This window comes from Streptomyces sp. NPDC107562 (assembly GCF_055657325.1).
On record NZ_JBVKBE010000004.1, the window covers coordinates 399,138 to 456,194 of the forward strand.

48 protein-coding genes, 1 pseudogene and 1 riboswitch (2 of these 50 running past the window's edge) are annotated in these 57,057 nt (G+C 73.0%); of the genes and pseudogenes, 29 read left to right on the plus strand and 20 right to left on the minus strand.

Annotated elements, in window-relative coordinates; translation table 11 throughout:
- The 3 genes from ACZ7LV_RS16155 to ACZ7LV_RS16165 all read right to left on the minus strand — a co-directional run.
- Positions 1–323 carry the start of a DUF5995 family protein gene (locus ACZ7LV_RS16155; RefSeq protein ID WP_471939773.1) on the minus strand. The gene continues 364 nt to the left of window position 1, outside the view, so only the first 323 of its 687 coding nucleotides appear in the window; it begins with the start codon at positions 321–323; the stop codon falls past the left edge of the window.
- A gap of 91 nt (positions 324–414) precedes the next feature.
- The gene (locus ACZ7LV_RS16160; protein ID WP_471939775.1) at positions 415–1,791 is read right to left on the minus strand and encodes a uracil-xanthine permease family protein; all 1,377 of its coding nucleotides are present in this window, start codon (positions 1,789–1,791) and stop codon (positions 415–417) included.
- Between the two features lie 42 nt (positions 1,792–1,833).
- A complete protein-coding gene (locus ACZ7LV_RS16165) occupies positions 1,834–3,054 on the minus strand; it encodes an MFS transporter (protein WP_471939777.1) in 1,221 nt (406 codons plus the stop codon).
- Between the two features lie 117 nt (positions 3,055–3,171).
- Here ACZ7LV_RS16165 and ACZ7LV_RS16170 point away from each other — a divergent pair, with 117 nt between their 5' ends.
- Positions 3,172–4,473 (plus strand): ROK family transcriptional regulator, encoded by a 1,302-nt coding sequence (locus ACZ7LV_RS16170; protein ID WP_471939779.1) that lies wholly within the window; start codon positions 3,172–3,174, stop codon positions 4,471–4,473.
- Between the two features lie 3 nt (positions 4,474–4,476).
- Here ACZ7LV_RS16170 and ACZ7LV_RS16175 read toward each other — a convergent pair whose 3' ends face one another.
- Together ACZ7LV_RS16175 and ACZ7LV_RS16180 are read right to left on the minus strand one after the other, a co-directional pair.
- The gene (locus ACZ7LV_RS16175; RefSeq protein WP_471939781.1) at positions 4,477–5,232 is read right to left on the minus strand and encodes an SDR family oxidoreductase; all 756 of its coding nucleotides are present in this window, start codon (positions 5,230–5,232) and stop codon (positions 4,477–4,479) included.
- A 208-nt stretch (positions 5,233–5,440) separates the two neighbouring features.
- Complete coding sequence (locus tag ACZ7LV_RS16180) at positions 5,441–7,780, minus strand: chitinase C-terminal domain-containing protein (protein WP_471939783.1); 2,340 nt, start codon at positions 7,778–7,780, stop codon at positions 5,441–5,443.
- Positions 7,781–7,995: 215 nt separating this feature from the next.
- A riboswitch (FMN riboswitch) is annotated at positions 7,996–8,126 on the plus strand.
- Positions 8,127–8,269: 143 nt separating this feature from the next.
- Between ACZ7LV_RS16180 and ACZ7LV_RS16185 the strand changes: the two genes are divergently transcribed.
- From ACZ7LV_RS16185 to ACZ7LV_RS16225, 9 genes are all read left to right on the plus strand, one after another.
- Positions 8,270–8,872 (plus strand): riboflavin synthase, encoded by a 603-nt coding sequence (locus ACZ7LV_RS16185; protein WP_471939785.1) that lies wholly within the window; start codon positions 8,270–8,272, stop codon positions 8,870–8,872.
- Positions 8,869–9,513, plus strand: a complete 645-nt coding sequence (locus ACZ7LV_RS16190) for a nicotinamide mononucleotide transporter family protein (RefSeq protein WP_471939786.1) — start codon at positions 8,869–8,871, stop codon at positions 9,511–9,513. Before ACZ7LV_RS16185 ends, ACZ7LV_RS16190 begins: the two co-directional genes overlap by 4 nt.
- On the plus strand, positions 9,510–10,808 hold the full coding sequence (locus ACZ7LV_RS16195) for a bifunctional 3,4-dihydroxy-2-butanone-4-phosphate synthase/GTP cyclohydrolase II (protein ID WP_471939787.1): 1,299 nt from the start codon (positions 9,510–9,512) through the stop codon (positions 10,806–10,808). Before ACZ7LV_RS16190 ends, ACZ7LV_RS16195 begins: the two co-directional genes overlap by 4 nt.
- Before the next feature lie 20 nt (positions 10,809–10,828).
- Positions 10,829–11,314 carry a 6,7-dimethyl-8-ribityllumazine synthase gene (gene ribH, locus ACZ7LV_RS16200; RefSeq protein ID WP_471939789.1) on the plus strand — a complete coding sequence of 162 codons (486 nt, stop codon included), beginning with the start codon at positions 10,829–10,831 and terminating at the stop codon, positions 11,312–11,314.
- 34 nt (positions 11,315–11,348) lie between these two features.
- A complete protein-coding gene (locus ACZ7LV_RS16205) occupies positions 11,349–11,621 on the plus strand; it encodes a phosphoribosyl-ATP diphosphatase (RefSeq protein WP_401677360.1) in 273 nt (90 codons plus the stop codon).
- Between the two features lie 50 nt (positions 11,622–11,671).
- The gene (hisG, locus tag ACZ7LV_RS16210; RefSeq protein WP_471939791.1) at positions 11,672–12,520 is read left to right on the plus strand and encodes an ATP phosphoribosyltransferase; all 849 of its coding nucleotides are present in this window, start codon (positions 11,672–11,674) and stop codon (positions 12,518–12,520) included.
- Positions 12,521–12,536: 16 nt separating this feature from the next.
- On the plus strand, positions 12,537–12,980 hold the full coding sequence (locus tag ACZ7LV_RS16215; protein ID WP_471939793.1) for a PH domain-containing protein: 444 nt from the start codon (positions 12,537–12,539) through the stop codon (positions 12,978–12,980).
- A gap of 206 nt (positions 12,981–13,186) precedes the next feature.
- Complete coding sequence (locus ACZ7LV_RS16220) at positions 13,187–14,512, plus strand: hemolysin family protein (protein WP_471939795.1); 1,326 nt, start codon at positions 13,187–13,189, stop codon at positions 14,510–14,512.
- On the plus strand, positions 14,509–15,588 hold the full coding sequence (locus tag ACZ7LV_RS16225) for a hemolysin family protein (protein ID WP_471939797.1): 1,080 nt from the start codon (positions 14,509–14,511) through the stop codon (positions 15,586–15,588). The genes ACZ7LV_RS16220 and ACZ7LV_RS16225 overlap by 4 nt, the downstream gene beginning before the upstream one ends.
- A gap of 33 nt (positions 15,589–15,621) precedes the next feature.
- On the opposite strand, the gene ACZ7LV_RS16230 is transcribed toward ACZ7LV_RS16225, so the two are convergent.
- Both ACZ7LV_RS16230 and ACZ7LV_RS16235 read right to left on the minus strand, forming a co-directional pair.
- Positions 15,622–17,481 carry an AAA family ATPase gene (locus ACZ7LV_RS16230; protein WP_471939799.1) on the minus strand — a complete coding sequence of 620 codons (1,860 nt, stop codon included), beginning with the start codon at positions 17,479–17,481 and terminating at the stop codon, positions 15,622–15,624.
- 434 nt (positions 17,482–17,915) lie between these two features.
- A complete protein-coding gene (locus ACZ7LV_RS16235) occupies positions 17,916–18,572 on the minus strand; it encodes a uridine kinase family protein (protein WP_471939801.1) in 657 nt (218 codons plus the stop codon).
- A 159-nt stretch (positions 18,573–18,731) separates the two neighbouring features.
- On the opposite strand from ACZ7LV_RS16235, the gene ACZ7LV_RS16240 reads away from it, so the two are divergent.
- From ACZ7LV_RS16240 to ACZ7LV_RS16250, 3 genes are all read left to right on the plus strand, one after another.
- Complete coding sequence (locus tag ACZ7LV_RS16240; RefSeq protein ID WP_471939802.1) at positions 18,732–20,108, plus strand: peptidase C39 family protein; 1,377 nt, start codon at positions 18,732–18,734, stop codon at positions 20,106–20,108.
- A gap of 165 nt (positions 20,109–20,273) precedes the next feature.
- On the plus strand, positions 20,274–20,414 hold the full coding sequence (locus ACZ7LV_RS16245) for an SCO1431 family membrane protein (RefSeq protein WP_471939804.1): 141 nt from the start codon (positions 20,274–20,276) through the stop codon (positions 20,412–20,414).
- 65 nt (positions 20,415–20,479) lie between these two features.
- Positions 20,480–21,139 (plus strand): TetR/AcrR family transcriptional regulator, encoded by a 660-nt coding sequence (locus ACZ7LV_RS16250; RefSeq protein WP_471939806.1) that lies wholly within the window; start codon positions 20,480–20,482, stop codon positions 21,137–21,139.
- Positions 21,140–21,213: 74 nt separating this feature from the next.
- Here ACZ7LV_RS16250 and ACZ7LV_RS16255 read toward each other — a convergent pair whose 3' ends face one another.
- Positions 21,214–22,446 carry a glycoside hydrolase family 18 protein gene (locus ACZ7LV_RS16255; protein ID WP_471939808.1) on the minus strand — a complete coding sequence of 411 codons (1,233 nt, stop codon included), beginning with the start codon at positions 22,444–22,446 and terminating at the stop codon, positions 21,214–21,216.
- Positions 22,447–22,769: 323 nt separating this feature from the next.
- On the opposite strand from ACZ7LV_RS16255, the gene ACZ7LV_RS16260 reads away from it, so the two are divergent.
- Positions 22,770–23,942, plus strand: coding sequence for an acyl-CoA dehydrogenase family protein (locus ACZ7LV_RS16260; RefSeq protein WP_471939810.1), 1,173 nt, complete (start codon positions 22,770–22,772; stop codon positions 23,940–23,942).
- 515 nt (positions 23,943–24,457) lie between these two features.
- Here the strand turns inward: ACZ7LV_RS16260 and ACZ7LV_RS16265 are convergent.
- Complete coding sequence (locus ACZ7LV_RS16265; RefSeq protein WP_471939812.1) at positions 24,458–24,904, minus strand: hypothetical protein; 447 nt, start codon at positions 24,902–24,904, stop codon at positions 24,458–24,460.
- Positions 24,905–25,173: 269 nt separating this feature from the next.
- Between ACZ7LV_RS16265 and ACZ7LV_RS16270 the strand changes: the two genes are divergently transcribed.
- The 4 genes from ACZ7LV_RS16270 (at position 25,174) to fxsA (ending at position 29,296) form a co-directional block, all read left to right on the plus strand.
- Positions 25,174–25,614, plus strand: a complete 441-nt coding sequence (locus ACZ7LV_RS16270) for an Lrp/AsnC family transcriptional regulator (protein WP_086703418.1) — start codon at positions 25,174–25,176, stop codon at positions 25,612–25,614.
- Positions 25,615–25,705: 91 nt separating this feature from the next.
- A complete protein-coding gene (locus tag ACZ7LV_RS16275; protein ID WP_471939813.1) occupies positions 25,706–27,310 on the plus strand; it encodes an amidohydrolase in 1,605 nt (534 codons plus the stop codon).
- Between the two features lie 568 nt (positions 27,311–27,878).
- Positions 27,879–28,685: a polyprenol monophosphomannose synthase gene (locus ACZ7LV_RS16280; protein ID WP_471939815.1), complete on the plus strand. Its 807-nt coding sequence runs from the start codon at positions 27,879–27,881 to the stop codon at positions 28,683–28,685.
- Between the two features lie 56 nt (positions 28,686–28,741).
- Positions 28,742–29,296: an FxsA family membrane protein gene (gene fxsA, locus ACZ7LV_RS16285; protein ID WP_471939817.1), complete on the plus strand. Its 555-nt coding sequence runs from the start codon at positions 28,742–28,744 to the stop codon at positions 29,294–29,296.
- A 391-nt stretch (positions 29,297–29,687) separates the two neighbouring features.
- On the opposite strand, the gene ACZ7LV_RS16290 is transcribed toward fxsA, so the two are convergent.
- From ACZ7LV_RS16290 to ACZ7LV_RS16300, 3 genes are all read right to left on the minus strand, one after another.
- Positions 29,688–30,062, minus strand: a complete 375-nt coding sequence (locus tag ACZ7LV_RS16290) for an RNA polymerase-binding protein RbpA (protein ID WP_003977404.1) — start codon at positions 30,060–30,062, stop codon at positions 29,688–29,690.
- 266 nt (positions 30,063–30,328) lie between these two features.
- Positions 30,329–31,675: an MFS transporter gene (locus ACZ7LV_RS16295; protein WP_471939819.1), complete on the minus strand. Its 1,347-nt coding sequence runs from the start codon at positions 31,673–31,675 to the stop codon at positions 30,329–30,331.
- Positions 31,676–31,727: 52 nt separating this feature from the next.
- Positions 31,728–32,495: a glycerophosphodiester phosphodiesterase gene (locus ACZ7LV_RS16300; protein ID WP_471939821.1), complete on the minus strand. Its 768-nt coding sequence runs from the start codon at positions 32,493–32,495 to the stop codon at positions 31,728–31,730.
- Between the two features lie 215 nt (positions 32,496–32,710).
- On the opposite strand from ACZ7LV_RS16300, the gene ACZ7LV_RS16305 reads away from it, so the two are divergent.
- The gene (locus ACZ7LV_RS16305) at positions 32,711–34,210 is read left to right on the plus strand and encodes an SCO1417 family PLP biosynthesis transcription factor (protein ID WP_471939823.1); all 1,500 of its coding nucleotides are present in this window, start codon (positions 32,711–32,713) and stop codon (positions 34,208–34,210) included.
- A gap of 76 nt (positions 34,211–34,286) precedes the next feature.
- Here ACZ7LV_RS16305 and ACZ7LV_RS16310 read toward each other — a convergent pair whose 3' ends face one another.
- Both ACZ7LV_RS16310 and ACZ7LV_RS16315 read right to left on the minus strand, forming a co-directional pair.
- Positions 34,287–35,885: a P-loop NTPase family protein gene (locus tag ACZ7LV_RS16310; protein WP_471939825.1), complete on the minus strand. Its 1,599-nt coding sequence runs from the start codon at positions 35,883–35,885 to the stop codon at positions 34,287–34,289.
- Positions 35,886–35,949: 64 nt separating this feature from the next.
- A complete protein-coding gene (locus tag ACZ7LV_RS16315; RefSeq protein ID WP_365458266.1) occupies positions 35,950–36,144 on the minus strand; it encodes a hypothetical protein in 195 nt (64 codons plus the stop codon).
- Between the two features lie 294 nt (positions 36,145–36,438).
- On the opposite strand from ACZ7LV_RS16315, the gene ACZ7LV_RS16320 reads away from it, so the two are divergent.
- From ACZ7LV_RS16320 to ACZ7LV_RS16340, 5 genes and pseudogenes are all read left to right on the plus strand, one after another.
- On the plus strand, positions 36,439–36,831 hold the full coding sequence (locus ACZ7LV_RS16320) for an ankyrin repeat domain-containing protein (RefSeq protein WP_471939827.1): 393 nt from the start codon (positions 36,439–36,441) through the stop codon (positions 36,829–36,831).
- A gap of 323 nt (positions 36,832–37,154) precedes the next feature.
- The gene (locus ACZ7LV_RS16325; RefSeq protein ID WP_471939829.1) at positions 37,155–38,567 is read left to right on the plus strand and encodes a HEAT repeat domain-containing protein; all 1,413 of its coding nucleotides are present in this window, start codon (positions 37,155–37,157) and stop codon (positions 38,565–38,567) included.
- Between the two features lie 193 nt (positions 38,568–38,760).
- On the plus strand, positions 38,761–39,888 hold the full coding sequence (locus ACZ7LV_RS16330; protein ID WP_471939831.1) for a glycosyltransferase family 4 protein: 1,128 nt from the start codon (positions 38,761–38,763) through the stop codon (positions 39,886–39,888).
- Positions 39,885–41,048, plus strand: coding sequence for a glycosyltransferase (locus tag ACZ7LV_RS16335; protein ID WP_471939833.1), 1,164 nt, complete (start codon positions 39,885–39,887; stop codon positions 41,046–41,048). The genes ACZ7LV_RS16330 and ACZ7LV_RS16335 overlap by 4 nt, the downstream gene beginning before the upstream one ends.
- Positions 41,045–41,890, plus strand: a pseudogene (locus ACZ7LV_RS16340) (SGNH/GDSL hydrolase family protein); the annotation flags it as partial. The gene ACZ7LV_RS16335 and the pseudogene ACZ7LV_RS16340, both read left to right, overlap by 4 nt.
- 347 nt (positions 41,891–42,237) lie before the next feature.
- On the opposite strand, the gene ACZ7LV_RS16345 reads toward ACZ7LV_RS16340, so the two are convergent.
- From ACZ7LV_RS16345 to ACZ7LV_RS16365, 5 genes are read right to left on the minus strand one after another with little or no spacing between them, the layout of a single operon-like run.
- Positions 42,238–43,107, minus strand: a complete 870-nt coding sequence (locus ACZ7LV_RS16345) for a 5-oxoprolinase subunit C family protein (RefSeq protein WP_471939835.1) — start codon at positions 43,105–43,107, stop codon at positions 42,238–42,240.
- Positions 43,104–43,745: a 5-oxoprolinase subunit B family protein gene (locus ACZ7LV_RS16350; RefSeq protein ID WP_471939837.1), complete on the minus strand. Its 642-nt coding sequence runs from the start codon at positions 43,743–43,745 to the stop codon at positions 43,104–43,106. The genes ACZ7LV_RS16345 and ACZ7LV_RS16350 overlap by 4 nt, the downstream gene beginning before the upstream one ends.
- Positions 43,742–44,500, minus strand: a complete 759-nt coding sequence (locus ACZ7LV_RS16355; protein WP_471939839.1) for a LamB/YcsF family protein — start codon at positions 44,498–44,500, stop codon at positions 43,742–43,744. The genes ACZ7LV_RS16350 and ACZ7LV_RS16355 overlap by 4 nt, the downstream gene beginning before the upstream one ends.
- Before the next feature lie 17 nt (positions 44,501–44,517).
- Positions 44,518–45,339, minus strand: coding sequence for a putative hydro-lyase (locus ACZ7LV_RS16360; RefSeq protein ID WP_471939841.1), 822 nt, complete (start codon positions 45,337–45,339; stop codon positions 44,518–44,520).
- Positions 45,336–46,655, minus strand: coding sequence for an MFS transporter (locus ACZ7LV_RS16365; protein WP_471939843.1), 1,320 nt, complete (start codon positions 46,653–46,655; stop codon positions 45,336–45,338). Before ACZ7LV_RS16365 ends, ACZ7LV_RS16360 begins: the two co-directional genes overlap by 4 nt.
- Before the next feature lie 178 nt (positions 46,656–46,833).
- Here ACZ7LV_RS16365 and ACZ7LV_RS16370 point away from each other — a divergent pair, with 178 nt between their 5' ends.
- The 4 genes from ACZ7LV_RS16370 (at position 46,834) to ACZ7LV_RS16385 (ending at position 54,839) form a co-directional block, all read left to right on the plus strand.
- Complete coding sequence (locus ACZ7LV_RS16370; RefSeq protein WP_471939845.1) at positions 46,834–47,529, plus strand: GntR family transcriptional regulator; 696 nt, start codon at positions 46,834–46,836, stop codon at positions 47,527–47,529.
- A gap of 91 nt (positions 47,530–47,620) precedes the next feature.
- Entirely contained in the window at positions 47,621–49,147 is a 1,527-nt protein-coding gene (locus tag ACZ7LV_RS16375) for a hypothetical protein (protein ID WP_471939847.1), read from the plus strand.
- A gap of 22 nt (positions 49,148–49,169) precedes the next feature.
- Positions 49,170–50,042 carry a hypothetical protein gene (locus ACZ7LV_RS16380; protein ID WP_471939849.1) on the plus strand — a complete coding sequence of 291 codons (873 nt, stop codon included), beginning with the start codon at positions 49,170–49,172 and terminating at the stop codon, positions 50,040–50,042.
- A gap of 42 nt (positions 50,043–50,084) precedes the next feature.
- On the plus strand, positions 50,085–54,839 hold the full coding sequence (locus ACZ7LV_RS16385; protein WP_471939851.1) for a hypothetical protein: 4,755 nt from the start codon (positions 50,085–50,087) through the stop codon (positions 54,837–54,839).
- Positions 54,840–54,931: 92 nt separating this feature from the next.
- On the opposite strand, the gene ACZ7LV_RS16390 is transcribed toward ACZ7LV_RS16385, so the two are convergent.
- Positions 54,932–55,552 (minus strand): hypothetical protein, encoded by a 621-nt coding sequence (locus tag ACZ7LV_RS16390; RefSeq protein WP_471939853.1) that lies wholly within the window; start codon positions 55,550–55,552, stop codon positions 54,932–54,934.
- Positions 55,553–55,969: 417 nt separating this feature from the next.
- Between ACZ7LV_RS16390 and ACZ7LV_RS16395 the strand changes: the two genes are divergently transcribed.
- Positions 55,970–57,057: the start of a sensor histidine kinase gene (locus tag ACZ7LV_RS16395; protein WP_471939900.1), read on the plus strand. The gene runs 1,807 nt beyond the window's last position; only the first 1,088 of its 2,895 coding nucleotides appear in the window; its start codon is at positions 55,970–55,972; its stop codon lies off the right edge, out of view.

A 57,057-nucleotide genomic window follows, 5' to 3' on the forward strand; every position in this document is an offset into this window, starting at 1 on the left:
GCGAGCGCGAACTGCAGCGGCCGTACGCCCGGATGGCGGCGGAACTGGAACAGGGGCCGCCAGCAGGCCGGTGGGCGCCCGTCCCCGGCGGCCGCGTCGACGGCCGCGAGATAGCGCTCCGCGAACCGCACGTCCAGCGTGACCGCGGCCCGGGCGTCGGGGAAGGCCCCGGCCTCGATGCGGCGGCCGACGGACTCGGTGACGGCCAGGTAGACACGGTTGAAGACCGCGACCCCGTCCCGCGCGGGCAGGGCCGCGGCCAGCGCGCGCATCCGGGAGGCGACCGCGTCCACCGGAGTGGTGAGCTCTTCCAACTGCGTCATGGGGGCAGCGTCCCAGTCCTGGGCCGGCCGGCGTGGCGGCGAGCCCGGCGGTTCCCCGGAACGGGCGAACGCCGGGGCCGCCGTCGTGCGCCTAGGACGTGGCGTCGTAGCTGGACGTGCCCTCGTCCAGGAGCGGAGCCTGCGACTTGAGGTGGGCCGGGGCGAACGCGCGCAGCGCGTGGTAGCCGACGACGACCACGAGCGTGCCGAGGGCGATGCCGCTCAGCGAGAACGTGTCGGTGAACTCCATCGAGACGTTGCCGACGCCGATGATGATGCCCGCCGCGGCCGGAACGAGATTGAGCGGGTTGCGCAGGTCGACCCTGGCGCTGAGCCAGATCTGGGCACCGAGCAGGCCGATCATGCCGTACAGGATGACGGTGATCCCGCCGAGGACGCCGCCGGGGATCGCGGCCACCACCGCGCCGAACTTCGGGCAGAGGCCGAAGAGCAGGGCGAAACCGGCGGCGGCCCAGTAGGCGGCCGTGGAGTACACGCGGGTCGCGGCCATCACGCCGATGTTCTCGGAGTACGTGGTGTTGGGCGGGCCGCCGACCGCGGTGGACAGCATGGAGCCGACGCCGTCGGCGGCGATCGCCGTGCCGAGCTTGTCGTCGAGCGGGTCGCCGGTCATCTCGCCGACCGCCTTGACGTGCCCGGCGTTCTCCGCGACCAGCGCGATCACCACGGGCAGCGCGACCAGGACCGCCGACCCCTCGAACGACGGGCCGTGGAAGGCGGGCAGGCCGATCCAGTCGGCGTCGGCGACGCCCGAGAGGTCCAGGCGCCAGTGGTCGGTGAGCTTGCCGCTCGCGTCGACCGAGTGGATGCGGCCGAAGATCCGGTCGAAGGCCCAGGAGACGCCGTAGCCGAAGAGCAGCCCCAGGAAGATCGCGATCCGGGACCAGAAACCACGCAGACAGACGACGGCCAGAGCGGTGAAGGCCATGACCAGCAGGGCCGTCCACTGGTCCTGCGGCCAGTACGTGGTCGCGGTGACGGGCGCGAGGTTGAAGCCGATCAGCATCACCACCGCGCCGGTCACGATCGGCGGCATCGTCGCGTGGATGATCCGGGCGCCGAAGCGCTGCACGGCCAGTCCCACGAGGAAGAGCGCGGCACCGACGACCAGGACCGCGCCCGTCACGGTCGCGCTGGTGCCGCCCTGGGCCCGGATCACCGCCGCGACGCCGACGAACGAGAGGGAGCAGCCGAGGTAGCTGGGCACCCGGCCGCGGGTCGCGAGCAGGAAGATCACGGTGGCGACCCCGGACATCATGATCGCGAGGTTGGGATCCAGGCCCATCAGGACCGGTGCCACGAAGGATGCCCCGAACATCGCCACCACGTGCTGGGCGCCGAGCCCGACGGTGCGCGGCCAGGACAGCCGCTCGTCGGGCCGGACCACGGCCCCGGGGGCCGGGGTGCGTCCGTCACCGTGAAGTTTCCAGCGGACGCCGAGATCCATGGGAGGTGTCGCTTTCGTCGTACGTGCAGTGCCGGACCATTGTCAGGTCTGGTCGCGGGTGCTCCCTACCCGAGGGCCGGCGGCGGCCACGACCTTCGGGCGGTCCCGGTCGCCGGAGCGCAGCACGCCCGCGAACACGGCGAGCCCGCCGGACAGGACGGTCACCAGCGCGAACGACACCACCAGGCTCGTCGCCTGCGCCAGCGTGCCGATCGCGCTCGGGGCCACCAGGCCGGAGGTGTAGGTGATGGTGGCGACGCCCGCGATGGCCAGGCTCGGGTTGGGGCCGCTGCGGCCCGCCGCCGCGAAGCACAGCGGGACGACCACCGCGATGCCCAGACCCGTCAGCGCGAAGCCCGACATCGCCAGCGCCGGGTGGTCGGCCAGGACGATCAGCAGACCGCCCACGAAGGCGAGGACACCCCCGACCCGGACGGTGCGGACCGAGCCGTAGCGGTCCACCACCTTGTCACCGGCGAGCCGGGCGATCGCCATGGTGAGCGTGAAGCCGGTCGTGCAGGCCGCCGCGAGCCCGGCCGACGTGCCGAGCTCGTCCTCCAGGTAGATCGCCGACCAGTCCAGGCTCGCGCCTTCCGCGAAGACCGCGCAGAAACCGACCGCGCCGATCAGCAGCGCCGACCTCGGCGGGAGCGCGAAGCGGGGCGGGGGTTCCTCGTCCTCGGCGGGCTGGAGGTCCAGCACCCAGGTGCAGGCGAGCAGGCCCAGCACGGTGAGAGCGCCGGCCGCCAGCGCGTGGTGCAGCCGGGCGTCCGTGCCGAGGTGCGCGGCGAGCGTGCCGCCGACCGAGCCGATCAGGGCGCCGGCGCTCCACATGCCGTGCAGTCCGGACATGATCGAGCGGCCGAGGCGGTTCTCGACCTCCACGCCGAGCGCGTTCATCGCGACGTCCGCCATGCCGGCCGTGGCGCCGAAGGTGAACAGGGCGAGGCACAGCGCGAGCAGGTCGGGCGCCAGGGACGGCAGGAGCAGCGACAGCGTCCACAGGGCGAGCAGTCCCCGCAGGGCGGTTCGGGCGCCGAAGCGATGGCTGATCCGGCCGGCGAGCGGCATCGCGAGGGACGCGCCGAGGGCGGGGAAGGCGAGCGCGAGACCGAGCTGACCGGGGCTCACCGAGGCGTGGTCCTGGATCCAGGGGACCCGGGTGGCGAACGAGCCGGTGACCGCGCCGTGCACGGCGAACACGGCCGCCACCGCGTACCGGGCGCGTACCACCTCTCGGTGCTGGTAGACCACGTCACTCATCATCCCGCCCCTTGTCCCGTCCGCTGGCGCCGATCGCGTCCGGCGGTAAATTATCAGGGACCCTGCCTGATAGATAGAGGGCGAGGGCCCGACCGGCCCGTCTGGAAGGATCCCGGCATGCCCGCATCCCCGAGCACCGCCCGAGCCATCAATGACCGGCTCGCCCTGCGGCTGTTGCAGCAGGAGGGGCCGTTGACGGCCGGGCAGCTGAAGCAGTTGACCGGCCTGTCCCGGCCGACCGTGGCCGACCTCGTCGAACGCCTCTCCGCCGCCGGCCTGATCGAGGTCGTCGGCGAGGCGGGCGAGCTGCGGCGGGGCCCCAACGCCAAGCTGTACGGCATCGTCGCCGACCGCGCCCACCTGGCCGCACTCGACGTCCGCACCGAGGGCGTCTCCGTGATCGTCTCCGACTTGCTCGGCCGTGTGCTCGCGGAGGCCTCCGTGCCGATCGGCGACGACACCGGCACCGGACCCGCGGTGGAGCAGGCGGTCGCCCTGGTGGAGCGGACGGCCAAGGAGGCGGGGGCGCAGGCGCTGCACACCGTCGGCATCGGCGCACCAGGCCTGATCGACCCCGCCACCGGCGAACTCCGCGACTCCTCCGGCCTGCCGGCCTGGCACCGGCGCCTCGTCGCCGCCCTCCAGGAACGGCTTCCCGAGGCCCGGGTCATCGTCGAGAACGAGACCAATCTCGCGGCGCTCGCCGAACAGCGTGAGGGAGCCGCGCGGGACCGGGACACCTTCGTGCTGCTGTGGCTCGGGCAGGGCACGGGCGCGGCCGTGGTGCTGGACGGGTCGCTGCGGCGCGGGGCGTCCGGCGGCACGGGCGAGATCGGGTTCCTGCCGGTGCCGGGGACGGGCGGGCTGCCGACGGCGACGGACTGTGCGGGCGGCTTCCACTCGCTGGCGGCGGCCGGCGCGATCGTGGAACTGGCGAAGGAGCACGGGCTACGGCCGCCCGGGAGCGGCACCGGCCTGGAGGCGGCGGAGGTGGTGCGGCGTGCGGTGAAGGCGGCGGAGGCGGTGTGGGGGGACGCGTCGGGGCCGGGGGACTTGGTGCGGCGCGACGCGGAGCCGGTGGATTCCCGAGAGGGGCCGGGGGTCGTGAGGACTGCCGGAGGTGCGGAGTCCGGTGCGGGGGACGCCCGGTTCCTGGACGCCCTCGCCGAGCGGTGCGCGTTGGGGGTCGCCTCCGTCGTCGCCGTGCTGGACCCCGGATGCCTGGTGCTCGGCGGGGAGGTCGGCCAGGCCGGGGGCGAGGTGCTCGCCGGGCTGGTCGGGCAACGGGTGCGACGGATGTCGCCGCTGGTCACCGAGGTGCGGGCCAGTGTCCTCGGCGGCGGCGCCGTACTGCGCGGAGCACTGCTGACGGCGCGGGACCGGGCCCAGGACGAGGTGTTCGCGCCCCCGGGCAAGTAGGCGTCAGGTCCTCGGGGCACCCTGGATGCGCACCGCGACGTACTCCTCGAACGTGCCCTTCCCGACGGCCTGCTCCGGTGTCAGGTGCCCGCCGTCCCGGAACGCGCCGTAGGTCCGGCCCCACAGCGGCACGTTCACGATCTTGCGGCGGCGGCCCGTGGCCCTGAGATACGTGCGCGCCAGGGACTCGAACGTGCGCACCTCGGGGCCGCCCATGTCCGCGACCCTCCGCGCCGGCGCGCCGGTGGCCAGTTCCGCGAGCCGTGCCGCGACCTCGGTGACGTCGATGGGCTGGTCCTTCAGCCCGGCCGGCAGCACCAGCACCGGCGGCCTGGTCAAGGTGTCGAACACCCGGACGAGCAGATCGTGGAACTGCGTGGTGCGCAGCAGGGTCCAGCCCAGGCCCGACTCCTCGATCAGCCGCTCCACGGCGAGCTTCGTCCGGTAGTAACCGAGCGGCACCCGGTCGACCCCGACGATCGAGATGTAGAGCAGATGGCCCACCCCGGCCCGCCGCGCCGCCGCGACCAGGTGCGCGGTCGCCTCCTCGTCACCGCCGCCCGGCGTGCTCGCACAGTGCACCACCGTGTCCACGTCGGCGACGGCACGGTCCAGCACCGGGCCGCCCTGGCGCAGGTCGACGGCGTACGGCTGGGCGTGGCGGCTGAGCGCCCGCACGGCGTGGCCGTCCGCGCGCAGCCGCTCGGAGACGACCCGGCCGAGGGTTCCGGTTCCGCCGGTCACCAGGATCGTGGTCATGGTGTTCAGTCCCTTCGGACGCCTTGCGCTCCAAGGGGAGCGCCTTTCGCCGGCGGGGACCGAGTAGCCCTCCTGCGGTGCGGACAACCGCCGAGGCGGCACCGCGTCGGCGCGCGAGCGGCACCCGATCAGGTGCCGCGCGTCCTTGGGGAGACCCGGCGGCGGGCAAGGGCCGTCGTCACCGCCGCCGGGTCCGTTCCGTACGGGGTCAGCAGACGCCGAGGTCCTGCCAGACCCCCCACTCGCCGGTGGTGCCGGGCTCCTCGCCCTTCGTCCACCACTTGGCCTTCCACGAGTGCCCACGATGGGCCACCGCGGCACCTCCGCCGTACTCGGTCACGGCGTTCCAGGCCGGAGCCGTGCACTGCCCCGTGCCGCCCGTCGGGCTCGCGGTGGGCGAGGGCGTCGGGGTCGGGGTCCCCGTCCCGGGCTCCACCACCGTCGTGCCCCGTGCCAGATCCGCCGCGAGCGCGTACGTCCTCCCGCCGAACGTGACCGTCCAGTTCGACGGCGTCGACACGGGGAGGTAGTAGACGAAGTCCAGCTCCACCGAGGCGCCCGGTGCCAGCGTCTGCCAGGCCGGAAGCTTCAGCGAGACCCGGTGGTGGTCGCCCTTCAGACCGCCGACGTTCGGCCCGGTGTGATCGCTGCGGATCACCGAAGTGCCCCACCCCGACTGGTCCTTGGCGTTGCCCGGCGCCGAAGTGCCGTAGTCGAAGCGGAACTCCGTACCGCCGGGCAGCGTCGTGTTCGTCCGGTTCGTGATCTTCAGCTTGGGGCCGATCGGGTAGTTGGAGTCGCCGAGCGGGAACTGTCCGAACTCGACGTCGACGTTCAGCGCCTCGGACGGCAGGTCGATCGACGAGCGCTTCGCGCCGTACGGCGAGGCGGACTTGAACTTCTCGTACATCGCCGTCGTCAGCGTCGACCCCGGCTCGTACTGCCCCTTGGCCGCGTTCCACCCGTAGTCGCCGGCCAGTTCCCAGATCATCGTGCCGCCGATGCCCCGGTCGACCACGTAGTCCGCCTTTGCGCGCACGGACTGCTCGTCCTCCGTGGACAGGAAGACCTTCTTCTCCGCGTTCCACAGCCAGGGCGCGACCAGCGTGGCGTCGTACTTCCGGGCGTAGGTCCCGGTCAGCGTCGTCCCGGCCGGGAAGCCGTACCGCGTCACGTAGTCGCCGACGACGCCCCTCTCCAGGTTCTTGGCGTGCCACATCGGGTTGGAGCCGGCGGGCGACTCCCTGCCGTTGTCGTCCTTGTCGTGCCACAGGTTGTCGATGCCGACGGCGCCGTCACCGCACTTGGTCAGCCCGGAACCGGCGGGGCAGTTCGTGGCGGGGGCCCTGCCCCACAGGCCGTCGGTGCCGCCGGTGACGTTCTTGAAGCCGCGGGTGTAGTAGGGCAGGCCGATGTTGATGCGTCCGGCCGGCATCGAGCCGCGGAAGTAGTGGTACGCCCAGTCGGTGTTCAGATAGCCGAGGCCGCCGTACTGGGACGTGGAGTAGACGCCCGCCGCCGCGAGTTCCGCGTCCTTGCCGTCGTCGAAGAGCGAGGCGTTGGGTCCGACGTACTCGTTCCAGGCGCCGTGCAGGTCGTACGACATGATGTTGACGTAGTCCAGGTAGTTCTGGACCTGGAAGGTCTCCATGCCGCGCAGCAGGTATCCGGACGAGGGCGCCGCCACCGTCAGCAGGTAGTGCCTGCCGTCCGCCGCGCCCGCACGGTCGAGCTTCTCGCGCAGGGTCTTCATCAGGGCGGCGTAGCCCTTGACCAGCCCGGCCCGGCGGGCGTTCGCGAGCGGCCAGTCGAGCGGATGGCCCGCGTCCTTCATGGTCGTCGGGTACTCGTAGTCGATGTCGACGCCGTTGAAGCCGTACTTCCTGAGGAAGTCGACGGCCGAGTTCGCGAAGGTGTCGATGCCGGCCTGGTTGACCGAGCCGTCGGCGTTCGTGGCCATCGCGTAGAAGCCGCCGGAGTTCACGCGCGTGCCGTCGGCGTCGAAGTAGCCGCCGGTCTCGGCCCAGCCGCCGACCGAGATCAGCGTCTTGACGTCCGGGTGCTGCTTCTTGAACTTGCTCAGCAGGTTGAAGTGGCCCTTGTAGGGGAGTGCCGGGTCCATCTCGGCGCCGGTCACCCCCGGCCAGGTCATCCCGGTCGCCGGGTTCGAGGCGCCGTCCGCGCCGACGGAGATCCTGTTGCCGCCGTCGACGTGCGCGAAGGCGTAGTTGATGTGGGTGATCTTGTCCCACGGGATGTCCGAGGCCAGATAGGCGGGCGTGCCGTCCCTGCCGGTGCGCCAGCCGGTGAAGTAGCCGATCACCCGGCGCTGGTGGTCGGCGCCCATCTTCTCCCGCCCGGCCGAGTCGTAGACCGAGCAGTACGGGACGTCCACGCCCGCGGTCCGGTGGAGGCCGTCGGGGCGGCAGGTCTCCTGGTCGGCGGCGTGCGAGACGGTGGCGGGGAGGCTCGCGAGGACCAGGCCCGCCACTGCCGTCGCGGCGGCGAGGAGGGCGGATCTGGATCTGTGACGTGAGGGGGACAGCACGATCGGTTCCTCTCCACGGAGTTGCGCAGACCCTAGAGAGGACTAGACCAGTGCGTCAATAGGTCTGTACCAATTCCAAGCGGGCGTCGAGGCCCGGGAGTTGAGGCACGTTTCCGGTCGCCTGAGAAGCCCGGCGACGCGCCTTGTGAGCCACCCCACATCACTCTCCCGCATGGACGCCGATCGGTCGTGGCACACTGGCCGTGTACCAGTAGCAGCGCACTCCGGGGTCGGTGAAAGTCCGAACCGGCGGTTACAGTCCGCGACCCGGTCGCCTCCAGCGGCCGGTTGACCAGGTGAAATTCCTGGACCGACGGTTAAAGTCCGGATGGGAGGCAGTGCGCGGCGAGCGGGCATTCGTGCGCGCCGCCGACCGTGATCGTCCCTCGTGGGACGCGTCCGTCCGGCGTCGCCCCGGTGTCCTCGCTCGTGCTCTGCCGTCTCGGCAGCCCCGGAGTCCGTGCCCGAAATGGCAGGAGGACCCGGGAAGTGTTCACCGGAATCGTCGAAGAGCTGGGCGAGATCACCGCCGTCGAGAACCTCGGCGACGCCTCCCGCTTCCGGCTCCGTGGCCCCGTCGTCACCGAAGGCGCGCAGCACGGCGACTCCATCGCCGTCAACGGCGTGTGCCTCACGGTCGTCGAGCACGAGGGCGACGAATTCACCGCCGACGTCATGGCCGAGACCCTCAAGCGTTCCAGCCTGGGCGTCCTCACCGTCGGCTCCCGCGTCAACCTCGAACGGCCCACCGCCGTGGGTGCCCGGCTGGGCGGCCACATCGTGCAGGGCCACGTCGACGGCACCGGCACCGTGCTGGAGCGCACCCCCTCCGAGCACTGGGAGATCGTCAAGATCTCGCTCCCGGCGGAGCTGGCGCGCTATGTCGTCGACAAGGGCTCCATCACCGTCGACGGCATCAGCCTCACCGTCGTCGAGGCGGGCTCGGACCACTTCACCGTCAGCCTGATCCCCACCACCCTCGCCCTGACCACCCTCGGCCGCAAGCAGCCCGGCGACCCGGTCAACCTCGAGGTCGACGTCATCGCCAAGTACGTGGAGCGGCTGCTGGGCGGTCAGGGGGCCGACCGGTGAACTGGCTCAACTCCGAGGCGTTCAGCCTCTTCGGCCAGCACATCAAGTGGTCCGACATGATCGGCAACGTGATCGGGCTGCTCGCCCTGGCGCTCGGCTGGCGCCGCTCGATCTGGACCTGGCCCGCCCAGTTCCTCTCCGGCCTGATCCTCTTCGCGGCCTTCGCCACCGCCCACCTCTCGGGCAGCGCGGGCAAGCAGATCGTCGTCATGCTCGTCGCCGGATACGGCTTTTGGCAGTGGAACCGCGGCCGGCAGCAGGCGCAGGACGGCTCGATCGCCGTCCGGTTCGCCACCTGGCGCGAACGCGGTGCGCTGCTCGGCGCGGCGGCGCTCGGCACCCTCGCGGTCGGCGGCCTGTTCACGGCGGTCCCGTCCCTGTCCTGGGACCCCTGGCCGGACGCCTACATCTTCGTCGGCACGGTCGTCGCCATGTACGCCCAGGCGCGCGGCATGGTCGAGTTCTGGTTCGCCTGGCTCCTCGTCGACCTGGTCGGCGTGCCCCTGAACTTCGCCAACGGCTTCGCCTTCTCCGGCTTCGTCTACGTCATCTACGGCGCACTCGTCCTGTGGGGCATGCGCGACTGGTGGCTGCGCTCCCGCAGGGACACGCGGCCCGTCCTGGAAGGAGCACCGGCATGACCGCGGCCCCCGTCCTGTACAGCACCGGGTACACCGAAGACCTCACCGACCTCTCCCTCGACCCCGTGGAGCAGGCCGTCGCCGACATCGCGGCCGGCCGCCCGGTCGTGGTCGTCGACGACGAGGACCGCGAGAACGAGGGCGACCTCGTCATCGCCGCCGAGAAGGCGACCCCCGAGATCGTCGCCTTCATGATGAGCGAGTGCCGCGGCCTGATCTGCGCCCCCATGGAGGCGGAGGAGCTGGACCGCCTGCGGCTCCCGCAGATGGTCGAGGACAACACCGAGTCGATGAAGACCGCCTTCACCGTCTCCGTGGACGCCTCCGCCGCGCACGGTGTCACCACCGGCATCTCGGCCTCCGACCGCGCGACCACGCTGCAACTGCTCGCGAGCGGCACCGCCGAGCCCACCGACCTGGTCCGGCCCGGCCACGTCTTCCCGCTGCGCGCCCGGTCCGGCGGCGTCCTCACCCGCAACGGCCACACCGAGGCCGCGGTCGACCTCGCCCGCCTCGCGGGCCTGCGCCCGGCCGGCGCGATCGTCGAGATCGCCGGCGAGGACGGCCGGATGCTGCGGCTGCCCGAGCTGGTCCCGTTCGCCCGCAAGCACGGTCTGACGATCATCTCCATCGAGGACCTGATCGCCTACCGGCGCACCGCCGAGCCCACCGTCCGCCGCGAGGCCGAGACCCGGCTCCCCACCGTCCACGGCACCTTCACGGCGTACGGCTACCGTTCCGTCGTCGACGGTGTCGAGCACGTCGCCCTCGTGCACGGCGACCTCGGCGACGGCGCGGACGTCCTGGTCCGGGTCCACTCCGAGTGCCTGACCGGCGACGTCTTCCACTCCCTGCGCTGCGACTGCGGCCCCCAGCTGGAGGCCTCGCTGGAGCGCATCCAGGCCGAGAGCCGGGGCGTGGTGGTCTATCTGCGCGGACACGAGGGCCGGGGCATCGGCCTGCTGTCCAAGCTCCGGGCGTACGAGCTCCAGGAGCGCGGCCGGGACACCCTCGACGCCAACCTGGAGCTGGGCCTGCCCGCCGACGCCCGCGACTACGCGGCCGGCGCGCAGATCCTGGCCGACCTGGGCGTGCGCAGCGTCCGCCTGATGACCAACAACCCCGACAAGACCGACGCGCTCGTGCGGCACGGCATCGACGTCACCGAGCGCGAGCCGATGCCCGTACAGGCGGGCGAGCACAACCTCCGGTACCTGCGCACCAAGCGGGACCGGATGGGCCACGACCTGCCCTGGCTGGACACGCCCGCCGTGACCACCTGCGGCAACCAGTAAGAGAACGAACGAGGAGAAACGTGAGCGGCAAGGGCGCACCGGAACTGTCCGTACGCAACGTGGGTGACCTTCGGGTCGCCGTCGTCGCGGCGCAATGGCACGAGAAGGTGATGGACGGTCTGGTGGACGGCGCGCTGCGCGCCCTGCACGATCTGGGCATCGACGAACCGACCCTGTTGCGGGTCCCCGGCAGCTGGGAGCTCCCGGTCGTCGCCAAGGTCCTCGCGGGCCGCGGCTACGACGCGGTCGTCGCCCTCGGCGTCGTCATCCGAGGCGGCACCCCCCACTTCGAGTACGTGTGCCAGGGCGTCACCCAGGGCCTGACCCAGGTCTCCGTCGACACTGGCGTCCCCGTCGGCTTCGGCGTCCTCACCTGCGACACCGAGGAACAGGCCCTGGACCGGGCCGGCCTGGAGGGCTCCCACGAGGACAAGGGGCACGAGGCGGTGACGGCGGCGGTGGCCACCGCGGCTACGCTCCGTTCGGTATCCGAACCCTGGCGTTAGGTCGGGCGGGGCAACCCGTAGAGTGGGCGTCACCATGTCCAAGAAGACGTTCGAGGAGCTCTTCACCGAGCTCCAGCACAAGGCCGCCCACGGCGATCCCGCCACTTCCCGCACCGCTGAGCTGGTCGAGAAGGGCGTCCATGCCATCGGCAAGAAGGTCGTCGAAGAGGCCGCCGAGGTCTGGATGGCCGCCGAGTACGAGGGCAAGGACGCGGCCGCCGAGGAGATCTCGCAGCTGCTCTACCACGTCCAGGTGATGATGGTCGCGCGCGGGATCTCCCTCGACGACGTCTACGCCCACCTCTGACCCGCCCCACAGCACCCACCGAAGCACCCCGAGCAAAGGAAGCCGACCTCATGCTGCGCATCGCCGTCCCCAACAAGGGTTCCCTCTCCGGCCCTGCGGCGGACATGCTGCATGAGGCCGGCTACCGGCAGCGCCGCGAGTCCAAGGAGCTGCGGATCGTCGACCCGGTGAACGACGTGGAGTTCTTCTACCTCCGCCCCCGGGACATCGCGATCTACGTGGCCTCCGGTCAGCTCGACATCGGCATCACCGGCCGCGACCTGCTGATCGACTCCGGCGCCGACGCGGAGGAGATCCTGCCGCTCGGCTTCGCCCGCTCCACCTTCCGCTACGCCACCAAGCCCGGCACCGTCGGCGACCTTGCGGACCTCAAGGGCAAGACGGTCGCGACCTCCTACGAGGGCATCGTCGCCCGGCACCTCGCCGACAGCGGTATCGACGCCTCCGTGGTCCACCTCGACGGCGCCGTCGAGACGGCCATCCAGCTCGGCGTGGCCCAGGTCATCGCGGACGTCGTCGAGACCGGCACGAGCCTGCGCAACGCGGGCCTGGAGGTCGTCGGCGAGCCGATCATGCAGTCCGAGGCCGTCGTCATCCGCCGTACCGGCGCGGACGGCGAGGAGCCCAAGGTGCAGCAGTTCCTGCGTCGGCTCCAGGGCGTCCTGGTGGCACGGACGTACGTGATGATGGACTACGACTGCCGCGTGGAGCAGCTGGAGAAGGCCGTCGCGCTCACCCCCGGCCTGGAGTCGCCGACCATCTCGCCGCTGCACAACGAGGGCTGGGTCGCGGTCCGCGCCATGGTCCCCGCCAAGGACGCCCAGCGGATCATGGACGACCTGTACGAGATCGGCGCCCGGGCCATCCTGACCACCGCCATCCACGCCTGCCGCCTCTGAGGGACACCGCACCGCCATGTCCGACCTGCCCACGCTGCCCGTCACCTTCCGTCCGGGCCGCACCCGCGCCGTGCTGCTCACCGCCGGGGTGGTGACCTTCGTCGTCGTGTCGACGATCGCGCTGCTGCTGGACCGGCTCGGCCCCGGTGAGCGGCTCAGCTTCATCTTCACGGCCGCCCTGCTGGCGGGCGTCGCGGTGCTGCTCGCCCGCCCGAAGGTCGTCGCGGACGAGTCCGGCGTCACCGTCGTGAACTTCGCCAGCACGCGTCGCCTGGAGTGGGCCGAGATCGTGCAGGTGCATCTGCGGGTCGGCGATCCGTGGGTCTTCCTGGACCTCAGCGACGGCACCAGCCTGGCCGCGATCGGCATCCAGCCCGGCATCGCCAAGGCCCAGGCCATCGCCGACGCGCGGGCGCTGCGGACGCTGGTCGAGGCCCGTTCCGGGGAACATCGGGCCTGACGCGGAGCACTTCACCCTGCCGAACCGGCCGGTGTCTTGATTAATCTGTTGGCGGAGGCGTTTTCCATGACGCCTCCGCCCCTGTGGTGCCTGCCCGGCACACAGGGGTTCCTGCGACCCGAGGAGTGACCCTCTCCGGCGATGGACGGATCGTCCTGTAGTACCTGCGCCGCCCCCTGCCGACATCGTGCTCGGGCGGCGGCATCATGACCCTCCCCCTGCTGCTTCTGGCAGCCGCGTTCCTGCTCATCCTCGCCAACGGATTCTTCGTCGCGGCCGAGTTCGGCCTTGTGACGGTCGACCGCCCGGACGCCGAGAGGGCCGCCGCCGAGGGCGACCGACGGGCCCACCGGGTCGTCGAGTCGCTGAAGGAGCTGTCGTTCCAGCTCTCCGGCACCCAGCTCGGCATCACCATCACCTCCCTGGTCGTCGGCATGCTCGCCGAACCGGCCCTCGCCGCGCTGCTCGACGGCCCCCTCATGGCCGTCGGCATTCCCGAGGGCGCGGTGTCCGGGGTGGCCGTGGCCGTCGGCATGCTGCTGGCCTCGGCCGTGCAGATGGTCGTCGGTGAGCTCGTCCCCAAGAACTGGGCGGTCTCCCGCCCCATGCAGGTCGCGCGCTTCGTCGCCGGCCCGCAGCATCTGTTCGCACGGGTGTTCAGGCCGGTGATCGCCGCGCTGAACTCCGTCGCCAACCGGCTGGTCCGCGCCCTCGGCGTCGAGCCCACCGAGGAGCTGGCCTCCGCCCGCACCCCGGGTGAGCTCGTCTCCCTCGCCCGGCACTCCGCGCGCGCCGGCGCCCTGGAGCAGGACACCGCGGACCTCTTCGTGCGCACCCTGTCGCTCGGCGAGCTCACCGCGCAGCACGTGATGACCCCACGGGTGAGGGTGAGCGCCCTGCAGTCCTCGGCGACCGCGGAGGACGTGGTCAACCTCACCCGGGCCACCGGGCTGTCCCGCTTCCCGGTCTACCGGGAGCGCATCGACGAGGTCGTCGGCATGGTCCACCTCAAGGACGCGCTCGCCGTCTCCGCGCCGGAGCGGCTGCGCACCCCCGTCGGCCGGATCGCCAAGGCACCCCTGCTGGTCCCCGAGACGCTCCCGGTGCAGCCGCTGCTCGCCCGGTTGCGCAGCGAGCAGCCCATCGCGGTCGTCGTCGACGAGTACGGCGGCACGGCCGGTGTGGTCACGCTGGAGGACATCGTCGAGGAACTCGTCGGCGAGGTCCGTGACGAGCACGACGGGCACGACCGGCCCGAGCTGGTGTCCGCCCCGCCCGAGGACGGCCGCCCGGCCTGGGACGCCGACGGCAGCTGCCGCGTCGACGCCCTGCGGCGCATCGGCCTCGACGTGCCCGAGGGACCCTACGAGACGGTCGCCGGCCTGGTCGCCGACCTGCTCGGACGGATCCCGGCCGCCGGCGACCGCACCGAACTGCCCGGCTGGCGGCTGGCCGTGCGCGAGATCGGGCACTACCGCGCCGAGCGGGTACGCATCGTGCGCACCGCCCCGGTGAGGGAGGCCGTGCGATGAGTCTGCTCCAGCTGCTGTTCGCGGCGCTGCTCGTGCTCGCCAACGGCTTCTTCGTCGGCGCCGAGTTCGCCCTCATCTCGGTGCGCCGCAGCCAGATCGAACCGCTCGGCACGACCCGGGCCCGCCAGGTGCTGTACGGCCTGGAACGCCTGCCGCAGATGATGGCCGCCGCCCAGTTCGGCATCACGATCTGCTCCCTGACCCTCGGAGCGGTCGCCGAGCCGACGGTGGCGCACCTGCTGGAACCGGTCTTCGGCCTGCTCCACGTTCCGCACGCGGTGATCCACCCCCTCGGCTACGTCATCGCGCTCGCCACCGTCGTCTTCTTCCACCTCGTGATCGGCGAGATGGTCCCGAAGAACCTGGCGATGGCGGCGCCGAAGAGGGCGGCGCTGTGGCTCAGCCCCGGTCTGGTCGCCTTCGCCCGCGTCTGCAGGCCGATCACGGTGGCCCTCGGCGCCTGCGCCCGGGGCGTGCTGCGGCTGTTCCGGGTCGAGCCCAAGGACGAGGTCGAGGCGGTGTTCACCAGCGAGCAGCTCAACCGGCTCGTGGAGGACGCCGGCCAGGCGGGCCTGCTCGACCCCGAGGAGGCCGAGCGCCTGGAGGACGCGTTGGAACTGGGCTCCCGCCCGGTCACCGACGTGCTCCTGCGGCGCGAGTCGCTGGTCACGGTGAGCCCTTCCGTGACGCCCGGCGGGATCATCGCGCTGACCGCCCGCACCGGGTACTCCCGCTTCCCGGTGGTCGCCGAGAACGGGGCGTTCATGGGGTACCTGCACGTGAAGGACGTCCTCGACCTGGAGGAGTCGGAGCGGGCCGTGCCCCAGCACCTGTGGCGGCCCATGACGACGCTGCGCTCCGAGCTGCCGCTGGACGACGCGCTCACCGTCATGCGCCGCGCCGCCACCCATCTGGCGCAGGTGGCGGACGGTTCCGGGCGCGTGCTCGGGCTGGTCGCCCTGGAGGACGTACTGGAGCTGCTGGTCGGGGAGGTGACGGATCCCGCGCACCGGGAGCTGCCGCCCCCGCCCGTGCTGTCCGAACCCCGTACGGCCGAGGAGGTCCTGGCCGGCTGAGCCGGCCGGTGCGCGGCGTGGCCGCGGGGTCCGTCACATGGGTGACGGGTCCTGCGGACCCCGGCCCGAGAGCACCTCTCCGTACGCCTGCATCAGGTCCGGCAGCCGCAGCGTCGCCAGGTCGTCGCGCGAGAGCACCCCCGGACAGGTGGACAGCCGCAGGTCCCGGTAGGCGCAGCTCTTCTCGTACAGGGTGCGCAGGAACCGCCCGTTGCCGAGCTCGTCGATCCACCCCTGGTCGACCACGTGCCCCGCGATCGACCGCAGCTCGTCCAGCGACTCCTCGTCCCAGGCGTCCCCGTTCTCCGCGGCCAGCACCTCGCCGATCGCGGTGAGTTCGAGGGGGCGGTAGGAGGGGAAGTCCACGCGGGTGGTGAAGCGGGAGGAGAGCCCGGGGTTCGCGGCGAGGAGGCGGTCCATGCCCTCCGGGTAGCCGGCCAGGATCACCACCAGGTGGTCCCGGTTGTCCTCGGCCCGCTTCAGCAGCACCTGGAGCGCCTCGTCGCCGTAGGCGTCGCCCTTGCCGTAGCCCGAGTTGGACAGCGAGTACGCCTCGTCCACGAACAGCACGCCGCCGAGCGCCGAGTCGATCAGTTCGTTGGCCTTGACGGCGGTCTGCCCGAGGTACTCGCCGACCAGGTCCGCCCGCTGTGCCTCCACGAGGTGGTCGCCGCCGAGCAGCCCGAGGGCGTAGAAGACCCGGCCCAGGATGCGGGCCACCGTGGTCTTGCCGGTGCCGGAGGGGCCGGAGAAGACGAAGTGGCGCTTGGGCGGCTGCACCGGCAGGCCCTGGCCGGCCCGCAGCCGGGCCATGTTCAGCTGTGCGGACAACGCCTTGACCTGGCGTTTCACCGGCTCCAGGCCCACCATGCGCTCCAGTTCGGCGAGCGCCTCCTCCAGCAGAGCGGGGTCGGTGGGACCGGCGGGCAGCGGCGGCGAGGGCAGCACGGTCCGCTCCCGCACCGCCGGATCGGTGACCGAGGGCGGGGGACCGGTGGGCGGCCCGCTGTCGGGCAGTCTCAGGTCCCGGCCCTCGGTACCGAAGAGCGGATCGAGCATGTCGGGACCGTCGACCACGTCCCCCGCCCCGGTGAGCGCGATCGACGCGAAGTCGGCGGAGTCGTCGTAGCCGTCGCCCTCGGCGATCGCCGCGAGCCGGGCGGAGGTGTCCATGAAGGCCGGATCGACGCGGTGCACCGCCCGGTAGAGGGGAAGCGCGGCGGCGGAGCGGCCGGTGCCCTCGTGGGCGCGGGCCAGCCAGTAGCGCAGCTCCTTGCGCTGCGGCTGCTCACTGCGGCAGCGCATCAGGGCCCCCGACAGCAGCGGCTCGGCCTGTCCGTACATCTCCAGGCGGACCCGGGCCATACCGCCGAAGAGGCCGGCCTCGATGCCGAGCAGCGGATCGTCGAGCAGCGGGTCGGTGTGCCGTACCAACTGCTCCCAGTCCTTGACGAGATAGGCACGGCAGGCGTGCAGGAAGCGCACCTGGCGGTCGGTGTCTATGGGGGGCAGGCCCGCGAGGGCGCGGTCCAGTTCGGGGACGTGCCGGCCGTCCAGCCAGTGCGAGGCGTGCGCGAGCAGCAGGTCGCGCGGGCTCTCCAGCACGGGTTGCACCCACCAGCCCAGCCAGTACCAGGAGTTGAGCGTGCGCCGGTGCCGGGTGCGCTGTTCACCGAAGCGGTCCCGGTGCCGGAACATCCGCAGCAGCGCGGTCGTCGTGTCCACCCGCAACGCGTGTAACCCGAGCCAGCCGTCCGCCATCGCGGGATCCAGCCGCACCGCGGCCCGGAACTCCTCCTCCGCCTGCGGATAGGCGCCCATGGTGTACGCGTCCACGCCGCGCAGCCAGGCCAGGTCGGCCGGGGCCTCGGGGCCCTGCGTGCCGAAGTCCATCCCGTCCCCCCACAAACCATGCCCCCGCTGGTTCGCCGCCGGGCCGTCACCCGTCGGCCGACCGATGTCGAACCGCTGTGCTGCGGACCGGAGTTGCCACGGTGCGCGGAGCAGTCGTCCGCAGGTCGCACCGAGGGCATCGTACCGTCGGGCCGGTGCCCGCCGTAGGGTGCGGCAGCGGGCGTTCGGCGAGGTGGGAGCTCACGGGGCACGCCGCGCGTGGTGACCGAGGGTGAGCGGATCGCGCCTCGGAGCGGCTGCCGGAAGTGAATGAGGGCAGAACGAAGCCCCCGGTCACGGGGGAACAACCGGGGGCTTCGCGTCTGTCGGCGACCCCCTGGGGCCGCACATTGAGAACGTAAGACCTGTACGGCCCCCCGGTCAAGCCGAGTTGAGGCAGTCGGCCAAGTTCAGCCGCAGGGGTCTTCACCAGTTCAGCACATTGCGGATGGCCCGTCACCGTGCGTCATCTTCTGGTCCGGACCAGGCGGTCCCGCAGGCCCCGGAATCACCTCGTATCCCGTGTGCAACGGGCGTACCAGCATGTCGGCGAAGGGGCGCGAGGGGTCCGCGTCGAAATGCCGCCGTTCCGCCTGGACCCACCCGGCCCAGAAGTCCCGCTGCTCCTCCCCGTCCCGCGACTGTCCCCGCGCCCAGGCGTCCTCGTGCGGAAACTCCAGCCACAGCAGATGCGCCAGGCGCGGCCGCAGGGCACGCCGGCCGGCGCCGACTCCCTCGACGAGGACCACCGGGGCGGGCGGCAGCGGACGGGGCGGCCCGAACCGGCGGGCCCGCCAGTCGTAGGGGGCGTACCGCGCGGTCTCACCCCGCCCGAGAGGCTCGATCACCTGGCCGATCAGGCGCTCGGTCCAGGCGAACAGCTCGTCGTGACTGGCGATGTCGTCGAGGTGCAGCACGGGCGCGCCGCCCAGCGCGTCCGCCAACTGCCCGGCGAACGTGGTCTTTCCGGAGCCCGCGTGCCCGTCGACGCCGATCAGGCGGACGGGGCCGCAGGACGGCGGCAGCTCGCCCAGCAGACGGGCGAGCCGGGGCAGCGCGGTGGCCGGGGCAAGGCGGTACGAGTGCGACACCTCCCCATCATCCCCCAGCTCATGCCAGTGGTCCCTACCAATATTGCCGGGCGCGGCATGCCCCGAAGTGCTGGCAGTGACGGCCTCCTGAGGCCATAGTTGGCGCACACATCCGTGCAGTGGACCTGCCCCGACTCGGACCCTGGGAGTCATCCGCCCATGAGCAGAGCCGAACAGCCGTCCCGCAGAGCCCTCCTGGCCGCAGCGGTCGCCGCCGCCGTCGCGGGCAGCGCGGGCCCGGCGGTCGCCGCCCCGTCCGCCGATGCCGAGGACCCGGTGGCGGCCGGCCTCACCAAGGTGCCCGCACGCCTGGTCGACAACCGCTTCTGGACGACGTACGCCGACTGGCGCGCCGGATCCACCCAGGGCACCCGTGCCGTCGACGGCACGCGCCCCGGTGTGGTGATCGCCTCGCGGGCCGGCACCACCAGCTACCCCGATCCGCACACCGGCACGACCTCCACCTGGGAGTACGCGACCTGGACCGGGCCGGTGCACCGGCTCGCCGTCCCCGCGACGGAGGTGATCGCCTCCTGGAACGCGCACACACCGGCCGGCACCTGGATCCAGGTGGACCTGCGCGGCACCTACTCCGACGGCACGGACACGCCCTGGTACGTCATGGGCCGCTGGGCGGCCGGTGAGCAGGACATCCGGCGCACCTCGGTGGACGACCAGACCGACGGCAGAAGCACCATCTGGACGGACACCTTCTCCGTCGACGACCCGGCGTCGGGTCTGCGCCTGACCTCGTACCGGCTGCGTCTGACGCTCTACCGCAAGCCCGGCACCCGGCTCACGCCGACGGTCTGGCGGGTCGGCGCGATGGGCTCCGACGTCCCGGACCGCTTCACGGTCCCGGCGTCCGAGCCCCGCCTGGCCAAGGAGCTGCTCGTACCGAGGTACTCGCAGGAGATCCACAAGGGGCAGTACCCGGAGTACGACAACGGCGGCGAGGCCTGGTGCAGCCCGACCTCCTCGCAGATGATCGTCGAGTACTGGGGCGGTCGGCTCAGCAAGGAGCAGCTGTCCTGGGTGAACCCGGACTTCGCGGACCCGCAGGTGTGCCACGCGGCCCGGCACACCTACGACTACCAGTACGCGGGCTGCGGCAACTGGCCGTTCAACGCCGCCTACGCCGCGACCTTCCCGGGTCTGCAGGGCGTGGTCACCCGGCTCGGCTCGCTCACCGACCTGGAGGTGCTGATCGCGGCCGGCATCCCGGCCATAACGTCCCAGTCGTTCCTGGAGAAGGAGCTGACCGGCGCGGGCTACGGCACCTCCGGCCACCTGATGACCGTGATCGGCTTCACCGCCGAGGGCGATGTGATCGCGAACGACCCGGCCTCTCCGAGCAACCAGGCGGTGCGGCGGGTCTACGACCGGCGCGAGTGGGAGAACATCTGGCTCCGCACCAAGCGCTACAACGCCTCCGGCAACGTGTCCTCCGGCACCGGCGGCGTCTGCTACCTGTACTTCCCGGCGCGTCCGACCGTCCGCCAGCGGCTGGCGCTCGCGGCGGTGGGAGTGCGCTGACCCCGGCGGCGGCCGTCCGCCGCCACGGCCCCGACGGCTCCCGGCAGCACGCCGGGAGCCGTTGTGCTGTGACCGACGTCTCCGTCGCAAATGCCGCCGACCATGGCAAGGTGGACAGATCGGTGGGGGGAGTCCACCGCCCGTACGACACATCAGCGAGAGATCATGAGCGCAGAGTCAGCCACCGCCGCCCGCGTCCGGACCGGCGGCCCCAAGGACGACGGCCCGAAGATCGTCGAACACATCGCGGGCTGGGCCCTCGTCGTGGTGCTCGCGATGCTCGTGACGCAGCTGGGACTGCTGTGATCTGACCGGTGGGCCGACCTGCCATACTGCGCTTGTCCCGCCACCCGTTGGAACCAGGGTCGAAATTGAATATCAGCCAACAGCGCGACGCCGTCCGGCCCCGGGCGCGCGGCACCGAGCGTTCGGCGGCTCGCCGCGCCGAACTCATCGCCATCGGGCGCAGGTTGTTCTCCGACACGTCGTACGACGCGCTCTCGATGGACGACATCGCCCGGCAGGCCCACGTCGCGAAAGGGCTGATCTACTACTACTTCCAGTCCAAGCGGGGCTACTACCTGGCCATCGTCCAGGACTCGGTCACCGACTTCGTCACCTACGCCGCCGGCGGTCTGGAACTCGCCCCCGTGGACCGGGTGCACCGCACGATCGACGGTTACCTGCGCTACGCCGAGCACAACCACGCCGCCTACCGCACGATCGTCAGTGGCGGTGTCGGTTTCGACACCGAGGTGCACGCGATCCGGGACGGGGTGCGCGAGGCCATGGTGGCGACCCTCGCCGAAGGGGCGTACGGGCAACGGGAGATCGCCCCGCTCGCGCGGATGGGCCTGCTCACCTGGGTGTGCGGTGTCGAGGGCGCCACCCTCGACTGGATCGACCGCTCCGACCTCACCCGCGACACGATGCGCGAACTGCTGGTGAAGACCCTGGGCGGCGCCATGCGCGCGATCGAGGAACTGGACCCGTCGTACCCGGCCCCGGAGCCGGCCCGCCGGGACGGCTGAGGCCGAAGCGGCGAACGCAGACGCACAAGGGGCGCAGGTCCACCAGGACCGCGCCCCTTGCCGTGTTCCGGCGGCTAGTTGATCGCCCTGATCAGCTCACCGTTCGCGGTGTCCCCGCTCAGCTCCCAGAAGAACGTACCGCCCAGGCCCTGCTGGTTCTTGTACGTCATCTTGGTGGCGATGGTCGCCGGGGTGTCGTAACTCCACCAGTTGTTCCCGCACTTGGCGTACGCGGTGCCCGCCACCGTGCCGTTCGCCGGGCACTTGGTCTTCAGCACCTTGTAGTCCTCGATGCCGGGCTCGTACGTCCCCGCCGCCGGCCCGGTCGCCGTGCCGCCCGGTGCCGCCTGGGTGACGCCGGTCCAGCCGCGGCCGTAGAAGCCGATGCCGAGCAGCAGCTTGGACGACGGGATGCCGAGGCCCTTGAGCTTGGCGATGGTGGCCGAGCTGTGCAGGTTCGGCTTCGGGATGCCGGTGTACGAGGTCAGCGGCGAGTGCGGCGCGGTCGGTCCCGCCGCGTCCCACGCGCCGAAGAAGTCGTACGTCATCGGGTTGTACCAGTCGACGTACTGGGCCGCCCCCGCGTAGTCGGCGGCGTCGATCTTGCCGCCGGCGGTGGCGTCGGCGGTGATCGCGGCGGTGACCAGGTTGCCGGAGCCGAACTTGGCCCGGACGGCGGCCATCAGGTTCTTGAACGCCGCCCGGCCGCTGGTGTCGCAGGTGGCGCCGCAGGCGTTCGGGTACTCCCAGTCGATGTCGATGCCGTCGAAGACGTCCGCCCACTTGGAGTTCTCGACCAGGTCGTAGCAGGACTGGGCGAAGGCCGCCGGGTTGCGCGCGGCTTCGGTGAAGCCGGCCGACCAGGTCCAGCCGCCGAACGACCACAGGATCTTGAGTCCGGGGTGCTTCTTCTTCAGCTCGCGCAGCTGGTTGAAGTTGCCGCGCAGCGGCTGGTCCCAGGTGTCCGCCACGCCGTCCACGGACTCGGCGGCGGTGTGGGTGCGGTCGGTCGCGGCGTAGGCGTCACCCATCGCGCACTTGCCGCCGGTGACGTTCCCGAAGGCGTAGTTGATGTGGGTGAGCTTGGCGCCGGAACCGGAGGTCTCGATGTTCTTGACCAGGTACTTGCGGTCGTAGGTGCCCCATTCGGTGAAGTAGCCGACGACCTTGGAGCCGGCCGCCTGCGGGGCTGCCGGGGCGGCGGTGGCGGTGCCGAGACCCGTCAGGAGCCCGGCGCCGAGGGCGGCGGAACAGACGGCGGCGACGAGCGCCCGGAAGCGGACGCGGGGACTGAGGCGGATGTGCATCGGGTGGTCTCCTCGTGGGGGAGAGGGGGACTGCCGATTGGCATGAACGCGATGAGGCGTTGGTGATCCGTCACAGTAGGAGGACTAGACCAGTGGGGTCAATGGTGCGGACCAATCTGACGCGGCGGGGAATTCCTGAAGTAAGCGGTCGTTAACCGGTGACGTGCTGCGTCCGATCGGGCATACTCACAGCGCGCAGCCGCTGGTCAGCAGCTTTCGTGACCCGGGAGTAGGAGCATCGGCCGCATCAGTGAGACCCGGCGGAGCCGCCCCACCCATGGCGTGCGCCCGCCGCAGCGCCCGAAAGGGAGGAGAGCGTCGCCATGCCCGACCGCGCCCCGCAGCCGGTGGACCGGCTACTGCCCACGGACGAGGCCCGGGATCTGATCTCGCTCGTCCGCGACATCGCGCAGCGCGAGATCGCCCCGCACGCGGCCGCGGAGGAGGACGCCGGACGCTTCCCCCGCGACGTCTTCACCCTCCTGTCCCGGTCGGGGCTGCTCGGCCTGCCGTACGACGCCGAGTACGGCGGCGGCGACCAGCCCTACGAGGTCTACCTCCAGGTCCTCGAAGAGCTCGCCATGGCCCGGTTGACGGTCGGCCTCGGGGTCAGCGTCCACACCCTCGCCTCCTACGCCCTCGCCGCCTACGGCACCAAGGAGCAGCAGGTCGAGCATCTGCCCGCGATCCTCGGCGGCGGCCTGCTCGGCGGGTACTGCCTGTCCGAGCCGGCCTCCGGCTCCGACGCGGCCTCCCTGCGCACCAAGGCCGTCCGGGACGGCGACGACTGGGTGATCACCGGCACCAAGGCCTGGATCACGCACGGCGGCGTCGCCGACTTCTACACCGTCATGGCCCGCACCGGCGCGGACGGCCCACGCGGCATCACCGCCTTCCTGGTGCCCGGCGACGCCGAAGGGCTGAGCGCGGCCGCCCCCGAGAAGAAGATGGGCATGAAGGGCTCGCCCACCGCCCAGGTCCACCTCGACGGGGTGCGCGTTCCCGACGCGCGGCGGCTCGGCGAGGAGGGACAGGGCTTCGCGATCGCCCTGTCCGCGCTCGACTCCGGACGGCTCGGCATCGCCGCCTGCGCGATCGGCGTGGCACAGGCGGCGCTGGACGAGGCCGTCGAGTACGCCACCGGGCGCAGGCAGTTCGGGCGGCCGATCGCCGACTTCCAGGGGCTGCGCTTCATGCTCGCCGACATGGCGACCCAGATCGAGGCGGGCCGCGCGCTGTACCTCGCGGCGGCGCGACTGCGCGACGCCGGACGGCCCTTCGCCCGGCAGGCGGCGATGGCCAAGCTGCACTGCACCGACACGGCCATGAAGGTGACCACCGACGCCGTCCAGATCCTCGGGGGCTACGGCTACACGGCGGACTTCCCGGCCGAGCGCTACATGCGGGAGGCCAAGGTCCTCCAGATCGTCGAGGGCACCAACCAGATCCAGCGGATGGTCATCGCCCGTCACCTGGCAGGTCCGGAGACGCGCTGAACTGACCGGCCTTGACCAGGGGCGCCGCCAGCCGGATCCATTCCGGGTCGTGGTGCCCCGGCAGGGTGCGGCCGCCGTGCGCCCACGTGCGCATCAGATCGCGGTAGATGGGCGGGTCGGGAAGCGGTTGGGCCTGCGGCGGTGGCGGCGGGAGCGGGGTCGGCAGCGGGCGCGGGGCGTGCGGAAGCGATTCTGCGTACCGGGGAGCGAAAACGCGGTACTGACGCCCGGTCGTGGACGAGGTAGGGGTCGGGGTCATATCTGGGCAACGCGACGGTATGCGGACAGGTCACCGGGCCCCGGAATCGAGCGTGGGTTCGTCGCCCGTTCCGGTCGTCCCCGCCGGCGGGGTCCGCCGTACCGCGACCCTGGCCCCCGACGTCGAGTGGCCGCCGAACCGCCTCTGCGCACCCGCGTGTTGTGCTCGGCGGGCCCGGACGCGCCGGTCCCGCACCACGGCGGCCTGAGCGCCACGGTGCGGGGCGGCTACGGGAGTCGAGGCCGAGCGCGGTGGCTCAGGCAGCGTGGCGCCGCATGACGGGGACCCGCATCGGGCGCGAGCCCGGGCCGCCGACGTGCGAGAAGGGCTGCGTGCGCCAGTCCAGCCCCTGAGGGAGCGTCAACAGCAGTGCGGTCTGCTGCTCCTGGGGCTCGATGGACTCGTCCGCGGGGCGCGCGTCGGCGGCCCGGCGGCCCGTCCCGGCGCAGACCGTGAGTCCGAACGGGTTCCACGGCGAGGCGCACAGCGCGTGCTCCGGGAGGAAGTCCTCGTCCGCGAGCAGGGCGATGGGCTGTGCGCAGTCCGGGCAGATCACCCGGTACATCTCGAAGGTGTCGTACGCGTCGAGTTCGTCGGCTTCCTCGCCACCGAAGGCGTCGGGTTCGACGCCCTCCGGCTCGGGCTCGACGACCAACTGCTGCCGCTTGGGTGCGGTACGACCAGGGCGCTTAAGACTCTGCATGGGATTCTCCCCCTCGGGCTGGGCCGTGAAGGCGCTGCGGCCTCGACCACAGCAAGCACTTCCCAGCGCCTCCGCGGGGTAATCACGACTTCATTACGGAGACTGTTCGAAGCCTGTGGCGTTCGTCACATGCCGCTCGCAGGTGCCGCGGCCTGGTGCATTTGTCCCCCGAGCGGCTCACGTGCGGCCCGCCGGGACGTCACGAACCGGGCATGACCTGCACGGCTCAGGTGTCCCATGAGGTCAGGCGCACTGTAGGTTCTTGCGCCATGGAGGAGCTGGACCGACAGATCGTGCAGCTGCTCGTCAAGGACGGGCGGATGAGTTACACCGACCTGGGCAAGGCCACGGGGCTGTCCACGTCGGCCGTGCACCAGCGGGTGCGCCGGCTGGAGCAGCGCGGTGTGATCCGCGGGTACGCCGCGGTCGTCGACCCGGAGGCGGTCGGGCTGCCGATGACCGCGTTCATCTCGGTGAAACCGTTCGACCCCAGCGCCCCCGACGACATCGCGGACCGGCTCGCCGGCGTCCCCGAGATCGAGGCCTGCCACAGCGTCGCCGGCGACGAGAACTACATCCTCAAGGTGCGGGTCGCGACACCGCACGAGCTGGAGGAGCTGCTGGCCCGGGTGCGCTCGCTCGCGGGCGTCTCGACGCGCACGACGGTGGTGCTGTCCACGCCGTACGAGGCCCGGCCGCCACGGGTCTGACGGGCTCCCGGCGCCGCCCCCGGTGCACGGGCCGGGCGCCGCGGGGCACCTGCGTGCGGCAGGGGGCGCGCGAGGCGGGAGACTGTCTGTCATGAGTGAGAGCACCGTCCCGACCAAGACCGTCCTGCTGCGCCGCGGAGAGGTCCACAGTCCCGCCGATCCGTTCGCGACCGCGATGGTCGTCGAGCGCGGCCAGGTCGCCTGGGTCGGCTCCGAGGGCGCCGCCGACGCCTTCGCGGACGGCGTGGACGAGGTGGTGGACCTGGACGGTGCCCTGGTGACCCCGGCGTTCACCGACGCCCATGTGCACACCACCTCCACCGGTCTGGCCCTGACCGGCCTCGACCTGTCCGGCGCCCGCTCCCTGGACGAGGCGCTCGCCCGCGTGCGGGAGTTCGCCACCGCGCGCCCCCACGACCGCGTCCTGCTCGGCCACGGCTGGGACGCGGCACGCTGGCCCGGCGGCCGCCCCCCGGCCCGCGCCGAACTCGACGCGGCCACCGGCAACCGCCCCCTCTACCTGAGCCGCATCGACGTCCACTCCGCGGTCGTCAGCACCGCCCTGCTCGACCTCGTGCCCGGTCTGGAGCGGCAGGAGGACGCGCCCCTCACCCGCGAGGCCCACCACGCCGTGCGTGCCGCCGCGTTCGCGGCCGTGACGCCCGCCCAGCGCACCGAGGCCCAGCGCGCCGCCCTCGCGCACGCCGCCTCCCTCGGCATCGGATCGGTCCATGAGTGCGCCGGGCCGGACATCTCCTCCGAGGACGACTTCACCGCCCTGCTGAGGCTCGCGGCCGAGGAGGCCGGCCCGCGCGTCGTCGGCTACTGGGCCGAGCGCGACATCGACAAGGCGCGCGAGCTGGGTGCGACCGGCGCGGCCGGAGACCTGTTCGTGGACGGCGCCCTCGGCTCGCACACCGCCTGTCTGCACGAGTCCTACGCCGACGCGGACCACACCGGCACCGCCTACCTGGACGCCGACAGCGTCGCCGCGCACGTGGTCGCCTGCACCGAGACGGGCCTCCAGGCGGGCTTCCACGCCATCGGCGACGCCGCCGTCGCCACCGTCGTCCAGGGCGTGCGCGCCGCCGCCGAGAAGCTCGGCCTCGCCCGTGTCCGCGCCGCCCGGCACCGCGTCGAACACGCGGAGATGCTCACCCCCGAGACCATCGCCGCCTTCGCCGAACTCGGCCTCACCGCCTCGGTCCAGCCGGCCTTCGACGCGCTGTGGGGCGGCCCGGACGGCATGTACGCCCAGCGCCTCGGCGCTGAACGCTCCGCCCTGCTGAACCCCTTCGCGGCGATGCTGCGCGCCGGCGTCCCGCTGGCGTTCGGCTCCGACAGCCCGGTCACACCCCTGGACCCGTGGGGCACCGTCCGCGCCGCCGCCTTCCACCGCACGCCCGCGCACCGGGTGTCCGTACGCGCCGCCTTCACGGCGCACACCCGGGGCGGGTGGCGGGCCGTCGGACGGGACGACGCGGGCGTCCTGGTGCCGGGCGCGCCCGCGGACTACGCCGTGTGGCGCACCGGCGCGCTCGTGGTGCAGGCGCCCGACGACCGGGTCGCGCGCTGGTCGACCGACCCGCGCTCGGGCACCCCCGGGCTGCCCGACCTGACCCCCGGCTCCGATCTGCCCGTCTGCCTGCGCACCGTGGTGGGCGGCCGTACCGTGTTCGTGCGGCCGAGCGAGTGATCTCCCGGGGTGGCGCGGAGAGGATCGGTGCCCCGAGCGGTGTCTCACGACCTGCGTAACCACCGGGCCGACCCGCGCCACGCGGGAAGACCCGCAGGTCGTACGGCTATTGACAGGCGGCGGCCCGGGGCGGGTAGGTTCGGCCGAGTCCACCACGGGACGCCCGACCGGGCATCGTCCGCACACTCGTCGCGGCGCCGCTGGGTCAGGGACGGTGTACCGCACCGGGGCACCGTCACTGGGAGCCAGGCACAGCGACCGCGCCACGGCGGGGGAACGTTCCGGCCAGGTCGGCACGGTGTGACCCGGATGGGGCCCGGGCGCTCAGTAGACAACGGCTTCAGGTCGATCCGCAGCCAGCGGGTCCCAGGTCGGCCCGAAGGGCGCCGGGCTCCCATCCGCCGGGCGATGGCGAGCCCGCATGGCCCGCATCTCCCGCATAGAGGACCAAACTGCCATCCTTACCCCAGTCCCTCGGATGTGACACCACCTTGGCGACGTCTCCTCGCGTCGGTGCAGGCGGCGGCCACTATGGTGGAGCCGTGCGGACTGACGTGAAGGGGCAGCAGTGAACGACGGCGAGGGGAACCGCGCGGCAGAGGCCCAGGGGAGGCGCTTCGGCCCGCTCGGCGCGGTCTTGGTGATCATTCCGACCTACAACGAGGCGGAGAACATCGAGACCATCGTCGGCCGGGTGCGGGAGGCGGTCCCCGAGGCCCACGTGCTCGTGGCCGACGACAACAGCCCCGACGGCACCGGCAAGATCGCCGACGAGCTGGCGGCCGGTGACGAGCGGGTCCACGTGCTGCACCGCAGGGGCAAGGAGGGGCTCGGCGCCGCCTACCTGGCCGGCTTCCGCTGGGGCATGGAGCACGACTTCGGCGTCCTGATCGAGATGGACGCCGACGGCTCCCACCAGCCCGAGGAACTGCCCCGGCTGCTCACCGCCCTGAAGGGCGCCGACCTGGTGCTGGGTTCCCGCTGGGTGCCCGGCGGCCGGGTCGTGAACTGGCCCAAGTCGCGTGAGTACATCTCCCGCGGCGGCAGCCTGTACTCGCGCGTGCTGCTGGACGTCCCGATCCGGGACGTGACGGGCGGCTACCGCGCCTTCCGCCGCGAGACCCTGGAGGGTCTCGGCCTCGACGAGGTCGCCTCCCAGGGCTACTGCTTCCAGGTCGACCTCGCCCGCCGCGCCATCAAGGCCGGCTACCACGTCGTCGAGGTCCCGATCACCTTCGTCGAGCGCGAGCTCGGGGACTCCAAGATGAGCCGCGACATCCTGGTCGAGGCCTTGTGGCGGGTCACCACGTGGGGCGTGGGCGAGCGGGTCACCAAGCTGATGGGCAAGGGCGGGCCGGGGCCCACGCGGTCGTAGGTCGGTCGCCGCAGGCGCTTATCCCGTGCTGAGCGGGTGCCAGGCACACTGGGGGCATGACGACTGGCGCTTCGAACCCTCCCTATCCCGCCCGGCCCCGGCGCTCGCGGCTGCGTACGTTCCTGCCGCTGGGCATCGCCGCCTGGCTGGTGCTGGAGATCTGGCTGCTGACCGTGGTCGCGGGCGCGGCGGGCGGTTTCACGGTGTTCCTGCTGCTGGTCGCCGGATTCGTGCTGGGCTCGGTGGTCATCAAGCGGGCCGGGCGGCGCGCCTTCCAGAACCTCAACGAGGCGCTGCAGCGCGGTGTGCCGCCGTCCAGCGGCGGGGGAAGCGGTCTGATGATGCTGGGCGGCCTGCTCCTGATGCTGCCCGGCCTGGTCTCGGACGCGGCCGGTCTGCTCCTGCTGCTGCCGCCGGTCCAGAAGGCCGTCGGCCGCTACACGGAGCGGACGGTGGACCGCAAGCTTCGGGCCGCCGGCCCCGGAAGCTTCGGCGACGCCTTCCAGCAGGCCCGCATTCACCGCCCGGACGGCAAGGTCGTGCAGGGTGAGGTCATCAGGGACGAGCCGGGCGACGCTCCTCAGGAACCCCGCCCGCCGCTGAACCGCTGAGGCCGCCCGGACACCAGGCCGGCACAGCGCCCTGAAGCAAGGGGGCCGACCGAGGTCGGCGCGGCGCACCGGCACGACCGGGGCGTCCGGCCGACCCGCCGTGGCGGCGGACCGCCGTTTCCGGCCGGCCATCCGTGGGCGGAACAGAAGAAGGTCCCGGCCGACCGGCCGGGGTCCGCTGAGCCGTCCGTGTCCGCCTCCCACCCCGAAGGGCGGAGCCCCCGCTCGGCCCGCAGGCACACCAAGGACTACGGGCACCCGCGGCCACCACGGACGGCAGCGGGCGCGCGCGAGCAGCACGAAACGACCGCGGGCGCCGTACGCACACTCACGTACGGCGCCCGCGGTCAATGGGGGTGCTGTGTGAAACCCCGCCGAAGCCGCTCGGGAACTAGGCGGACTTGCGGCTGTCTCGGGGGTGCACCGCGATGTTCATGGCGCCGGAGCGCAGAACGGCGAGACGCTCTTCGAGGACCTCTTCGAGCTCCTCACGTGTGCGCCGCTCCATCAGCATGTCCCAATGCGTACGCGCCGGCTTGGCCTTCTTCTCCTCCGGGCCGTCGCCATCCACGAGGAGTGCCTGGGCCCCGCAGACCTTGCACTCCCACTCCGGCGGAATCTCCGCCTCGACCGAGAAGGGCATCTCGAACCGGTGCCCCTTCTCGCATGCGTACTCCACGGCCTGGCGCGGGGCCAGGTCGATGCCGCGGTCCGTCTCGTAGCTGGTCACCACGAGGCGCGTGCCGCGAAGAGCTCGCTCACTCATGAATCGTGCCTCCCGGGCTTGTCGCCCACAGGACAGGTGTCGCTGTCGTCGTCATCCGGTCAACGTCCGGTCGGCGGTAAAGATTCCCGTTCGGAGTCCCGTTCCGGGTCATGCGTCGCCGTCGTAGCCGCCCATGTTGTACCCACCAGCGCCCGGTTTGTCACATCTGACAGCAGATGTCACCCAGCGTTTCGGCATCTTTGACGCGCAGTAACGGTACGCCTGGCAGGCCAAACGCGTACACTACCGCCCTTTCGCCGTCAGTGCTAAATCCGTTCGGGGACCGGGTTCCCGGCTTCCGCCACCGCACGCCGCACCGGCACGCGCGCCAGCAGGACGAAGCCCAGGGCGAAGAACGCCACCAGCGAGATGATCGCGTCGCGGTAGCTCCCGGTCAGCTGATAGGTGAGTCCGAACAGCAGCGGCCCCAGCCAGCTCATCCCGCGGTCGCTCAGCTCGTACGCCGAGAAGTACTCGGCCTCCTTGCCCGGCGGGACCAGATGGGAGAAGAGCGAGCGCGACAGGGCCTGGCTGCCGCCGAGGACGAGCCCGATCCCGGCGGCCAGGACGAAGAACCAGACCGGTGCCCCGGCGGGCAGGAAGTACCCGGCGGCCAGGATGACCGTCCAGGCGATCAGCGAGCCAAGGACCGTGCGTTTGGCGCCGTACCGGCGGGCCAGGCGGCCCAGCCCCAGGGCGCCGAACACCGCGAGCACCTGGACCAGCAGCACCGCGCCGATGAGCGTGGACTGCCCAAGGCCCAGTTCCTTCGAGCCGTACACCGAGGCCTGGGTGATCACCGTCTGGATGCCGTCGTTGTAGACGAGGTAGGCCAGCAGGAAGGACAGCGTCAGCGGGTGGCGGCGCATGTCGCGGATCGTCGCCGCGAGCTGCCGCCAGCCGGTGACCGCCGACTCGCGCGCGGGGGAGCGGCGGTCGCGCAGCCGGCGCAGCGGGATCAGCGCGAACGCGCCCCACCACAGCCCCGCCGATGCCAGGCAGATGCGCACGGCCATGCTCTCCGAGAGCCCGAAACTGTCGTGGGCGAGGTAGAGGACCAGGTTGACGACCAGGACCAGCGCGCCCGCCGCGTAGCCGAAGGCCCACCCGCGCGAGGAGACCGCGTCCCGTTCCTCCGGCGGCGCGATCTGCGGCAGGTAGGAGTTGTAGAGCATCATCGCCACCGACTGCGCCGCGTTCGCGACGATCAGCAGCACGCCGCCGAGCAGGTACCGATCACCGTCCAGCAGGAACATGCAAGCCGTGGCCGCGGCGCCGAGATAGGCGGCGGCGCCCAGCAGCGGCTTCTTGCGGCCGGTGCGGTCGGCGGCGGCGCCCACCAGGGGCATCACCAGCACGGCCACGATCACGGACAGGGACACCGAGTACGCGAAGAAGGAACCGGCGCGCACCGGGATGCCCAGCGGATGGACGAAGCCCTCCGCGTCGGCGGCCGACTCGGCCACCGACGTCAGATAGGGGCCCAGGAACACGGTGAGCACGCTCGTCGAGTAGACGGAGCACGCCCAGTCGTAGAAGTACCAGCCGCGCTGTTCGCGCCGCCGTCCGGCCGCGTCGTCCGCCGCCGGTGTCCGCAGGGTGTCGGTGCCCACCCGTGCCCTCGCTTCCCCGTCAAGTGCCGTGCGCGGGACGCCGTCCGGGGCGTCAGACCCAGACGCCCCGGTCCTCCATGACCTTGCGCAACGTGTCGATGTGATCGGTCATGATGCCATCGACGCCGAGGTCCAGGAGCCGGTGCATCCGCTCCGCCTCGTTGATGGTCCACACATGCACCTGCAACCCGCGCGCGTGGGCGGCGCGCACGAACCGCTGGTCCACCACCTGGATGCCGGACTGCGTCTCGGGCACCTGGGCGGCGACGGCGGAGCGGCGCAGCGCGGCCGGCACGCCCCAGGAGCGCAGCCGCAGGTTGAGCACCCCCCGGGTGCCGTACGAGGTCGCCAGGCGCGGCCCTGCCAGGCGCTGGGCGCGCACCACGCGGGCCTCCGAGAACGAGCCGACGCAGATCCGGTCCCAGGCGTCGGTGCGGCCGATCAGGTCCAGGAAGGGGTGGAGGGCCGACTCGGCCTTCAGGTCGACGTTCCAGCGGACCTCGGGGAAGGTCTCCAGCAGCTCCTCGAAGAGCGGCACCGGCTCGGCGCCCGCCACACGCGCCTGCCGTACGTCGTCCCAGGGCAGGTCGGCGATGCGGCCCGCACCGTCGGTCACCCGGTCGAGCGTCGCGTCGTGGAAGGCGACGATCCGCCCGTCCCGGGTGACGTGGACGTCGGTCTCGATGTACCGGTAGCCCATCTCCACCGCGCGCCGGAACTGGAGCGTGGTGTTCTCCAGGCCGTCCGCGGCACCGCCCCGATGGGCGAAGGCGATCGGGCCGGGGTGGTCGAGATAGGGATGGCGTATGTGCGTGCTCACGGACGCAGTATGGCGCGCCGGGGTTGACCCGCGGCAAAGCCGGTGCTTCCGCCGGATGCCGGGACAGCGGCGAACACGTCGCCCCGGGGGCGGCGGGTGGGTGACGGCCCGGGCGGACGGGTCCCCTGGTGGTGTCGGTGGCCTGGCGCGTGGCACCCTGTGGCAGGGGGAGTGGCGCGACCAGAGGCCAATTCGGGGAAGGTGGACTGATCGTCATGGGGCAGTGGACCTCGGCGGTGGGTGCGGCACAGCTGGCACGCCAGCTCCGGTCGCAACAGGACCGCCCGGCGGGACCGGGATCGCGCCGGCCGCCCGCCTACCGGGCGCTCGCCGACGGCATCCGGCTGCTGGTCCTGGAAGGGCGGGTTCCGGTCGCCGCGCGGCTGCCCGCCGAACGCGAGCTCGCGCTCGCCCTGTCCGTCAGCCGCACCACGGTCGCAGCCGCCTACGAGGCGCTGCGCGCCGAGGGGTTTCTGGAGTCCCGGCGCGGCGCCGGCAGCTGGACCGCCGTGCCGGCCGGGAACCCGCTTCCCGCGCGCGGGCTCGAACCGCTGCCCCCCGAGGCGCTCGGCTCGATGATCGACCTCGGCTGCGCGGCACTGCCCGCGCCGGAGCCCTGGCTCACCCGTGCCGTCCAGGGCGCCCTGGGCGAGCTCCAGCCGTACGCGCACACGCACGGGGACTACCCGGCCGGGCTGCCCGCGCTGCGCTCGATGCTCGCCGAGCGCTACACCGCGCGTGGGATCCCCACCATGCCGGAACAGATCATGGTGACGACCGGCGCGATGGGTGCCATCGACGCCATCTGCCACCTGTTCGCCGGCCGTGGCGAGCGCGTCGCCGTCGAGTCGCCGTCGTACGCCAACATCCTGCAGCTGATGCGGGAGGCGGGCGCCCGGCTGGTGCCCGTGGCGATGGCCGAAGGGCTCAGCGGCTGGGACGTGGACCGCTGGCGGCAGGTGCTGCGGGACGCGGCGCCGCGCCTCGCCTACGTCGTCGCCGACTTCCACAACCCGACCGGCGCGCTGGCCGGCGAGGACCAGCGCAGGCAGCTCGTGGAGGCGGCCCGCTCGGCGGGGACCGTGATCGTCGCCGACGAGACGATGAACGAGCTGTGGATGGACCCCGACGTCGAGATGCCGCGCCCGGTGTGCGCCTTCGACCCGGCCGGGTCGACCGTCGTCACCGTCGGCTCCGCCAGCAAGGCCTTCTGGGCCGGGATGCGCATCGGCTGGGTGCGGGCGGCGCCCGACGTCATCCGCAGCCTGGTCGCCGCGCGCGCGTACGCCGATCTGGGCACGCCGGTGCTGGAGCAGCTCGCCGTGCACTGGCTGTTCGGCACCGGTGGCTGGGAGCAGGCCGTTCAGCTGCGGCGCGGGCAGGCGCGGGACAACCGGGACGCCCTGGTCGCCGCGGTGCGCCGGGAGCTGCCCGACTGGGAGTTCGAGGTCCCGCAGGGCGGGCTCACCCTGTGGGTGCGCACGGGAGGACTGTCGGGCTCGCGCCTCGCCGAGGCGGGGGAGCGGGTCGGGGTACGGGTGCCGTCCGGTCCCCGCTTCGGTGTCGACGGCGCCTTCGAGGGGTATGTGCGGCTGCCGTTCACCGTGGGGGGCGCGGTGGCCGAGGAGGCGGCGGTACGCCTGGCCGCGGCGGCCCGTCTGGTGAGGAGCGGCGCGACGGTGGGGGCGGAGACGCCGCGGACGTTCGTGGCGTAGCCACGGGGGCGTTCCGGGACGACCCGGCCCCCGCGGCCGGGCCGCCGCGGGGGCCTCGTCGGGTGAGGGGGAGGGGTCAGGAGCTCTCCGCCACCGCCGCCTTCGCCGCGACCGGTCCAGGCACCGGTGCTCCCGTCACCACCCGGTCCGCCGCCGCGTCCGCCGGAGTCGTGCGGGGCGGGAGCAAGTCCAGCACGGCCTGGCGGTGGGCGTCGCTCGTGGCGTCGTCGTACGGGTCGGGGGTGGCCGGGACCTGGAGGCGCAGGACCGGGCCCGCGCCCAGGCGGGCGTAGCCGCGGCCGGCGGGGACGTGCGCGACCGGGGTGGTGTGCGGGGGCGCCCCGAGGAAGGTCGTGAGCTGTTCCCTGGTGGCGGGGCCGAGGACCACCCGCGCGCGGGTGTGCTGCCGCACCGGTTCGCTCAGCGTGTCCAGGCTGTCGAACTGCTCGGCGATCACCACCGTGACGTTCGCGGCGCGGCCGTGCCGGAGCGGTACCTGGAGCAGGGTCTGTGGGTCCTGGCGGCCGTCCGCGGCGGCGACGTGGGCGAGCGCCGCCGGGCGGTCCAGCAGGATCCACAGGGGCCGCTTGGTGTCGTCCGGTGCCGGTTGGCCGGCCTGACGCGCGCGGTTGACGGCGATCAGCCGCCGCTCCGTCTCGGTCGCCGCCCACTCCAGGCTGGCCAGCGCCCCGGCCGGGGCGCACTCCACGGCAAGGACGCCGTCCCGCCCGATCAGGCAGGCGTACTCGCCGGTGCCGCCGCCCTCGACGACGAGCACGTCGCCGTACTGCAGGGCCTGGAGCGCCACGGAGCGCAGCAGGGTCGAGGTGCCGCTGCCCGGCTGGCCGGTGACCAGCAGGTGGGGCTCGGTCGAGCGGATGCCCGTGCGCCACACCACGGGCGGCACGTCGCGCTGCTCGTCGCCGTGGACCAGCGGCAGCGTGCGCTGGACCTCGCTCGCGTCGGTGAAACCGAGGACCGTCTCCCCGGGTGCCGTCACGAAGCGTTGGGCGGCGATGTCGGCGGGCAGGGGCGCGAGGACGGTGACCGTGAGCTGGTTGGCCTCCTCGTCCCACAGGAAGTGGTACTCGCGGTCGCGGCCCGCCTTGGCCGTCAGCAGGTGCTCGACACGCGCGCGTGCCTCCGCCTCGCTGTCCGCGAAGTACGCCGGGTAGCGCACCTCCAGGTGCGCGATCCGGCCCGCGGCGTCGAACTCGTACTCCGGGAAGACCTTCTCCCACTCCCCGCCGTGGGCGTACAGGGGAGCGGGGTCCTCCGCCACCGAGAAGCACGGGACCAGTGCCTCGTACAGGGACGTGAGGCGCTGCGTCTGGGTCTCGTCGGGCCCCTCGGGAGCCGGGGGCGTGCGGTCCCGCCCCTGCCAGGCTGCCGCCGCCATCAGGGCGATGGCGGCGAGCAGCGGACCGTAGGGCGCGAGCGCCACGGCGAGGATCACCGAGGCCACCAGGAACAGCAGATGGCCGCGCTTGTCCTTGGGTGTCTCCACCCACTTGCGCCGTCCGGCCGCCGCCAGCCGGCGCAGCCCCCTGGTGACGATGATCAGCGGGTGGAGGACGTCGGTGGCGCTGTCGGCCGCCGTGCGGGCCAGTTCCCGGCTCCTGGCCAACTGCAGGCCGCCGTGGCTGAGAATGCGGGGAAGTGGGCGCCGTGCCACTGCTGTCTCCTGGAGGTGCGTGCGTGCGGGCGGGACGGTGCGGCCGGACGGCCGGTGGGTGGGGTCAGAACTTGATGCCGCCCAGGAGACCCGCCAGGCTCTCGCCGCCCGCCTTGATGCTCGGCGCGATGGCCGTGCTCGCGAGGTAGAAGCCGAACAGGGCCGCGATGCAGGCATGGGACGCCTTCAGTCCGTCCCTGCGGAAGAAGATGAAGACGAGGATGCCGAGCAGGACGACGCCTGAGATGGACAGAATCATGAGGTCTCCTGGTGTCGAGGGGGACAGTCACCATCAGTGCTTCCCTGTTCACAGGATGTATCTATACGATAAAAGGTGCAACTGAGTGAAATCTGGTTGATATCGTCCGTACGGCGGAGCCGTGGCCGCCCTGGGGCACCACGGGTCTGCGCCCGGCGGGTGCAATGCTGATCTTTGCCTCGGGCCTGGCCGGTCATGTCCCCGCGCAGCCAGTACGCTGGCGATTCACCCGGAGAGCCCAGCGGTGTGCCAGCCGCGGTTCGTACGCGTACGCAGTGAGAGGTGGTCCGGCCGATGACCGAAGCCCCCGACCCCGAGGTCGTGGAGCTCGCGACCAAGATCTTCGATCTGGCCCGGCAGGGGCAGACGGAGGCGCTCGTGGCCTACGTCGACGCCGGCGTGCCGGTCAACCTCACCAACGACCGCGGCGACTCCCTGGTGATGCTCGCCGCCTACCACGGCCACGCCACGACGGTGCGGGAGCTGCTGGCCCGTGGCGCCGAGGCGGACCGCGTCAACGACCGGGGCCAGACGCCCCTCGCCGGGGCGGTCTTCAAGGGGGAGCAGGAAGTGATCAAGACCCTGCTGGAGGGCGGCGCCGACCCGGCCGCGGGTACCCCCTCAGCCGTGGACACCGCCCGGATGTTCGGCAAGGCGGAGCTGCTGGAACTGTTCGGCACCACCTGAGACACCACCCCGGCCACGCGGGACAGGCCCGCCGGCCGGGCAGGACACGGAAAACGGGGGAGGCGGTACCTGGCCGCCGGAAATATCGGTCGCGGCATCGAGAAGTGCCGGGTCATCATGACGTCGTGATTCACGGACGCGATGGCTGGGCAGGTGATGCCGCACCGCGTGGGCCGTGACGCGGCCCGCAGGGGCCACCGACGAGAGGCAGAGGAAGATGGTCTACAGCAAGCAGAAGACGGCGGGCGCCCCGACGTGTTGTCACGCGGCCAGGTAGAGCACGTTCCCCGGTTGCGTCGACGCTTGATGTGAGGCTGTTTCCCATGTTCGATCCGGTCATAGCGCCCAGCGGTACGCTGCTCGGCCTGCTTCAGCGGGGCCGCGGCGACGGCACTCTGCACGCGCTCACCGCCCCGCGCCCCGAGGCCCTCGCGGCCCTGAACCACTGTGTGCTGCGCGATCCCCGCCACGACTGGCAGGTGGAGAACCGCTCCCTGTACTACGCCCGCCTCTACCTCGACCTGAACGGCGAGCTGGACGCGATCGAGGCGCACCTCTTCGCCCCCGAGGACGTCGTCGACGACGACGAGTCCCGCACCGGGCTCGCCCTCTCCGTCCTCGGTCATCTGGCCTCCTACGGCAGGCGCGACGCGCTCGTCCTGCTGCGCCGGTACGCCGCCCAGGGCTCCAACTGGGCCTGGGCCCTGGACGAACTGGCGCTGCGCGACGACGACGCCGGACTGCGCGCCCTGGCCCTGCCCGTGCTGGCCCGCTTCCCGGCCGACGCCGCGGGCGAGGCCGAGCTTGCCGCCGTGGTGCGGGACGCCTTCGAGCCGCGGCCCTGGCGGCTGTGGGCCGAGGATGCGCGCGCTGCCGTCGGCAAGCGGGTGCGTGCCGCGCAGGAAGCCGGCTGCTTCGACCGCTGGCAGCGGCAGATGCGACCGGCCGGCCCCCGTCCCGGGTGGAGTGTGCAGGCCGTGTTCGAGTGGGCCCAGCAAGGCATCGAACGTGGTGTCGCGCTGCACGTCCCCGCTGCCCGCTGCCTGTCCGCCGTCGCCGGTCCTGAGGACCGGGCCGAGATCGTCCGGGCCGCCAGGGACGGCAGTGAGGGCGCCCGCTGCACCGCGCTGCGCTATCTCGCGGACACCGACGACCCCGACGTCCTCGACCTGGTCGAGGCGGCCGTGGTCACCGGCTCCGCGCCGGTCGTCGAAGCCGCCGTCGAGGCCTTCGAACGGATGCGTGGCGCGGCCGCCGTCGAGCGGGCGCGCGGCTGGGCCCGCCGGCCCGATCCGCTGGGTGCTGCGGCCGGACGCGTGCTCGCCTGCCGGGGCGGCGCCAAGGACAGCGACCTGGTCCTCGGCGCGATCCGGGAGGCCGTGCGCGGCGAAGGTCCCGACGCGCCGACCCTGTGGACGCTCGTGGACGGCGCCGGACGGCTCGGCATCGGCTGCGCCGCACCGGTTTTGCGCCACGTCTACCGCGAGACCGGCTCGTCCCATCTACGGGGCAGGGCCGCCCGGGCCCTCGCCGCGACCGACCCCTCCTTCCCCTCGGGTTTCGGTGTCGAGTGCCTCTGGGACTGTGAGGAGACCACCCGGGAGCTCGCCGCCCGGCACGCCGAGACGGGGGACGCCCGCGTCGTCGAGCAACTGCGCCGACTCGCCTCCGACCCCGCCGAGGAGGCGGAGGTCCAGACCGCCGTACGCAGCCGGATCGGCCCCGAAGCCATGTGAACGCCACCCGTCCCCCGCGGGGGGTGACAGGGCGCCGTCGTACCCGCTGGGTGAACGGCAGGCGACCCGGAGATCAGGAGTGCGTGGCCGCGGGCTGACGCGCTCGGGTGCGCAGCGCAACGCTCATGGATCGTTCCCCGTCCGGAAAGATCGACGTTGACGCGGCCACGTCCAGCGTGGCGACAACAGCCCTATGCGTGTCGTCATCGTGACCGAATCCTTTCCCCCCGATGTGAACGGCGTGGCCCACTGCGCGCTCCAGACCGCCCGACACCTCGTCGATCGCGGTCACGCTCCCATCGTCGTCGCCCCGGCCCCCGCTCCCGGGAACAAGGCAGACGCCCTGGCGCCCTGCCCCGTCGTCCACGTCCCCTCCCTCCCGCTCCCCGGCTACCCCCAGGTCCGGGTCGCCCTGCCCAGCCGGCGCCTGGCCGCCGCGCTGATCGACCACCGGCCCGACATCGTGCACCTCGCCAGCCCCTTCATCCTCGGCGTCCGCGGCATGGCCGCGGCGGCCCGGCTCGGTGTCCCCGCCGTCGCCATCTACCAGACCGACCTCGCCGGATACGCTCGCACCTACGTGGGCGCCGGAGAGGCCGCGGCCTGGCGGCGGATCCGCTCCGTGCACTCCGCCGCCGACCGCACCCTCGCCCCTTCCAGCGCCTCCCGGAGCGACCTGGAGGCCCATGGCGTCCCCCGGGTGCACCTGTGGCAGCGCGGTGTCGACACCGCGCGCTTCCGCCCCGAACTGCGCGACGAGGCACTGCGCCGTGAACTCGCACCGAACGGTGAGCTGATCGTCGGCTACGTCGGGCGGCTCGCCCCCGAGAAGCACGTGGAACTCCTCTCCGGCGTCTGCGGGCTCCCCGGCGTGCGCGTGGTCGTCGTCGGCGACGGACCGAGCCAGCCCGGCCTGGCCGAGGCGCTGCCCGGCGCGGTCTTCCTGGGCCGCCGCACCGGTGACGATCTCGCCCGGATCTTCGCCTCGCTGGACGTCTTCGCCCACACCGGCCCCTTCGAGACCTTCTGCCAGACCGTGCAGGAGGCCATGGCGAGCGGTGTGCCCGTGGTCGCGCCCGCGGCCGGCGGACCCATGGACCTGGTCGACCACGGCCGCACCGGGATCCTGGTGCCGCCGCGCGACGCGGACGCCCTCCGGGACGCCGTGGCCGGCCTGGCCGCCGACCCGGCGCTGCGCGCCGCCTTCGGTACGACCGCCCGCGCCACCGTCGAGGGCCGCACCTGGGCCGCCATCGGCGACCAGCTGATCACGCACTACGAGGCCGTCCTCGACGCGCGCAGGCCGGCGGTGGCGGCATGAACACGTCCCTGCGCATCGTCCGGCTGGCGAACTTCGTCGCCCCCGCCTCCGGCGGCCTGCGCACCGCGCTGCGGGAGCTGGGCAAGGGCTTCAAGCTCGCGGGCCACGATCCCGTCCTGATCGTGCCGGGCGAGAGGTACAGCGACCGGGAGACCGAGCAGGGCCGGGTGATCACCCTGCCCGGGCCCGTGCTGCCCGGCACCGGCGGGTACCGCGTGCTCGTCGACAAGCGCCGCGTCGCCGCCCTCCTGGAGGAACTCGGACCGGACCGCCTGGAGGTCTCCGACCGTACGACCCTCAGGTGGACCGGCCGGTGGGCGCGGCGCGCCCGGGTGCCCGCCGTGATGGTCTCCCACGAGACCGCCGACGGCGTGCTGCGCACCTGGGGCCTGTCGGAGAACCTGTCCCGGCGTGCCGCCGACGCCCTCAACGTCCGCACGGCCCACACGTACTCGAAGGTCGTGTGCACCACGGAGTTCGCCGAGCGCGAGTTCATCCGGATCGGCGCCCGCAACGTCGTACGGGCGCCCCTGGGCGTCGACTTGATGAACCGTCGCCCCACCCTGCGTGACGCGGCCCTGCGCGACACCCACGCGCGGGCCGACGAGAAGCTTCTGGTGATGTGCTCCCGGCTGTCGGTGGAGAAGCGGCCGGGAACCGCCCTGGACGCCCTGGAGTCGCTGCGCCAGCGCGGGGTGCGAGCGGTGCTCGTCGTGGCCGGCAACGGGCCGATGCGCGCCGGCCTGGAGAAGCGGGCGCAGGAACGCGACCTGCCGGTGACCTTCCTCGGGCACGTCGCCGACCGCAGCCTGCTCGGCGCGCTCCAGGCCACCGCCGACGTGTGCCTGGCCCCCGGCCCCGCCGAGACGTTCGGGCTGGCGGCGCTGGAGGCCATGGCCTGCGGCACACCGGTCGTGGCGAGCGCGTCCTCCGCGCTGCCCGAGGTGATCGGATCCGCCGGTGCCACCGCGGCGGACAACGGGGACGCCTTCGCGGACGCCGTGGAGATGCTGCTCGACCGCCCCGAGCGGGAGCGCCGGGAGACGGCACGCGCACGTGCGGAGTGCTTCGGCTGGGGTACGGCGGTGGACGCCTTCCTCGCCGCGCACGACGCGGCGGTGCCCGAGCGACCCTTCGCCCGTGCGGAGGGCGTGGCATGAGTTCCGTCCGATACGTCGCCCTCGGGGACTCGCTGACCGAAGGCGTGGGCGACCCCCTGGGGAATGGGTGGCGCGGCTGGGCCGCGCTGCTCGCCGGCGGCCTGTCCGAGCCGCCCGCCGAATTCACCAACCTCGCGGTCAGCGGCGCGCAGACGCGTGACGTGCTGGAGACCCAGCTGCCCGCCGCGCTGGACCTGCGGCCGGACGTCGCCTCGGTGCTCGTCGGCGTGAACGACACCCTGCGCCGCACGTTCGACATCCACCAGATCACCGAACGCCTCGACAACGTGTACGCGGCCTTCACCCGGCAGGGCACGGCCGTCCTCACCGCCTGCCTGCCCGACCCGGGTTCCATGCTGGGGCTGCCGGGGGTGCTCGCCAGCCCGCTGGCCCGCCGGCAGCGGGCGGTGAACACCGTGGTCCACGCGCTCTCCGAGCGGTACGGGGCCATGCATGTGCACGCCGCCGAGGGCGACTGGGTCGACGACCGGCAGATGTGGTCCTCGGACCGGCTGCACCCGGGGGAGCGGGGGCACCGGCAACTCGCCGTCCGGTTCCACGGACTGCTCGCGGAGGCGGGGATCGCCACGGGCGCCGCGCCCGCCGCCGACCCCGAGTTCCCGCCGCCGACGAGGTCGGCGAGCCTGCTGTGGCTCGCGACCGCGGGCACCGCGTGGGTGCTGCGGAGGTGCAACGACCTGCTGCCCCAGCTGATGCGGCTGGCCGCCGTCGAGATGCGGCACCGCGCGCGCGGCACCAGCGCCCGGCTCGACCTGCGGTCGGCGACCGCGGTGACGACGGCGCTGGCGGCGCTGTCGCTGCCGCAGCCGCAGCCGCGGGCTGGTGCGGGGCTGGGGCCGGAGCCGGGGACGTCCTTCCTGCCGGAGGGACTGTCGATGCCGGGTCAGCGCACGGCGCCGGACCACCGGGCGACGGCGGAGCATCGCGCGCGGGCCGAGCATCGCGCGGATCAGCGGGTCGCGGTGGAGCAGGCGGCGGTGCCTCGGCGGTCTGTCACTGAGCAGGGCGCGATGGCGGATCCGCGGGTCGCGGTCGAGCAGGCGGCGATGCCGGCACAGCGGTCGGTCACCGACCAGCGCCCGGTACCGGACCAGCGCTCGGTCGCGGAGCCGCAGCCGGAGCCGGAGGCGGCGTAGGACCGAGCGCGCGCACGAGGCCGCACGGCGCGTCAGCGACGACGTACCGCCACGAAGCGCACCGGTGTGCCCGGCGCGGCCTGTGCGGCGGCCGAGAGGTCCGCCGTGCGGACGACCGCGACGACCGGGTAGCCGCCGGTGGTCGGGTGGTCGGCGAGGAAGACGACCGGCCGGCCGTCGGGCGGTACCTGGACCGCGCCCAGGACCATGCCCTCGCTGGGCAGTTCGCCGGGACGGGTCCGCTCCAGGGCGGGCCCCTCGGTGCGTAGCCCGATCCGGTTCGCGGCGGCGGACACGCGGTACGGGCGGGACAGGAAGGTCCGCACGGCCTCCGGGGTGAACCAGCCGTCGCGGGGCCCGAGCGTCACCCGCAGGACCAGCTCCGCGGGCGGCGCCGGCTGCGGGACGCCGTCCACGCGCGCGTGGGGGCCGGCGGCCCGGCCCAGGGGCAGCACCGCGCCGTTCGCGAGCGGCGGCGGGCCGAGCCCCGACAGCAGGTCCGTGGAGCGGCTCCCGAGCACCGGTTCGACGGCGACGCCACCGGAGACGGCCAGGTAGCCGCGTACCCCGTGGGTCGCCGCGCCGACGTCCAGGACCGCGCCCGCCGGCACCCGCACGGGCGCGCCCCAGGCGACCGGGCGCCCGTCCACGGTGACCCGGCACGGCGCGCCCGTGACCGCGACGGTGACCGCGCAACGCGGCCGTATTGCGCAGCCGTTGAGCGTGGTCTCCAACAGCGCCGCCCCGGGCGGATTGCCGGCCAGCCGGTTGGCCAGGGCCGCCGCGGGCAGGTCGAGCGCCCCGGAGCGCGGCACGCCGAGGTGGGCGTGCCCCGGACGGCCCAGATCCTGGACGGTGGTCAGCGCTCCGGCCCGTACGACCGCCAGCGCACGGTCCGTCATGGACGCCCCACCGGGCCCGGGACTGCGGGGGCCACCGGAACGAAGCGCACGCGCGTGCCCGGTGACAGAAGGGCGGCCGGTACGCGCGTGTGGTCCCACAGCACCGCGTCCGTGGTGCCGATCAGCTGCCAGCCGCCCGGCGAGGCGTGCGGGTACACGCCCGTGTAGGGCCCGGCCAGGGCGACCGACCCCGCCGGGACGGCGGTGCGCGGGGTGTCCCGGCGCGGGACGTCGTAGCGCGACGGCAGACCGGTGAGGTAGCCGAAGCCGGGCGCGAACCCGCAGAAGGCGACCCGGAACTCGGTCCCGGCGTGGAGGCGTGCCACCTCCCGCTCGCTGACGCCCCACAGCGCGGCGACGTCCCCCAGGTCGGGTCCGTCGTAGCGCACCGGGATCTCGACGACCTCGCCCGCGCGCGGGGGAGCCGGTGGCACCTCGGCGGCGGTCAACTCGGCCGCCAGACGGGCGCCGTCGAGAACGCCGTCCAGGAGGACGGTGCGGGCCGCGGGCACGATCTCGCGGACCGTGAGCGACCCGTCGGCGCGCCGACGCAGCAGCTCCGCGTGCAGTGCCTGCGCCTCGTCGCCGGAGGAGACCTCGACGAGCAGGGCCTCGTCGCCGACCGGAAGGACCCTCATGCGAAGGCCTCCACCCGGACACCGGTCTCCTCGAGCCGCCGGCGCACCCGCCGGGCCAGCTCCACCGCGCCGGGCGTGTCCCCGTGCAGGCACAGGGAGCGCGCGCGTACGGCGATGCGGGTCCCGGAGCGGGCGGCCACCGACCCGGAGCGGGCCAGGTCCACCGACCGCGCCACGACTGCCTCGGGATCGGTCACGACGGCGCCTTCCCGGTCGCGCGGCACGAGAGTGCCCTCGTCGGTGTAGGCGCGGTCCGCGAACGCCTCCGGGACCGGCGGCAGCCCGGCCTCGGCGGCGCGCGCCAGCAGCCGGGAGCCGGGCAGTCCCAGCACGGGCAGCGACCCGTCGGCCAGGAGCACGCCGTCGACGACCGCGGCGGCCTGCTCCTCGTCGTGCACCACGCGGTTGTACAGCGCGCCGTGCGGCTTGACGTAGGCCACGCGGGCGCCGGCCGCGCGCGCGAAGACCTCCAGGGCGCCGATCTGGTAGGCCACCTCGGCCGCCAGTTCGGCGGGCGGCACGTCCATCGCGCGCCGCCCGAACCCCGCCAGGTCGCGGTAGGAGACCTGCGCGCCGATCGTCACCCCGCGCGCGGCGGCCTGCTCGCACACCCGCCGCATGGTGGCCGCGTCCCCGGCGTGGAAGCCGCAGGCCACGTTGGCGCTGGTGACGACGGACAGCAGCCGCTCGTCGTCGGTCAGCCGCCAGCGTCCGAAGCCCTCGCCGAGGTCGGCGTTCAGATCGATCGCGGTCATGGGTCCCCTTGTGCTGCTCAGGCCACGCGGTACTGCTCGTCGCGGGCGTCGGTCAGGAACATCTGGCCCGGTGCGTGGGTGAGGGCGAACGGCGGCCGCGAGGCCGTCACCGCCGCCTGCGGGGTGACCCCGCAGGCCCAGAACACCGGGATGTCGTCCGGATCGGCCGTCACCGGGTCGCCGAAGTCGGGCCGGGCGAGGTCGCCGATCCCGAGTGCCGACGGGTCACCGCAGTGCACGGGACCGCCGTGCACCGCCGGCAGCAGGCTGCTCTCCCGGATCGCCGCCGCGAGCCGCGTGGGCGGGACCGGCCGCATGGACACCACCATGGGCCCCCGCAGCCGCCCCGCCGGACGGCACTGACGGCTGGTGACGTACATCGGGACGTTCCGTCCCTGCTCGACATGGCGCAGCGGGACACCCGCGGCGGACAGCGCCCACTCGAAGGTGAAGCTGCACCCGATCAGGAACGAGACGAGGTCGTCCCGCCAGTGCCCGAGCACGTCGGTCGGCTCGTCCACCAGCTCGCCGTCCCGCCACACCCGGTAGCGCGGCAGGTCGGTGCGCAGGTCCGCCCCGGGCGCGAGGCCGGTCGTCCACGCACCGGCGTCCGTGACGTCCAGCACCGGGCAGGGCTTCGGGTTGCGCTGGCAGAACAGCAGCATGTCGTAGGCCCAGTCGGCGGGGACCGCGATCAGGTTGGCCTGGGTGTGGCCGGCCGCGACCCCGGCCGTGGGGCCCGTCAGTCCCGTGCGGAAGCGGGCCCGGGCGTCCTTGGGGCTCCACGCGTGCGCGTGCTCGTCGACGACGGTCAGGGGGCGGTCCTCGGTGCGGTTCACACCAGCTCCTTCCCGCGCGTCTCGGGCAGACCCAGCAGGGCCAGCGCCGCGAGTGCGTAGCCGATCGCGCCGAAGACCAGCGCGCCGCCCACACCCCAACTGTCCGCCAGGAAGCCGACGGTGGTGGGGAAGACCGCGCCGACGGCACGGCCCGTGTTGTACGTGAAGCCCTGTCCCGTGCCCCGCACCGCGGTCGGGTAGAGCTCGCTGAGGAACGAGCCGAAGCCGCTGAAGATGGCGGACATGCAGAACCCCAGCGGGAAGCCGAGCACCAGCACGAGGGTGTCGGCCCCGCTCGGGATGTTCGCGTACGCCAGGATGCAGATCGCCGACAGCAGCGCGAACAGCCAGATGTTGCGGCGCCGCCCGAGCCTGTCGGTGAGGTAACCACCCGTGAGGTAGCCGATGAAGGCGCCGGAGATCAGGAAGGTCAGGTAGCCGCCGGTGCCGACGACGGACAGCCCGCGCTCCGACTTCAGGTACGTCGGCACCCAGGTCGCCAGCGTGTAGTAGCCGCCCTGGACACCGGTCGACAGCAGCACCGCGAACAGCGTCGTGCGCAGGAGTCCCGGCGAGTCGGCCGTCCCCCTGCGGAAGATGGCCGCGAAGGAGCCCTTTTGGGGGTTGCGCCGGCGGGCCGCGGCGGCCTCAGGGGCGTCGTGCACGCGTCGCCGCATCCAGATGACCAGCAGGGCCGGCAGGGCGCCGGTCCAGAACATCACGCGCCAGGCCAGACCCTCGTCGAGGAACGAGAAGACCAGTGTGTACACGATCGCGGCCAGGGCCCAGCCGACGGCCCAGGAGCTCTGGATCACCCCGAGGGTGCGGCCCCGGTGCTTGGCGCTCGCGTACTCCGCGACCAGGATCGCGCCGACCGCCCATTCGCCGCCGAAGCCGAGGCCCTGCAGGGCCCGGAAGACCAGCAGCGTCTCGTAGTTGGGCGCGAAGCCGCAGGCCACCGTGAACACGGCGTACGTGACCACCGTGATCATCAGCGCCTTGACCCGGCCTATGCGGTCGGCCAGCACACCGGCGAGGGCGCCGCCGATCGCGGAGACGACGAGCGTGACCGTGGTGAAGAGGCCCGTCTGGCCGCTGTCCAGGCCGAAGTAGGCGGCCAGCGCGACCATGCTCAACGGGAGCGTGAAGTAGTCGTACGAGTCCAGCGCATAGCCGCCGAAGGCGCCGGCGAAGGCGCGCCGGCCGCGCGGGCCGAGGGCGCGCAGCCAGCCGAACGCGCCGTCGTCGTCGTGCTGTTCACCCATTCCCGGGTGCGCGTCGGTGGGTGGGGCCTGCGGTGGAGGGGTCGTGCTCATGGGCACCTCGCAGAGGGGGGACGGAGGGTGCTGCGGACTGAGCCGTGCCGTGCGGAAGCGTCACGACGCCGCCGCCGTGAGGGAAGGGCGGCGCCGTTCGTAGCAAGGTAGAGGATCGTTCAACGATCCCTCAATACTCATGTTGTTTCGTTCTGATATCTGCGATTGAATTCCCGGCATGGCAGAGCAGCTGACGGGACTGGCCGACGACCGGGCCCTCCTGGGGCGCACCAGCACCGCCGAGCGCGTCTCGGACATCCTCAGGAGCCGGATCTCCGAGGGCTACTTCCCGCCCGGCACCCGGTTGTCGGAGGACAGCATCGGCGGCGCGCTCGGCGTCTCCCGCAACACCCTGCGCGAGGCGTTCCGGCTGCTCACCCACGAACGACTGCTGGTCCACGAGCTGAACCGGGGCGTCTTCGTCCGGGTGCTGGCCGTGGAGGACGTCGAGGACATCTACCGCACCCGGCGCCTGGTCGAGTGCGCCGTCGTGCGGGGGCTCGGCGAGCCGCCCTACGCGCTCGACGGCCTCGCCTCCGCCGTGACGGAGGGGCGGCGGGCCTCTGTCGAGAACGACTGGAAGGGCCTCGGCACGGCCAACATCCACTTCCACCGGGAACTGGTCGCCCTGGCCGGCAGCGAGCGCACCGACGAGCTGATGCGCAGCGTCTTCGCCGAACTGCGGCTCGCCTTCCACGTCGTGGACGACCCGCGCCGGCTCCACGAGCCCTACCTCACCCGCAACAGCCAGATACTGCAGGCCCTCCAGGCCGGCGACAGGCGTGAGGCGGAGCGGTTGCTGGAGGTGTACCTCGACGACTCGCTGGAGCGGGTGGTCGAGGTCTACCGGCGGCGGGTGGGCGACGACGCGTAGGGCGCCGACCGGGTCCCGGCGACCGGCGTGACCTGGGGCGGCATCTGCGTCGTTTGGGCCGTTGTCGGACCGAGGACCTAATCTGTGCACCGTGACTTCGCCTGCGTCGACGGACCGTGTTCCGCCCCAGTTCACCGCGGGGCCGCGCCCAGCCCTGGGCCCGGCCGCCGACGAGGGACTGGCGCGGCGGCTGCGCGCGCTCGCCTGCACCGCGCCGCTGCACGACCTCGACGCACGCAAGGCCAACCTCGCGGGTGAGTACTCGGTGTACGGGATGGCCGAGGTGGCGCTCGCCGCCATCGATCTCGTCACGCTGAACATGGACTTCGACACCGGCGCCGACCACGACCAGGTGGTGGCCCGGCTGGTGCCGCGCATCACCGCCCAGGCCCCGCGCCGACCGGCCACCGAACACGAGCGGGTGGCCCGCTGGGTCCTGGAGAACCTCATCAACGTCGGCAGCGTGGACCGCGGATTCCGCGCCGTTTACGGCACGTTCGCCCCGGATGGGGCATATGTCCGTCGGGACTACGACTTCAAGCTGATCGAAGAGGTGCCCGGACCCGGCGGCAGCGTCTACCTCCGCACCACCGACGAGGCGGTGAACGTCCTCGTCGGCGCCCTGGACACGGATGTCACCAGCGCCCAGATCGCGGCCGAGGTCAAGCTGGAGGTGCTGATCAACCGGGGCCGGCTGGCCGACGCCCAGCTCGCGGCCGAACAGGCGCGGTACCGCACCGTCCAGTACTCGGAGACGCTCCGCCGCGCCCTGGAGGCGACGCGGCGCAACGTCCGCGCGGTGGACTGGCTCAGCACCGTCCCCGACATGATCGCGGAGGCCCTCGACCACGTCGCCGACCGCTACCGGCACGAGAACGCGATCCTCACCAACATCCGCAAGGCACGGGACGAGTCGGAGGACCCCGAGCACAAGCGGCGGGCCGCCGAACTGGTCGACATCGTCAAGGACTGCATCCGGCGGCACACGCAGCTGCAGTCCCGACTGCTGGAGGCCGGGCCCCTGTTCCGCGCCGAGCAGGACCGGCAGGCCTTCGCGACGCCGATGGCCACGGCGGGCATCGACCTGTACGGGCACCTGGTCGCGCCGGTGCTGCCGCTGCCCCTGGAGCAGGCCCTCCGCGTCACGGACGCCTTCTTCGCCAAGGGGAGCGGCCTGCGTACGCCGGTCTCCGTCCGGGTCGGGGACCTGGTCGACATACTGCTGACCCCGCCCGTGGAGCGTGCGCACCTCGGAGCGGAGATGCCGGAGCCCGATCTGATCGCCACACCGGACGACAGCCGGTTCAGCGAGGAACAACTCGCCGCGGCGAGAACGCTGCTGGACCTGGAGCCGGACGCGCCGAGACGTCTGTCGGGGCTGCTGGCCGAGGCCCGGCGCACGGATCCCGACCTGCCGTACCTCGTGGCGCTGATGGCCGTCCACGCGGCCAGCCCACCGGTCGGGACGGCCTACCGGCAGGGGGAGGAGAAGCTGCTGTTCTCCGTGGACGACGGGACGGAACTGGACGACCCCGAGTTCGGCGGGGCCGACCTGATCGTCGGCACGGCCCTGCTGGACGCGGCGGGGATGGCGGCGGACCGTACGGAGGCCGCGTGATGACCACTGAGGAGTCGAAGTCGTGAGCGAGCACGTGGAGCCGGAGGGCGCAGCGACGCCGGGAAGCGCGCCCGTCACCCCCGCGGACGCCGCCGACGCGGCGCGGCTCGTCGCGTTCGGGCTGCAGCCGAAGCTGCTGCCCGCCCGCGACCAGGAGTACGCCGACCTGCTGCGGCGGTACCGCGAGGACCCCGCGTTCGCGCGGCTCGCGGACGCCGTCGCCGCCGGACTGGGCCTCGTCGTGCTGGAGGTGTCCGCGCGCGCGGGCATGGCCGTGACCGCCGCCGAGGACTCCGTGTTCGCGGTGCGGATGGGCGACTACGCGCGACGCACGGCCGCCGACTCCGGCGACCGGTTCCTGCACGGGCTCGCGCATCTCGCGGTCGCCGCCATGGCGTTCCCGCGCCCCGAGGACCTCGCCGACGACGGCTACATCGGCCGCGTGACGGTCAACGGCGTGGACGCCTTCGTACGTCAGGCCTGCCGCCGGCTGGAGGAGCGGGCCGCCGAGCAGGGGGAGAACACCGACCCCGCGACCGACGCGCCCGGACTGGAGGCCGCCTGGCGGATCTGGGTGAGACGCAGCGCCACCGGTGCCACCAAGGACGCGCGGCGCCTCGCGGGATCCACGACCGGAATCGTCGGCAAGGCCGTGGCCTTTCTCACCGACTCCGGTTTCCTGCAGCGGACGGGCGACGACAGCGGCGGCACCTACCGCACGACCGCCCGCTACCAACTCCAGGTGCGGGACATGGCGGGCAGCGCGGCCATGGCCGAGTTGCTGGAGCTGGGCGTCGTCCCGGTGACCGACGGCACCCCGACGCTGCTGCCCCCCGAGGAGGGCGACGCCCCGGAGCTGGTGGCCGATGCCGGGCTGCCCTTCCACTCCGTCTGACACCCCCCTCTGATCCACACCGAAGACTTACGAGAGTCCGCCATGTACGAGCTGTCCCGGGTCCGCCTCTACTCCATCGGGCCCGCCGGTGCGCGCTACGCCGACACCGTGCTTGACCTGCGGGGCGTGGGCGCGCCCGTGCCCGACCCCGCGCCGACGCAGGCGGAGTTCTTCGCGGAGGAGCCGGTCGGCCCGCCGCGCCGGCCCGCCCCCGCCGGGGTGCTCTTCCTGGAGAACGGCGGCGGAAAGTCCGTCCTGCTCAAGCTGATCTTCTCGGTGATGCTGCCGGGCCACCGGAACACCCTGGGCGGCGCCAGCTCCGGTGTGCTGCGCAAGTTCCTGCTCGCCGACGACTGCGGGCACGTCGCGCTGGAGTGGCAGCACGTGCTCACCGGCGAGTGCGTCGTCGTCGGCAAGGTGAGCGAATGGCGCGGCCGGCAGGTCTCCAACGACCCCCGGAAGTTCGCCGAGGCCTGGTACTCCTTCCGGCCCGGACCGGGACTCACCCTGGACAACCTGCCCGTCGCCGAGGCCACCGCCGTACGGCCCTCCGTGGAGGGGCAGTCGGGGGCACAGGGGCGGCGTCGCACCATGAAGGGGTTCCGCGACGCCCTGACCGACGCGGGCAAGGCGTATCCCCACCTCGAAGTGCACTGGGAGGAGATCCACGAGCGCTGGACCGAGCACCTCGGTGATCTCGGCCTCGACCCCGAACTCTTCCGCTATCAACGGGAGATGAACGCCGACGAGGGCGAGGCGGCCGGCCTCTTCGCGGTGAAGAAGGACTCCGACTTCACCGACCTGCTGCTGCGCGCCGTCACCGACACCCGGGACACCGAGGGCCTCGCCGACCTGGTCAGCGGCTTCGGGAACAAGCTCGGGCGCCGCGCCGAGCTGATCGCCGAGCGGGACTTCACCGCCGGGTCGGTCGATCTGCTCGGGCGGATCGTCGACGCCGCCGAGACACGCGCACGCGCGCGCGACATCCACGCCGGGGCCGAGCGGCGGACGCGCACCCTGGCCCGGCGGCTGTCGGCGCGCGGCGCCCAGGAGCGCGTCCGGGCCGCCGACCTGGCGCAGCGCGTCACGGCCGCCGCCTACGCCGTGACCCACGCCGAGTCGGCGCGCGAGCGCAGCGCGCTGATCGCCGCCGAACTCGCCTTCCGACACGCGTCCCTGGCGCTGGCCGCCGCCGAGAAGTCGGCGGCCGCCCAGAAGCGTGAACTCGCCGACGCGCGCACCCTGCACTCGGCCTGGCAGGCCGCCGAGGCCGTGCTGCGCCACCGCGCCGCCGCCGACCGGGTCGCCCGCGTGGCGGCCGCGATCCAGGAGGCGGAACGGGACGCGGCTCCTGCGCTCGCCGCGCGGACCCGGGCCGCCGTGGACCTCGTACGGGCCCTGCACGCGGCCGCGGAGAGCGCCGAGACGCTGGCGAACGAGGAGGAGGAGCGGTCCGCCGCGCTCCAGGAGGTCGGCGACCGCGCCCACCGGGACTCGACCGCCGCCGCCACCGAGGCGCAGCGCGCCCGCAGCGAGGTCGGCCACCTGCGGCAGCGCCTGACCGAGGTCGAGCAGGAGACCGCCGAGGCGGTGCGCGCGGGCTGGCTCGACGACAGCGCGCCCGACGCCGATCCGGCCCGGGCCGCACTGGCCGCCAGCGACGCGGAGAAGTCGGCCGTGGCAGCCTGGGACACCGCCCGGGAGGCGTCCCGCCGGGCGAGCGAGCACGCGCGCGAGGCGGCGTCTGCCGAGTCGCGGGCCGAGCTGACGGCCGCCCGTGCGGCGGACGCGGCGACCGCCGCCGAGCGGGCCTACGACGGCGAGCGGCGGACCGCCGAGGCACTGGCGGCGCAGGAGAGGCTCGCGCAACTGCTCAGCCTGCCCGTCGCCCCGGAACCGGCCACGTCCGGCTCCGTGCCCGCGCCGCGCACGGGTGCCGACGGCGCCGACGTCACCGGGTCCGGGCGTCCCGGTCCGGCCGACCCCGCGCCTGCCACCGGGCCGCGGCCGGGAGACGGCCCCACCGGCGAGGACGGCACCAGGCCGGCCCCGAGGACCCGACGCCCCGTCGCCGAAGGCGCGCTCACCCCCGAGGAACTCGACGGCTTCGCCGACGAGTTGCGCGAACTGCTCGACGACGCCGTCTCCTCGGCCGAGCGCCAGCTCTTCGAGCTGCGGACCGCGGCCGCCGACGACTCCCGCATCCTCGGCGCGCTCGGCGACGGCGGCCTGCTGCCGCCCGGTCCGGACGTCCTGGCGACCGTCGAGTTCCTCGGCGAGCACGGCATCCCCGCACTGCCCGGCTGGCGTTACCTCGCGCAGGCCGTGGACCCCGCCGACCACGCGCGGGTGCTGGCCGCCCGGCCCGAGCTGGTGGACGGCGTCATCATCACCGACCCGGCGTCGCACGCCCGCGCGCGGGACGCGCTCGGCGACGCCGCGCTGCTGCCCCGGTCGGCCGTCGCGGTCGGCACGGCGGCCGCCCTGCTCGCCCCCACCCCGGCCCTCGACACCGCCGGCGAGGGCGATGTCTTCCTCGTCCCGCCGAACCCCGCCATGCACGACGAGCACGCCGCCGACGAGGAGCGGCAGGCGCTGCGGGCTCGGGCGACCGCGCGCGACGAGGAGATCCGCGCGCTCGCGACCCGGCTCGGCAAGGACCGCGAACTGGCCGCGCGGCTCACGTCCTGGCGGACCGGCTGCCCGGCCGGGCGGCTCGTGGAACTGGCGCAGGCCGCGCGTGAGGCGCGCGCCTTCGCCGAGGAGGCCGAGGCCGAGCTGACCGAGGCGCGCACCGTACGGGCCGAGACCGAGGAGGCCGCCGCCGAGGCCGCGCAGGTGCGTGAGGAGCGGCAGGAGGCCGCGCAGAGGGCACGGCGCTCCGCCGATGCCCTGGCCGGCCTCGCCTTCCGGCTGCGCGAACGGGCCGGCTGGCAGGTCAAGGTGCGTGAACTCGCCGACGAGGCCGCCGAGTCCGAGGCACGCGCGCAGACCTGCCTGGAGCGGGCCCGCGCCGCCGACGAGGACCGGCGCGCCGCCCAGCGGGCCGCCGACGACACCCGCCGCACCGCGCGTGCGCTGCGCGCCGAGCGCTCCGAGATCGCCGGCGCCCCCGACGACGTACCCGAGGACGAGGCGCAGACGCCGAAGGCGGCGCTGCCCGCCCTGCGTGAGGCGTACCGCGCCGCCTCCCAGGTGTACGAGAAGGTCGGCGTCGGCGCCGACCTGCGGGCCGAGCAGGCACGGGCGGAGAGCGACGAGAGCGCGGCGCGCGCGGATCTGGACCGGCTCAGCAACAAGGTCCGCACCCGCGCCGAACTGCTTCTGCAGTCCCCCGACGGATCCGACGGGCCCTCCCGGCAGTCCGCGGCCGCACGTGCGGAAGAGCTGGTCCAGCTCCTGGAGACCCGGATGTCCGGCGCGAGCGAGCAGCTCGGCCGGCTGCGCGGCGAGGCCGAACGGCACGCGCCCGAGGAGGGCGAGGCCCACACCGAGCTGTCCGAAGAGCTTCAGCCGCGTGACGCCGAGCACGCGCAGGCACTGCTGCGCACGGCGAGCGCCGAACTCGCCGCGCACGCCGAGGCGCTCACCCAGGCCCGCGAGGCGCACGCCGAACTCCTCGACGCGCACCGCGCCGCCGAGGACGCCGCGGGCGGCTTCGACGAGATCGCCGCGCTGCTGCGGGACCTGCTGCGCGAGCACGCCGGTGACGAGGAGCGGGACGCGCCGGAGCCCTACCCGGGCGGCCTGGAGGACGCCCGGCAGTCCGCCGCCGAGGCGCGCCGGTCCCTGCGCGGCTGCGCCGCCGACCTCTCCGCCGCCGAGGCCGCCGTCCGCGAGGCGAGCGACGTCCTCGTACGGCACGCCAACTCCACCCGCTACGAGCAGGTACGCACCCCCGCCCGCCAGCAGATCCGCGAACTGCCCGCGTCCGCGCTGCCCGAGCACGCGCAGAAGTGGGCCGACGCCTTCGCGCCCCGGCTGCGGGTCCTCACCGACGAGCTGGAGCAGCTGGAGCGCAACCGGGACTCGATCGTGGACCGGCTGCGCGGGCTGGTCGAGTCGGCGCTGGCCACCCTGCGCGCCGCGCAGCGGCTGTCACGGCTGCCCGAGGGGCTCGGCGAGTGGTCCGGGCAGGAGTTTCTGCGGATCCGCTTCGAGGAACCCGACCAGGCCACCCTCACCGAGCGGCTCGGCGAGGTCGTCGACGAGGCCACCCGGGCCGCCGTCAAGAAGAACTCCGACCTGCGCCGCGACGGCATGTCCCTGCTCCTGCGGGGCGTGGCCGCCGCCCTCCAGCCCAAGGGCGTCGCCGTCGAGATCCTCAAGCCGGACGCCGTGCTGCGGGCCGAGCGTGTGCCCGTCGGGCAGATGGGCGACGTGTTCTCCGGCGGCCAGCTGCTCACCGCGGCCATCGCCCTGTACTGCACGATGGCCGCGTTGCGCTCCAACGACCGGGGCCGGGCACGGCACCGGCACGCGGGCACCCTCTTCCTCGACAACCCGATCGGCCGGGCCAACGCCACGTACCTGCTGGAACTCCAGCGGGCCGTGTCGGACGCGTTGGGCGTGCAGCTCCTCTATACGACCGGGCTGTTCGACACGACCGCGCTGGCCGAGTTCCCGCTGGTCATCCGGCTGCGCAACGACGCCGACCTGAGGGCGGGCCTGAAGTACATCAGCGTCGAGGAACACCTCAGGCCGGGGCTGCCGGCGCAGCCCCGATCCGGAGAGACGGTCCACAGCGAGATCACGGCGACGCGCATGTTCAAGAGGCCGTCGGAGAGGCCCGCCTGAGAGACCGCCCTGGAGATCCGTCCGAGGACCCGCAAAAGAGACCCGTCGCGTCGCTCCGGTCCGACCGACTCGGCCCGGAGCGGTCTCCTGCCTCAGGGATGCGACAACTGCCCGGCCCCGCCCCGCCCGCGTATCCGCTCCTGCGCACGCTCGGCGGACCGCGCCTGTCGGCGCGCCCTGCGGCGTTCGCGGCGCAGGGCGCGTGCGGTGCTGCTCGGCACCGACACCACACCGTTGCGCTGGTTCCACACCTGACGGGTCACCCAGACGTCGAGGACGCTCCACGTGGCCGCCACGGTGCTGGCGATACTGCTGAGCACCATGGGGAACGCGAGCCAGGACCCGGCCAGCGTGCACAGGAACGCCACCATCGCCTGTATCAGCGTCACGGCGATGATCAGCACCGCCCGCACGGCCGCCGTCCGTACCGGATCGGGCAGCCGGCGCCGCTTCGCCGGCTCCTCGATCCACAACGGCCGGTAGGACGACCGCTCCTGGGACATGTCCGATTCCGGGGAGCGGTCCGTGCCCCCGGATGCCGCCCGTCCCTCGGTCTCCCGCTTCCGTTCGCTCTTCTCCGGCGTGAAGTCTCCGTCCCGCACTGTCGGTCCGCCCACCCGAATGTCGTGATCCGGCGCCTCGGCGCCCCGCCGCGCCGCTACTTGTGCGACTCCACCCGTCCCAGGTGCCTCTTGCCGCTCCGCCGTGCCCATCACCGTGTCACTCCCCACCGCCAGCAGACCGATTGCCCCGGTCCGAAGACCCGACTCCCCAGTGGCTGCCCGGCTTGCGCTGTTTTACGCCGCCCGGGTGCAGGAAGCGGCTCCTGTGGCCGATTCCGCCCCCATTCCCTGTAGAGAAGGACGAACGGGGCGCCCCGAAGATTCCCGGCGAACGAAGAATTCCGGCCAAACACCCAGGCGGGTCGAGCGGGCCCGGTTTCCCGGGTGCCGCCGGATTCAGGGCGGCAATCTCCCGCAATGCCCGGACAACTCCCCATGCCCCACAGGTGAACGGAAGATCGCGTTCCGGAACGGTCTTCGAGTTACGGGTGCGTCGGTAGTAGGCTCGCGCCGTTTGTTGACGCACATGTGTACCCCCTGCCGGTGGGGGTCGAGCTGGGGGAGGCCATGCGCTTTCGCGGGAAGTCCATCCGCCGGAAGATCGTGGCGCTGCTTCTCGTGCCGTTGCTGTCCCTGAGCGCGATCTGGGCCTTCGCCACGGCACTGACGGGACGCGAGGCAGCACAGCTCTTCAGCGCTTCGACCGTCGTCGAGAAGATCGGCTATCCGGCCGAGGACACCGTCCGGGTCCTCCAGCAGGAGCGGCGACAGACCCTGGTCTATCTCGCCGACCCGCGCGCCTCCGACGGACTCGCCGCACTCGAGCGCAGTCGCGCCGCCACCGACGAGGCCCTGGCCAAGGTGCGCAGGAACGCCGCCGGCGCCGAGGTGCGCGAAGACCTCGGTGAGACCTCGGGCGAGCGACTGACCGCGATGCTCGACGCGTTCGACGGCATCGAATCGCTGCGCCGGAGCGTGGAGGACGGCACCGTCAACCGCTCCCAGGCGCTCGACCTCTACAACCGCCTGGTCGACCCCTGCTTCGTCCTGCTCGGTGACCTCCACGTCGTCGACAACGTGGAGATGGACACCCAGTACCGCGCCCTCGTGAACGTGGTCCGTGCCCGAGAACTCCTCTCCCGGGAGGACGCCCTCCTCGGCTCGGCCCTGGTCGTCGGCAAGCTCTCCCGCGCCGAGAGCCGTGACATCTCCGATCTCGTGGCTCAGCGCGGCGTCCTCTACGACACCAGCCTGCCGATGCTGCCCAGTTCGGAACGCGAACGGTACGAGCGCTTCTGGAAGAACGCCGCCACCGCTCCGCTGCGGGTGGCCGAGGAGTCCGCGGTGGGCTCCGCCTCGGACGACGCCGGTGGCATCTCGGCCCGCACGTGGGACACCACGGCCGGCAACGTGCTCAACGAACTCGGCAGCCTCGACGACGAGGCCGCGGACCGCTATCAGGACCGCGTCCGCCCGATCGCCACCGGCATCATCGTCAAGGCCGTCGTGGCCGGGTTCCTCGGGCTGATCGCCGTACTGGTCTCGCTCGTCGTCTCCATACGCATCGGCCGCGGTCTCATCCGTGACCTGCGCCAGCTCCGGCTGGAGGCCCACGAGGCCTCCGGCGTGCGGCTGCCCAGCGTGATGCGCCGCCT

Bases quoted from the DNA above. Each gene is read 5' to 3' on its own strand.
- ACZ7LV_RS16320 (WP_471939827.1), top strand. From the start codon at position 36,439: ATGACCGAAGCCCCCGACCCCGAGGTCGTGGAGCTCGCGACCAAGATC.
- ACZ7LV_RS16245 (WP_471939804.1), top strand. From the start codon at position 20,274: ATGAGCGCAGAGTCAGCCACCGCCGCCCGCGTCCGGACCGGCGGCCCC.
- ACZ7LV_RS16195 (WP_471939787.1), top strand. From the start codon at position 9,510: ATGACCGCGGCCCCCGTCCTGTACAGCACCGGGTACACCGAAGACCTC.
- fxsA (WP_471939817.1), top strand. From the start codon at position 28,742: ATGACGACTGGCGCTTCGAACCCTCCCTATCCCGCCCGGCCCCGGCGC.
- ACZ7LV_RS16230 (WP_471939799.1), bottom strand. From the start codon at position 17,481: ATGGACTTCGGCACGCAGGGCCCCGAGGCCCCGGCCGACCTGGCCTGG.
- ACZ7LV_RS16365 (WP_471939843.1), bottom strand. From the start codon at position 46,655: ATGAGCACGACCCCTCCACCGCAGGCCCCACCCACCGACGCGCACCCG.
- ACZ7LV_RS16325 (WP_471939829.1), top strand. From the start codon at position 37,155: ATGTTCGATCCGGTCATAGCGCCCAGCGGTACGCTGCTCGGCCTGCTT.
- ACZ7LV_RS16275 (WP_471939813.1), top strand. From the start codon at position 25,706: ATGAGTGAGAGCACCGTCCCGACCAAGACCGTCCTGCTGCGCCGCGGA.
- ACZ7LV_RS16220 (WP_471939795.1), top strand. From the start codon at position 13,187: ATGACCCTCCCCCTGCTGCTTCTGGCAGCCGCGTTCCTGCTCATCCTC.
- ACZ7LV_RS16160 (WP_471939775.1), bottom strand. From the start codon at position 1,791: ATGGATCTCGGCGTCCGCTGGAAACTTCACGGTGACGGACGCACCCCG.
- ACZ7LV_RS16270 (WP_086703418.1), top strand. From the start codon at position 25,174: ATGGAGGAGCTGGACCGACAGATCGTGCAGCTGCTCGTCAAGGACGGG.
- ACZ7LV_RS16330 (WP_471939831.1), top strand. From the start codon at position 38,761: ATGCGTGTCGTCATCGTGACCGAATCCTTTCCCCCCGATGTGAACGGC.
- ACZ7LV_RS16350 (WP_471939837.1), bottom strand. From the start codon at position 43,745: ATGAGGGTCCTTCCGGTCGGCGACGAGGCCCTGCTCGTCGAGGTCTCC.
- ACZ7LV_RS16345 (WP_471939835.1), bottom strand. From the start codon at position 43,107: ATGACGGACCGTGCGCTGGCGGTCGTACGGGCCGGAGCGCTGACCACC.
- ACZ7LV_RS16255 (WP_471939808.1), bottom strand. From the start codon at position 22,446: ATGCACATCCGCCTCAGTCCCCGCGTCCGCTTCCGGGCGCTCGTCGCC.
- ACZ7LV_RS16205 (WP_401677360.1), top strand. From the start codon at position 11,349: ATGTCCAAGAAGACGTTCGAGGAGCTCTTCACCGAGCTCCAGCACAAG.
- ACZ7LV_RS16265 (WP_471939812.1), bottom strand. From the start codon at position 24,904: ATGCAGAGTCTTAAGCGCCCTGGTCGTACCGCACCCAAGCGGCAGCAG.
- ACZ7LV_RS16385 (WP_471939851.1), top strand. From the start codon at position 50,085: ATGTACGAGCTGTCCCGGGTCCGCCTCTACTCCATCGGGCCCGCCGGT.
- ACZ7LV_RS16225 (WP_471939797.1), top strand. From the start codon at position 14,509: ATGAGTCTGCTCCAGCTGCTGTTCGCGGCGCTGCTCGTGCTCGCCAAC.
- ACZ7LV_RS16335 (WP_471939833.1), top strand. From the start codon at position 39,885: ATGAACACGTCCCTGCGCATCGTCCGGCTGGCGAACTTCGTCGCCCCC.
- hisG (WP_471939791.1), top strand. From the start codon at position 11,672: ATGCTGCGCATCGCCGTCCCCAACAAGGGTTCCCTCTCCGGCCCTGCG.
- ACZ7LV_RS16240 (WP_471939802.1), top strand. From the start codon at position 18,732: ATGAGCAGAGCCGAACAGCCGTCCCGCAGAGCCCTCCTGGCCGCAGCG.
- ACZ7LV_RS16305 (WP_471939823.1), top strand. From the start codon at position 32,711: ATGGGGCAGTGGACCTCGGCGGTGGGTGCGGCACAGCTGGCACGCCAG.
- ACZ7LV_RS16290 (WP_003977404.1), bottom strand. From the start codon at position 30,062: ATGAGTGAGCGAGCTCTTCGCGGCACGCGCCTCGTGGTGACCAGCTAC.
- ACZ7LV_RS16170 (WP_471939779.1), top strand. From the start codon at position 3,172: ATGCCCGCATCCCCGAGCACCGCCCGAGCCATCAATGACCGGCTCGCC.
- ACZ7LV_RS16390 (WP_471939853.1), bottom strand. From the start codon at position 55,552: ATGGGCACGGCGGAGCGGCAAGAGGCACCTGGGACGGGTGGAGTCGCA.
- ACZ7LV_RS16165 (WP_471939777.1), bottom strand. From the start codon at position 3,054: ATGAGTGACGTGGTCTACCAGCACCGAGAGGTGGTACGCGCCCGGTAC.
- ACZ7LV_RS16355 (WP_471939839.1), bottom strand. From the start codon at position 44,500: ATGACCGCGATCGATCTGAACGCCGACCTCGGCGAGGGCTTCGGACGC.
- ACZ7LV_RS16175 (WP_471939781.1), bottom strand. From the start codon at position 5,232: ATGACCACGATCCTGGTGACCGGCGGAACCGGAACCCTCGGCCGGGTC.
- ACZ7LV_RS16370 (WP_471939845.1), top strand. From the start codon at position 46,834: ATGGCAGAGCAGCTGACGGGACTGGCCGACGACCGGGCCCTCCTGGGG.
- ACZ7LV_RS16215 (WP_471939793.1), top strand. From the start codon at position 12,537: ATGTCCGACCTGCCCACGCTGCCCGTCACCTTCCGTCCGGGCCGCACC.
- ACZ7LV_RS16315 (WP_365458266.1), bottom strand. From the start codon at position 36,144: ATGATTCTGTCCATCTCAGGCGTCGTCCTGCTCGGCATCCTCGTCTTC.
- ACZ7LV_RS16260 (WP_471939810.1), top strand. From the start codon at position 22,770: ATGCCCGACCGCGCCCCGCAGCCGGTGGACCGGCTACTGCCCACGGAC.